Origin of the sequence: Burkholderia sp. Z1 (genome assembly GCF_014893795.1) — a bacterium.
In the GTDB taxonomy this organism is placed as follows: domain Bacteria; phylum Pseudomonadota; class Gammaproteobacteria; order Burkholderiales; family Burkholderiaceae; genus Burkholderia; species Burkholderia theae.
Genome location: NZ_JACFYL010000001.1, coordinates 1,714,002 through 1,771,672, shown reverse-complemented (window position 1 = coordinate 1,771,672; position 57,671 = coordinate 1,714,002). Strand labels below are relative to the sequence as shown.

At 65.2% G+C, this 57,671-nt stretch carries 47 protein-coding genes and 2 tRNA genes (2 of these 49 cut by a window edge); 20 read left to right on the top strand and 29 right to left on the bottom strand.

Annotation, left to right across the window (positions count from 1 at the left end; all coding sequences use genetic code 11):
* Positions 1–1,608: the 5' portion of an ATP-binding protein gene (locus tag H3H55_RS08160; RefSeq protein ID WP_193098258.1), read on the bottom strand. 696 nt of this gene lie to the left of the window's left edge; the window shows 1,608 of its 2,304 coding nt (coding positions 1–1,608); its start codon is at positions 1,606–1,608; its stop codon lies off the left edge, out of view.
* A gap of 460 nt (positions 1,609–2,068) precedes the next feature.
* Here H3H55_RS08160 and H3H55_RS08155 point away from each other — a divergent pair.
* Positions 2,069–2,155 (top strand) — tRNA-Leu (locus H3H55_RS08155).
* 138 nt (positions 2,156–2,293) lie between these two features.
* Here H3H55_RS08155 and H3H55_RS08150 read toward each other — a convergent pair.
* Positions 2,294–2,857, bottom strand: coding sequence for a flavodoxin family protein (locus H3H55_RS08150; protein WP_193098257.1), 564 nt, complete (start codon positions 2,855–2,857; stop codon positions 2,294–2,296).
* Positions 2,858–3,136: 279 nt separating this feature from the next.
* On the opposite strand from H3H55_RS08150, the gene H3H55_RS08145 reads away from it, so the two are divergent.
* The 6 genes from H3H55_RS08145 to H3H55_RS08120 all read left to right on the top strand — a co-directional run bounded on the left by H3H55_RS08145 (position 3,137) and on the right by H3H55_RS08120 (position 9,680).
* A tRNA-Leu gene (locus H3H55_RS08145) sits at positions 3,137–3,223 on the top strand.
* A gap of 500 nt (positions 3,224–3,723) precedes the next feature.
* Complete coding sequence (locus H3H55_RS08140) at positions 3,724–4,971, top strand: ROK family protein (RefSeq protein ID WP_129514438.1); 1,248 nt, start codon at positions 3,724–3,726, stop codon at positions 4,969–4,971.
* Positions 4,958–6,511, top strand: a complete 1,554-nt coding sequence (locus H3H55_RS08135) for a sugar ABC transporter ATP-binding protein (protein ID WP_193098256.1) — start codon at positions 4,958–4,960, stop codon at positions 6,509–6,511. The genes H3H55_RS08140 and H3H55_RS08135 overlap by 14 nt, the downstream gene beginning before the upstream one ends.
* 40 nt (positions 6,512–6,551) lie before the next feature.
* Entirely contained in the window at positions 6,552–7,589 is a 1,038-nt protein-coding gene (locus tag H3H55_RS08130) for an ABC transporter permease subunit (RefSeq protein WP_193098255.1), read from the top strand.
* Between the two features lie 83 nt (positions 7,590–7,672).
* On the top strand, positions 7,673–8,617 hold the full coding sequence (locus H3H55_RS08125) for an ABC transporter substrate-binding protein (protein WP_193098254.1): 945 nt from the start codon (positions 7,673–7,675) through the stop codon (positions 8,615–8,617).
* A 127-nt stretch (positions 8,618–8,744) separates the two neighbouring features.
* Positions 8,745–9,680 carry a carbohydrate kinase family protein gene (locus H3H55_RS08120; RefSeq protein WP_193098253.1) on the top strand — a complete coding sequence of 312 codons (936 nt, stop codon included), beginning with the start codon at positions 8,745–8,747 and terminating at the stop codon, positions 9,678–9,680.
* Positions 9,681–9,702: 22 nt separating this feature from the next.
* Here H3H55_RS08120 and H3H55_RS08115 read toward each other — a convergent pair whose 3' ends face one another.
* The 3 genes from H3H55_RS08115 to H3H55_RS08105 form a co-directional block, all read right to left on the bottom strand.
* Complete coding sequence (locus tag H3H55_RS08115) at positions 9,703–11,433, bottom strand: SulP family inorganic anion transporter (RefSeq protein WP_193098252.1); 1,731 nt, start codon at positions 11,431–11,433, stop codon at positions 9,703–9,705.
* Positions 11,434–11,457: 24 nt separating this feature from the next.
* Positions 11,458–12,084, bottom strand: coding sequence for a ParB-like protein (locus H3H55_RS08110; protein ID WP_193098251.1), 627 nt, complete (start codon positions 12,082–12,084; stop codon positions 11,458–11,460).
* A 130-nt stretch (positions 12,085–12,214) separates the two neighbouring features.
* Positions 12,215–12,757, bottom strand: a complete 543-nt coding sequence (locus H3H55_RS08105; RefSeq protein WP_048243966.1) for a GNAT family N-acetyltransferase — start codon at positions 12,755–12,757, stop codon at positions 12,215–12,217.
* A gap of 281 nt (positions 12,758–13,038) precedes the next feature.
* Here H3H55_RS08105 and H3H55_RS08100 point away from each other — a divergent pair, with 281 nt between their 5' ends.
* The 4 genes from H3H55_RS08100 to H3H55_RS08085 all read left to right on the top strand — a co-directional run bounded on the left by H3H55_RS08100 (position 13,039) and on the right by H3H55_RS08085 (position 18,150).
* Entirely contained in the window at positions 13,039–14,259 is a 1,221-nt protein-coding gene (locus H3H55_RS08100) for an MFS transporter (protein WP_129514430.1), read from the top strand.
* 215 nt (positions 14,260–14,474) lie between these two features.
* Complete coding sequence (locus H3H55_RS08095; protein ID WP_193098250.1) at positions 14,475–15,293, top strand: TetR/AcrR family transcriptional regulator; 819 nt, start codon at positions 14,475–14,477, stop codon at positions 15,291–15,293.
* Between the two features lie 155 nt (positions 15,294–15,448).
* Positions 15,449–17,203 (top strand): AMP-binding protein, encoded by a 1,755-nt coding sequence (locus H3H55_RS08090; protein WP_193098249.1) that lies wholly within the window; start codon positions 15,449–15,451, stop codon positions 17,201–17,203.
* Positions 17,204–17,232: 29 nt separating this feature from the next.
* Positions 17,233–18,150: a DUF1571 domain-containing protein gene (locus tag H3H55_RS08085; protein WP_193098248.1), complete on the top strand. Its 918-nt coding sequence runs from the start codon at positions 17,233–17,235 to the stop codon at positions 18,148–18,150.
* A gap of 27 nt (positions 18,151–18,177) precedes the next feature.
* Here H3H55_RS08085 and H3H55_RS08080 read toward each other — a convergent pair whose 3' ends face one another.
* Positions 18,178–18,462, bottom strand: coding sequence for a PXPV repeat protein (locus H3H55_RS08080; protein ID WP_129514427.1), 285 nt, complete (start codon positions 18,460–18,462; stop codon positions 18,178–18,180).
* 295 nt (positions 18,463–18,757) lie between these two features.
* Here H3H55_RS08080 and hfq point away from each other — a divergent pair, with 295 nt between their 5' ends.
* On the top strand, positions 18,758–19,330 hold the full coding sequence (hfq, locus tag H3H55_RS08075) for an RNA chaperone Hfq (protein WP_129514770.1): 573 nt from the start codon (positions 18,758–18,760) through the stop codon (positions 19,328–19,330).
* Between the two features lie 80 nt (positions 19,331–19,410).
* Here the strand turns inward: hfq and H3H55_RS08070 are convergent, their stop codons facing one another.
* From H3H55_RS08070 to H3H55_RS08005, 14 genes are all read right to left on the bottom strand, one after another.
* Positions 19,411–20,118, bottom strand: coding sequence for a DUF2968 domain-containing protein (locus H3H55_RS08070; protein WP_048243978.1), 708 nt, complete (start codon positions 20,116–20,118; stop codon positions 19,411–19,413).
* A 54-nt stretch (positions 20,119–20,172) separates the two neighbouring features.
* Positions 20,173–21,564, bottom strand: a complete 1,392-nt coding sequence (locus tag H3H55_RS08065) for a sigma 54-interacting transcriptional regulator (protein ID WP_193098247.1) — start codon at positions 21,562–21,564, stop codon at positions 20,173–20,175.
* A gap of 17 nt (positions 21,565–21,581) precedes the next feature.
* Complete coding sequence (locus tag H3H55_RS08060; protein ID WP_193098246.1) at positions 21,582–23,456, bottom strand: TadG family pilus assembly protein; 1,875 nt, start codon at positions 23,454–23,456, stop codon at positions 21,582–21,584.
* A gap of 11 nt (positions 23,457–23,467) precedes the next feature.
* Positions 23,468–23,797, bottom strand: a complete 330-nt coding sequence (locus tag H3H55_RS08055; RefSeq protein WP_193098245.1) for a DUF3613 domain-containing protein — start codon at positions 23,795–23,797, stop codon at positions 23,468–23,470.
* A gap of 23 nt (positions 23,798–23,820) precedes the next feature.
* Positions 23,821–24,702: a tetratricopeptide repeat protein gene (locus tag H3H55_RS08050; protein WP_193098244.1), complete on the bottom strand. Its 882-nt coding sequence runs from the start codon at positions 24,700–24,702 to the stop codon at positions 23,821–23,823.
* A gap of 23 nt (positions 24,703–24,725) precedes the next feature.
* Positions 24,726–25,736 carry a type II secretion system F family protein gene (locus H3H55_RS08045; RefSeq protein WP_193098243.1) on the bottom strand — a complete coding sequence of 337 codons (1,011 nt, stop codon included), beginning with the start codon at positions 25,734–25,736 and terminating at the stop codon, positions 24,726–24,728.
* A gap of 4 nt (positions 25,737–25,740) precedes the next feature.
* On the bottom strand, positions 25,741–26,736 hold the full coding sequence (locus H3H55_RS08040) for a type II secretion system F family protein (protein WP_193098242.1): 996 nt from the start codon (positions 26,734–26,736) through the stop codon (positions 25,741–25,743).
* The gene (locus H3H55_RS08035) at positions 26,729–28,090 is read right to left on the bottom strand and encodes a CpaF family protein (RefSeq protein WP_193098241.1); all 1,362 of its coding nucleotides are present in this window, start codon (positions 28,088–28,090) and stop codon (positions 26,729–26,731) included. The genes H3H55_RS08040 and H3H55_RS08035 overlap by 8 nt, the downstream gene beginning before the upstream one ends.
* Before the next feature lie 3 nt (positions 28,091–28,093).
* Positions 28,094–29,374 carry a fimbrial protein gene (locus H3H55_RS08030; protein WP_193098240.1) on the bottom strand — a complete coding sequence of 427 codons (1,281 nt, stop codon included), beginning with the start codon at positions 29,372–29,374 and terminating at the stop codon, positions 28,094–28,096.
* Between the two features lie 45 nt (positions 29,375–29,419).
* The gene (locus H3H55_RS08025) at positions 29,420–30,754 is read right to left on the bottom strand and encodes a type II and III secretion system protein family protein (protein WP_193098239.1); all 1,335 of its coding nucleotides are present in this window, start codon (positions 30,752–30,754) and stop codon (positions 29,420–29,422) included.
* 66 nt (positions 30,755–30,820) lie between these two features.
* Entirely contained in the window at positions 30,821–31,723 is a 903-nt protein-coding gene (gene cpaB / locus H3H55_RS08020; protein ID WP_193098238.1) for a Flp pilus assembly protein CpaB, read from the bottom strand.
* Between the two features lie 86 nt (positions 31,724–31,809).
* Complete coding sequence (locus H3H55_RS08015) at positions 31,810–32,280, bottom strand: TadE/TadG family type IV pilus assembly protein (RefSeq protein WP_193098237.1); 471 nt, start codon at positions 32,278–32,280, stop codon at positions 31,810–31,812.
* The gene (locus H3H55_RS08010; protein ID WP_193098236.1) at positions 32,277–32,777 is read right to left on the bottom strand and encodes a prepilin peptidase; all 501 of its coding nucleotides are present in this window, start codon (positions 32,775–32,777) and stop codon (positions 32,277–32,279) included. Before H3H55_RS08010 ends, H3H55_RS08015 begins: the two co-directional genes overlap by 4 nt.
* A gap of 82 nt (positions 32,778–32,859) precedes the next feature.
* Positions 32,860–33,030: a Flp family type IVb pilin gene (locus H3H55_RS08005; RefSeq protein WP_193098235.1), complete on the bottom strand. Its 171-nt coding sequence runs from the start codon at positions 33,028–33,030 to the stop codon at positions 32,860–32,862.
* A gap of 677 nt (positions 33,031–33,707) precedes the next feature.
* Between H3H55_RS08005 and H3H55_RS08000 the strand changes: the two genes are divergently transcribed.
* From H3H55_RS08000 to H3H55_RS07985, 4 genes are all read left to right on the top strand, one after another.
* Positions 33,708–35,378 (top strand): collagen-like triple helix repeat-containing protein, encoded by a 1,671-nt coding sequence (locus H3H55_RS08000; protein ID WP_193098234.1) that lies wholly within the window; start codon positions 33,708–33,710, stop codon positions 35,376–35,378.
* A gap of 40 nt (positions 35,379–35,418) precedes the next feature.
* Positions 35,419–36,840, top strand: a complete 1,422-nt coding sequence (locus tag H3H55_RS07995) for a collagen-like triple helix repeat-containing protein (protein WP_193098233.1) — start codon at positions 35,419–35,421, stop codon at positions 36,838–36,840.
* Positions 36,841–36,984: 144 nt separating this feature from the next.
* Positions 36,985–38,670, top strand: coding sequence for a ShlB/FhaC/HecB family hemolysin secretion/activation protein (locus H3H55_RS07990; RefSeq protein ID WP_048244010.1), 1,686 nt, complete (start codon positions 36,985–36,987; stop codon positions 38,668–38,670).
* A gap of 167 nt (positions 38,671–38,837) precedes the next feature.
* The gene (locus tag H3H55_RS07985) at positions 38,838–39,299 is read left to right on the top strand and encodes a DUF2147 domain-containing protein (RefSeq protein WP_193098232.1); all 462 of its coding nucleotides are present in this window, start codon (positions 38,838–38,840) and stop codon (positions 39,297–39,299) included.
* Between the two features lie 103 nt (positions 39,300–39,402).
* Here the strand turns inward: H3H55_RS07985 and H3H55_RS07980 are convergent, their stop codons facing one another.
* The 6 genes from H3H55_RS07980 to typA all read right to left on the bottom strand — a co-directional run bounded on the left by H3H55_RS07980 (position 39,403) and on the right by typA (position 49,083).
* A complete protein-coding gene (locus H3H55_RS07980; protein ID WP_193098231.1) occupies positions 39,403–39,813 on the bottom strand; it encodes a transposase in 411 nt (136 codons plus the stop codon).
* Positions 39,814–39,957: 144 nt separating this feature from the next.
* The gene (gene zapE / locus H3H55_RS07975; protein WP_193098230.1) at positions 39,958–41,055 is read right to left on the bottom strand and encodes a cell division protein ZapE; all 1,098 of its coding nucleotides are present in this window, start codon (positions 41,053–41,055) and stop codon (positions 39,958–39,960) included.
* Between the two features lie 98 nt (positions 41,056–41,153).
* Positions 41,154–42,584 carry a dihydrolipoyl dehydrogenase gene (lpdA, locus tag H3H55_RS07970; protein ID WP_193098229.1) on the bottom strand — a complete coding sequence of 477 codons (1,431 nt, stop codon included), beginning with the start codon at positions 42,582–42,584 and terminating at the stop codon, positions 41,154–41,156.
* Positions 42,585–42,665: 81 nt separating this feature from the next.
* A complete protein-coding gene (odhB, locus tag H3H55_RS07965; protein WP_048244020.1) occupies positions 42,666–43,937 on the bottom strand; it encodes a 2-oxoglutarate dehydrogenase complex dihydrolipoyllysine-residue succinyltransferase in 1,272 nt (423 codons plus the stop codon).
* A gap of 135 nt (positions 43,938–44,072) precedes the next feature.
* Complete coding sequence (locus H3H55_RS07960; RefSeq protein ID WP_129514405.1) at positions 44,073–46,937, bottom strand: 2-oxoglutarate dehydrogenase E1 component; 2,865 nt, start codon at positions 46,935–46,937, stop codon at positions 44,073–44,075.
* A gap of 319 nt (positions 46,938–47,256) precedes the next feature.
* Entirely contained in the window at positions 47,257–49,083 is a 1,827-nt protein-coding gene (gene typA, locus H3H55_RS07955) for a translational GTPase TypA (protein ID WP_048244023.1), read from the bottom strand.
* 326 nt (positions 49,084–49,409) lie between these two features.
* Between typA and H3H55_RS07950 the strand changes: the two genes are divergently transcribed.
* The 4 genes from H3H55_RS07950 (at position 49,410) to H3H55_RS07935 (ending at position 54,345) form a co-directional block, all read left to right on the top strand.
* Positions 49,410–49,901 carry a MarR family winged helix-turn-helix transcriptional regulator gene (locus H3H55_RS07950; RefSeq protein WP_129514403.1) on the top strand — a complete coding sequence of 164 codons (492 nt, stop codon included), beginning with the start codon at positions 49,410–49,412 and terminating at the stop codon, positions 49,899–49,901.
* A gap of 87 nt (positions 49,902–49,988) precedes the next feature.
* The gene (locus H3H55_RS07945) at positions 49,989–51,485 is read left to right on the top strand and encodes an efflux transporter outer membrane subunit (RefSeq protein ID WP_129514402.1); all 1,497 of its coding nucleotides are present in this window, start codon (positions 49,989–49,991) and stop codon (positions 51,483–51,485) included.
* Between the two features lie 52 nt (positions 51,486–51,537).
* Positions 51,538–52,755 carry an HlyD family secretion protein gene (locus H3H55_RS07940; protein ID WP_048244029.1) on the top strand — a complete coding sequence of 406 codons (1,218 nt, stop codon included), beginning with the start codon at positions 51,538–51,540 and terminating at the stop codon, positions 52,753–52,755.
* 30 nt (positions 52,756–52,785) lie between these two features.
* Positions 52,786–54,345, top strand: coding sequence for a DHA2 family efflux MFS transporter permease subunit (locus H3H55_RS07935; protein ID WP_129514400.1), 1,560 nt, complete (start codon positions 52,786–52,788; stop codon positions 54,343–54,345).
* 82 nt (positions 54,346–54,427) lie between these two features.
* On the opposite strand, the gene truB is transcribed toward H3H55_RS07935, so the two are convergent.
* From truB to infB, 3 genes are all read right to left on the bottom strand, one after another.
* Complete coding sequence (truB, locus tag H3H55_RS07930; RefSeq protein ID WP_193098228.1) at positions 54,428–55,360, bottom strand: tRNA pseudouridine(55) synthase TruB; 933 nt, start codon at positions 55,358–55,360, stop codon at positions 54,428–54,430.
* Between the two features lie 13 nt (positions 55,361–55,373).
* On the bottom strand, positions 55,374–55,772 hold the full coding sequence (gene rbfA / locus H3H55_RS07925) for a 30S ribosome-binding factor RbfA (protein ID WP_129514398.1): 399 nt from the start codon (positions 55,770–55,772) through the stop codon (positions 55,374–55,376).
* 113 nt (positions 55,773–55,885) lie between these two features.
* Positions 55,886–57,671 carry the 3' portion of a translation initiation factor IF-2 gene (infB, locus tag H3H55_RS07920; RefSeq protein ID WP_129514397.1) on the bottom strand. The gene runs 1,154 nt beyond the window's last position, so 1,786 of the gene's 2,940 nt are visible here — the last part of the coding sequence; the start codon falls outside the window, past its right edge; the stop codon is at positions 55,886–55,888.

Sequence of the window (57,671 nt, the reverse complement as noted above, 5' to 3'; positions counted from 1 at the left end):
GACCGCGGCCTTGATGTTGTGGATATCGACGAGGCAGATCATGCTCGCCGTCGAACTGTGCTGGTCGCCATCGCCGAACGGCGTCACCATCATCATCTGCGTGCGCCCGTTCAGTGCCAGCTCGGCCGAGTGAATCTTGCCGGTCGCCTTCGCGGCGAGCACTTCGTTATGGGCGATCGCCAGCACGCGCTGCGCGGCCGCGTCGCCGTCCGCGTCGAACGTCTCCAGCATCGCGCGGCCGCGCGCATTGCACATCAGCAGCCGGCCGTGCCGTTCGACGAAGACCGGATACGGCAGCGTCTCGATCATGTCGACATAGGCCGTCTGCCACTCGCGAATGCGCTGCATCGCGATCTCGACCTCGTCCTTGGTCGGCGTCGCGACATCGGCGCCTGCCGCATGCGGCGAGCCGACGAACGCGTGCTTGCCGGCCAGCCCGCGCAGCATCCCGTATTCGTTCAGCAGGAACGCGCGCAGACTGCCGGCGCGCCGCCAGCCGCTCACCGCGAAGATCAATACGCACACGGCGAACAACGGGCCGAGCGGCGTCCAGCACGACCAGTGCAAAAGCAGCGCCAGTTCGGCGGCAACGAACGTGGCCAGCCACCCGATCGCGAATGCATACATGCGCCAGCCCGGCACCAGCATGCAGATCAGCAGCATGCCCGTCGCGACCGCGATGCTGACGGCGACCCGGATCGCCATCGGCTCGCGCCACAGGATGTGGCCGTCGACCAGCGCCTGCGTCACCAGCGCATCGACCTCGACGCGTCGCAACCGCCCGTCTTCCGACGTCGACAGGTCGTACGCGCCAGACAGATCCGACATCGCGTCGCCGATGAAGACGATCCGGCCGCGCCATGCCGACTCGGGGATGCGCCCTTTCAGCACGTCGACATACGAATAGCGATCGAGATCGAAACGGGCCGGCAGGAACAGCGCGAGCGAACGCGCTTCGACGCGCCCGAGCTTCGCCACGTGATCCTGCACGAGCTCGCGCACGTCGCCGGCAGGCAGCGACGCACCGGCCAGGCGGATCGCCTGCAGTGCGACATGCGGCAGCTCGTCGGCCGCATCGTCCATCCGGACGTACGGCACGATGCCCTGCACCAGATGGTCGCTGCCGAGCACGACGTTGCGCTGGCCGACGGCCGCCGCCGCGCGGCGCAGCTGCGCCGCGGGCAACAACACGGTGTCGGCACGCGTGCGATCGCGTGCAAGGTGGGCGGGCAGGACAACGCGCCCTTGCCGCGCAATTGCGGCCGCGAGCGCATCGTCGCCGCGCGCGGGACCGAACATCGTCATGTCGAGCACGACGCTCGATGCACTGCCAAGACGATCGAGCACCTGCGCATGTGACGCCCGCGCATAACTGTCGCCGCCGCCCAGTTCGTCGATCGTCTTCCTGTCGATCGCGATGACGACGACGTCGTCGCGTTTGCCGTGATCGACGCCGGTCGCGACCAGATTCCAGTACAGGCGGTCGAGCGGCGACAGCAGCGTTTCGGCAGTCGGCGTACAACTGAGCGCCGCCAGCAGCGCAACGCCGGCCGTGAGCGGCCATGCGGATGTCGCGATTTTCCAGACTCGAATGAGCCAGTCAGGCATGGAGTGGCATTCCTCGTTATTGTTTTATTCGCCCGAGTTCACCGCGTTCGCGTGCTTCCTGAATGCTTGCGGCGGTCGGCCGCTTGCTTCGTCGCACGCGTGATCCCGCCACGCTGCAGTCGTTCAGTCAGGCTCGGGCCCGTTGCAACCGCAATTGCGCCGCATGCGGGCGCAGGTTGCCAAGCCGGCATGTTGCCCGAACGGCCTTGATTTTTATTTGGTAACCGATTCATTTCCCCCTTGTCCCATAAGAATTCGAGGTTTTCCGTACTTGTCCTATACGCCCTTCCCGGCAACGGGGCGCGACACCGGGATTTCGCGGCAAGCGGGCGAGTGCTGTCGCGGTGCGCGCGACCGGAGAACGAGGGACAAGTTTTTTCATCGCTTTCGATGAAATTATGTTGACAGTCCCTTTGAACACGCTAGAATAGCGGTCTTCGCATCGCAGTAAGCGAAACGTGCCCAGGTGGCGGAATTGGTAGACGCACTAGGTTCAGGTCCTAGCGGTGGCAACATCGTGGAGGTTCGAGTCCTCTCCTGGGCACCACTTATTTAAAAAGGTCGGCTTCTAGCCGGCCTTTTTCTTTTTCAGGCCCGGGAAGCAAAGCGCCTGCGCGCTTTGCTCGCGGTCCCACTCATCCACCAGCCGGACGACCAGCGACACACGGCCGCCCGGCCATCGCCCTCAGGCGCCGTTCCAGCGTTTCGCGGCAATCGCGACACGCTCGCCCAGCACTTCGGCCGTCTTTCGGTCGCTCTCGAGAATCGCGTCACCACCCTCGTCCGCATTTGCCTGCGCCATCGCACCGAGGAACGACCCGAGCCGATTCAGGTCGTTGACCGAACCCTTGCTGTTGTTGTTGCCGGGCATCAGACCGAGGCTGACCCACAGCATCTGATGCTGGGCAGCAAAGACAGCCAGCTGCTGCAGTGTCGCCAGCTTGTCGCCGCTTTGCGAAGCCGACACCGTAAAGCCGGCCGCCAGCTTGTCCCGCCACTTGCCCCAATGCTTCGACGATGCGTCCATGAAGCCCTTGAACTGCGCGGACGCGCTGCCCATGTAGGTCGGCGAACCAAAGACGATCGCCTTCGCATCGCGCTCCAGGTACTCCCAGTGTTCGTCGATCGCGTCGACCGGGATCAGCTTGACCGACACGCCATCGACCTTCTCGATACCACGAGCGACTGCGTCCGCAATGACGGCCGCATGGCCGTAGCCGCTATGAAAAACCACTGCGATTTCAGACATGAGGATCTCCTTGATGCGGACCATTCCGCATAAAAGTAACCGCGATAGTAACAGAAATGATCGCGATGCAAACGACTGCGCTTGCGTGTGTGTCGCGCTCCGTTGCGATCGACGACAATCCTCCCCCGCACCGGGATCGACCCGGCAGCGATATCCGGACACGGCGCATCCGGCACGCACTTCCTTTTCGCCCCGCTTCAAAGACCGCACAAAATTTGTTGACAAGCCACTTGGCCACGCTATAATTGCGGTCTTTCGCGATGCAGCAAAGCGAAACGTGCCCAGGTGGCGGAATTGGTAGACGCACTAGGTTCAGGTCCTAGCGGTGGCAACATCGTGGAGGTTCGAGTCCTCTCCTGGGCACCACTTATTTAAAAAGGTCGGCTTTTGCCGGCCTTTTTCTTTTTCTGGCCCAGGAAGCAAAGCGCCTGCGCGCTTTGCGTGAGGACTCGAAAGGCTGCGCTTGCAAGCGCAGCCGGGGTCGCGCATGGGTGACCGAGTCCTCTCCTGGGCACCATCTGTTTTCTAAAAAGGTCGGCTTCTAGCCGGCCTTTTTTCATTTCCGGCCCCGTATCATCCACACCGCGCCGTTGACCTATACGGCGTGACAAACCCTTTCCCTAGCCGTCTTCAGGACGGAAAAACCGTCGTCGCCCCCGCGACGTGCGCGCCCCGACCACCCGAATTCCAAAGTTTTCGCTCCCCCTGTTCCGCGACCCATCCCCGTTTCCCCAAGACCCACCCCCCCCTCATCCACGACAAAACCGGGATTTCCCTAGGCTGACATGCCGGCGCTCACGCGGTTAAATAAATCAACGTGATTTATTTAATGCGTCGCCGAGCGGCGCAACATGGAAGGAGACGCCATGAGAAGCCCGCACTTCGGCCAGGGAAGCAATTCGGCCAACGTGCGCCGTTACAACGAGCGCCTGTTGCTGAAGACGCTGCGCCGCGCGGGCAGCGCGTCGAAGGCCGATCTCGCCCGCCTCGCGAGCATGACGGGCACGGCGGTCGGCAGCATCATCGCGTCGCTCGCCGACGCTAAGCTGATCGAATCCGCGGGCCGCACCGAAGGCCAGCGCGGCCAGCCGGCGTCGCTGATCCGCCTCGACCCGCGCGGCGCGTTCGGCATCGGCGTCCATCTCGACCGGATGCGCATCGAGACGGCGCTCGTCAACTTCGCGGGCGACGTGCTCGGCCGCCGCTCGCACGACACGCTGCTGCCTCCGCCCGCCGACGTGCTCGAAATCGTGCGTCACGACATCGACGCGATGCAGGCCCTGCTCCCCGACCACGAGCGCGCCCGCCTGACCGGCATCGGCGTTGCGCAGCCTTACAACCTCGGCGCATGGATGCGCGAACTCGGGCTCGCGCCCGACACGTTCCGCGCGTGGGAAGACGTCGATTTCGCCAGCGACCTCGGCCGCATGCAGTCGCTGCCGGTGTTCGGCGAAAACGACGGCAATGCGGCTGCGATCGCCGAGCTGTTCTACGGATACGGCCGACAGTGCGACGACTTCGTCTACCTGTTCATCGGGCCGGCGATCGGCGGCGGCATCGCGATCGACGGCGACTGCCTGCGCGGCGTGACCGGCAATGCGGGCGACATCGCCGTGATTCCGGTGCCACCGAGCCGGCTGGCATCCGCGCCGCCGCCGCGCGGCCCGTGGGACATCCTGCTCGCACGCGCGTCGCTGCATGCGCTCGTGCGCCATCTGCGCCATCACGGCGAGACGGTCGAGAACCGCGCGGATCTCGAAGCATGCATCGCCCGCGGGCTGCCGGCCGTCGACGAATGGATCGACGACTGCGTCGACGCGCTGGCGCCGGCGTTGCGCGCGGTGCTGTGCGTGGTCGATGCGCCGGTGGTCGTGCTCGACGCCGATACCGACGCAGGCCTCCTCGACGCGGTAACGACCCGCCTGCGCGCGGCGCTCGTGGCCACCGCGCCCGAAGCCCGCGGCACGCCGGTGCTCGTGCGCGGCACATTCGGCGCCGACGCCGGCGCGATCGGCGCCGCGACGCTGCCGATGTTCTTCAATTTCTCCCCGCGGGCCGGCATCCTCAAGGGCGCCCGCACCGACTCGCAGGAGGTCAACCATGTCGCGATCTGAGTCGCCCCGCCCGCTGCTCGAAATGCGCCGGATCAGCAAGACGTTCCCGGCCGTGCGCGCGCTCGACAACGTCAGCCTGACCGTCTATCCCGGCGAGATCCATTCGCTGATGGGCGAGAACGGCGCGGGCAAATCGACGCTGATGAAGATCCTGTCGGGTGCGTACCGCGCCGACGCCGGCGGCGAAATCCTGATCGACGGCGCACGCATCGACATCGACAGCCCGCTCGCCGCGCGCGATGCGGGCGTCGCGGTGATCTACCAGGAGCTGTGTCTGTCGCCGAACCTGAGCGTCGCGGAAAACATCTACATCGGCCGCGAACTGCGCCGTGGCAACCGGCGCTGGGGCACGATCGACCGCGCGGCGATGGCGCGCGGCTGCCAGGACGTGCTCGCGCGCCTCGGCGCCTCGTTCGGACCGGACACACTCGTCGACACGCTGTCGATCGCCGAACAGCAGCTCGTCGAAATCGCGCGCGCCGTGCACACCCGCGCACGCATCCTCGTGATGGACGAGCCGACGACGCCGCTGTCGTCGCGCGAAACCGAGCACCTGTTCCGCCTGATCCGTCAGCTGCGCGAGGAAGGTCTCGCGATCATCTACATCAGCCACCGGATGGCGGAGATCTACGAACTGTCCGACCGCGTGTCGGTGCTGCGCGACGGCGCGTACGTCGGCACGCTCGAACGCGAATCGCTGTCGGCCGAGCGTCTCGTCGCGATGATGGTCGGCCGCGACATCTCCGGCTTCTACAAGAAGGAACACGCGCCGTACGATCCCGGCCACCTGCTGCTGTCGGTACGCGACATCGCCGACGGCGCGCGCGTGCGCGGCTGCAGCCTCGACCTGCATGCCGGCGAGGTGCTCGGCATCGCGGGGCTCGTCGGTGCGGGCCGCACCGAACTCGCACGGCTGATCTTCGGCGCCGAACCGCGCGTGCGCGGCGACGTGAAGCTGGACGGCCGCACGTTCGGCGCGCATTCGCCGCGCGACGCGATCGATGCGGGCCTCGTCTACCTGACCGAGGACCGCAAGCGCCAGGGCCTGTTCCTCGACATGAGCGTGCGCGACAACATCAACATCTCGGTCTGCAACCGCGATGCCCGGCTCGGCGCGCTCGACCTCGCACGAGGCGCCGAACGCGCACGCGACGCGATCACGTCGCTGTCGATCCGCGTCCCCAACGCGAACGTCAACGTCGGCGCGCTGTCGGGCGGCAACCAGCAGAAAGTGCTGCTGTCGCGCCTGCTCGAGACGAAACCGCGCGTGCTGATCCTCGACGAACCGACGCGCGGCGTCGACATCGGCGCGAAATCCGAGATCTACCGGATCATCAACGAACTGGCCCGGGCCGGCGTGGGCGTGATCGTGATCTCGAGCGAGCTGCCGGAGATCATCGGCGTCGCGGACCGCGTGCTCGTGATGCGCGAAGGCGAGATCGCGGGCGAACTCGGCGGCCACACGCCTACGCCCATCACGCAGGAAGCGATCATCGCGCTCGCGACCGGCTCGCAGGCCGAACTCGCCGACGCGCACTGAGTCGCGCTTTTCATTTTTCTCTTACATTCAGGTTACCGAAATGATCAACCCGACCAAGCAGCGGAACCTCGCTTCCGCGACGGCCCATCCGGTGGGCGATCGTACTCCCCCGTTGCGCGTCGCCGATCATCGCGCACGCATGCAGTCGCTGATCCGCACCGCCGGCATGCTGCCGGTACTGCTGGTGCTGTGCATCGGCTTCGGCTTCCTGACCGACGGCTTTTTCACGCTGCAGAACCTGTCGATCGTCACGCAGCAGGCATCGATCAACATCGTGCTCGCCGCCGGCATGACCTTCGTGATCCTGACGGGCGGCATCGACCTGTCGGTCGGCTCGGTGCTCGCCGCCGCGGCCGTCGCCGCGCTGCTCGCGTCGACCATCCCCGGCTGGGGCTGGCTCGGCGTACCGTTCGCACTCGTCGTCGGCCTTGTGTTCGGCGCGATCAACGGCGGCCTGATCTCGTTCCTGCGCCTGCCGCCGTTCATCGTCACGCTCGGTGCAATGACGGCCGTGCGCGGCGTTGCGCGGCTGATCGGCAACGACACGACCGTGTTCAATCCGCAATTGCCGTTCGCGTTCATCGGCAACGGCTCGATCCTCGGGGTGCCCTGGCTCGTCGTGATCGCGTGCGCGGTGATCGCGATCTCGTGGTTCATCCTGCGCCGCACGGTGCTCGGGATGCGGATCTATTCGGTCGGCGGCAATCCGGAAGCCGCCCGCCTGTCCGGCATCAACGTGCGGGCGATCCAGCTGTTCGTGTATGCGGCGTCCGGCCTGCTCGCGGGCCTCGGCGCGGTGATGTCGGCCGCACGGCTCTATGCGGCCAACGGCCTGCAGCTCGGCCAGTCGTACGAACTCGATGCGATCGCCGCAGTGATCCTCGGCGGCACGAGTTTCGTCGGTGGCGTCGGCTCGATCGTCGGCACGCTGATCGGCGCGCTGATCATCGCGGTACTGACGAACGGCCTCGTGCTGCTCGGCGTGTCCGACATCTGGCAGTACATCATCAAGGGGCTCGTGATCATCGGCGCCGTCGCGCTCGACCGCTATCGCCAGCGCGATTCGGCGCGCACCTGAGCCCTTCCCGTCCATTCAACCTCGCGGCGCAGGCAGGTCCTCCTGCGCCCGTCAGCCAACCGACCTCACGGAGACACAACGACATGTTCACGCACAAAGCCGCCCTGACCGCCATCGCCTGCGCGCTCGCCTTCGGCGCTTCCGCCGCCCACGCGGCCGACAAGCCGCTCAAATCGATCGGCGTCACGGTCGGATCGCTCGGCAATCCGTACTTCGTCACGATCGTCAAGGGCGCCGAGGCGCGCGCGAAGCAGCTCAACCCGAACGCGAAGGTCACGGCCGTGTCGGCCGACTATGACCTGAACAAGCAGTTCACGCAGATCGACAACTTCATCTCCGCGCACGTCGACATGATCCTGCTCAACGCGACCGACCCGAAGGCGATCGAACCGGCGGTGAAGAAGGCGCAGGCGGCCGGCATCACGGTCGTCGCGGTCGACGTCGCGGCGGCCGGCGCGAACGCGACCGTGCAGACCAACAACGTGAAGGCCGGCGAGCTGGCGTGCGACTACATCGCGAAGAAACTCAACGGCAAGGGCAACGTGATCATCGAGAACGGCCCGCAGGTGTCGGCCGTGATCGACCGCGTCAACGGCTGCAAGACCGTGCTCGCGAAAAACGCGGGTATCAAGGTGCTGTCGAGCGACCAGGACGGCAAGGGCTCGCGCGAAGGCGGGATGAACGCGATGCAGGGCTACCTGACGCGCTTTCCGAAGCTCGATGCGGTCTTCACGATCAACGACCCGCAGGCGATCGGCAGCGATCTCGCCGCGAAACAGCTCAATCGCCCGGGCATTGTGATCACGTCGGTCGACGGCGCGCCCGATATCGAGGTGGCGCTCAAGTCCAATACGCTCGTGCAGGCATCGTCGAGCCAGGACCCGTGGTCGATGGCGCAGCAGGCCGTCAACGTCGGCTACGGCATCATGAACGGCCAGAAGCCGGCCAATCCGATGATCCTGATCGAGCCGACGCTCATCACGCGCGACAACGTGAAGACCTACAAGGGCTGGAGCACCCCGCGCTGATCGCGCCGCCCATCCGCGAAACCGGGCAGTGCCGGGCCGTGTCGCCGCGCGCGACGGCCGGCGCCGCCCGCCCGCTCACTTCAACCGCCGCACGGCCGCGCGCAATCGTGCGGCACAAGGTTTTCACATGACGACGACGTTTCCCCGCCTGATCGTATTCGGCGAAGCGCTGACCGATTTCATCCGCGACGACGCGCAGCACTGGCACAGCATCGCCGGCGGCTCATGCTGGAACGTCGCCCGCGTCGGCGCGCGACTCGGCGTGCCGACGGCCTTCGCCGGCACGGTCAGCCGCGACATCTTCGGCGACGAACTGATGCGCAAGAGCGCCGACGCCGGGCTCGACCTGCGCTTCATCCGGCAGGTCGACCGCGCGCCGCTGCTCGCGATGGTCGTGTCGAAGCAGCCGCCCCATTATTTCTTCATCGGCGAGAACAGCGCGGATCTCGCGTTCGATCCGGCCGACCTGCCCGCCGGCGCGCTCGACGCGGCCGAGATCGTGCACGTCGGCTCGCTCGGCGTCGTGCGTGAGCCGCTCGCGTCACGCCTGATCGAGGTCGCGCAGGCCGCGCGCGCGGCCGGCAAGCGGATCTCGTTCGACCCGAACTTCCGTGCACCGATGGCCGCGCCGTCGTATCGCGACACGCTGCACCGGCTGGCCGCGCTTGCCGACTGGATCAAGGTATCCGACGAGGATCTGCGTGGACTGTTTCCCGAACTCGACGAAGCGGCCGCGCTTGCACAACTGCGCGAGTGGGCGCCCGATGCGACGATGCTCGTCACGCGCGGCGCAGCCGGCATGCAGCTCCTGCATCGCGACACCGAACTGTTCCAGCCTGCGTTCCCGACCGAGGTGGCCGACACGGTCGGCTGCGGCGATGCGAGCATAGGCGGCTGGCTCGCAAGCCAGCTTGCACGGCCCGGGGTATCGGCGGCCGAGCATCTGCGCTACGCGGCCGCATGCGCTGCGGTCGCCTGTGAGCATGCAGGTGCCTATGCACCGACGGCTGCCGAAGTGGCCGACATGACCAACCGCTCTGCCGCAGCAGCGCTGTCGCGATAGGCGGCGCCCACGCGCCGCGTCGTCACGCGTCCGTCGTTCCGTCGCTGCCGCCCGGCTGCTTGCCGGCCTGCAGCAGTTGCAGGCTTTCGTCGACGCTCAGCTCGGACATCGCATCGTCGTGCAGCGTATCGTCCGCCGCACGGCGCAGCGCATGCAGCGCGTGCACCTTGAGCCGCACGAGCGCGAGCCGCAGCCCGCGCGCCGTGCATTCGGCCGCGAACGTGCGCAACGATTCGATCGTCGTGCCGTCGACATCCGGCGTTTCCTCGAGGCTCAGCAACACGGTATGCGTGTCCGGCGCGGCCTTCATCAGCGCACGCACGCGATTCAGCATCCGGTCCGCGTTCGCGAAGAACAGCTGCGCCTCGGGCCGCACGATCAGCACGCCCGGCACCGGCTTCGCGTCGGCATGGCTCGCGACGTCGACGAAATCGTGGCTGTCGCGCAGCCGGCCCAGCACGCTGACGTTCGGTTCCGACAGCTTGCGCAGCGTCAGCAGCAGGCTCACGCCGATGGCCGCGAGCAGCCCGTGCAGCACGCCGAGCACGAGCACCGCGAGCAGCGCGGCGATCACGACGAGCCGGTCGCGATGCCAGGCCCAGTACGGCCGGAATACGGACGGATGCAACGAGTGACTCACCGCGAAGATCACGATCGCCGCGAGCACGGGCTCCGGCGTGCGCGCGAGCTGCGGCAGCAGCAGCCAGACGATCAGTGCGACCACGCCCGCCGCCCACAGGCCGGCAAAGCGCGACTGCGCGCCGGCCGCTTCGTTCGCCGAGGTCGCCGAATAACCGGCGCCGACCGGCATCCCGTGCAGCAGGCCCGACACGAGGTTCGCGCACCCGAGCGCGACGAGGTCGCGATTCGGCGACACGCTGTCGCCGTGCTTCAGCGCGAAGTTGCGGATCGATCCGTACGACTCCGCGTACAGGATCAGCATCAGCGCGAACGCGAGTTCGACCGTCTGCATCCATGCGTTGCGGTCGAGGTTCGGCAGGCCGAATTCGAGGTGCCGGAAGTCGATATGGCCGACGATCGCGATCCCGTACCGCTGCCAGTCGACCGCATAACCGACCGCGATCGACAGCACGATCACGACGAGCGTCGCGGGCACGCGCGAGCGGCGCCCGAGCGTGAACAGCAATGCCAGCGCGATTGCACCGAGCACGACACTCGCGAGATTCGCATGCGGCGCGCCGGTGATCAGGTCGAGCGCGACACGCGGCGCATCGCTGTGCTGCACGGAAATCGCGAGGATCTTCGGCAACTGCTTGATGACGATCGTCAGTGCGAGGCCGAACGTGAAGCCGCGCAGCACGGGCCGCGCGACGAAATCCGACATGCCGCCGAGCCGCGCGGCACCGGCCAGGATGAACAGCACGCCCGTCATCGCGACGAGCGCCGCCGCGAGCGCGAGCTGCGCGGCAAGCGCCATCCCCGATTCCGCGAGCACGGTTGCCGCGAGCACGGCGGCCGACGATGACGTCGACGACACGATCGCAAAGCGGCTGCTGCCCGTGAGCGCATAGACGACGAGCCCCGACAGCAGCGCGATGAGACCGGCCTGCGGCGGCAGGTTGGCCAGCCCCGCATACGCGACCGCCTCGGGAATCAGCAGGCCGGCGATCGACAGGCCGGCCAGCGCATCGAGCCCGATGCGCCGCGTGCGCGGTGGCGGAGGCGCATCGAGCGCGGTGAAATGGTCGGCATGCTGCGGGCCGGCGTCGGGGCGGATCGGGGTGGTCGTCATGAGGCGGTCGGTGCCGTGCGCCGGTCAGGATTTGACGGCGATGACGCCCGACCAGCCGGGCAGGTAACGCGCGTCCTGGTCGTGCGCGCGGTGCAGTGCGACGTCGAGCGCCTTCGTGAAATTCTTGCGGATCTGGTCGAGCGACACATGCTGGCGCAGGTAATCGGCCCACAGGAATTCGCTGAACGGCGTCGCGTCCTTCGCATAACCGCCCGCCGTGCGCAGCTCGCCGGCGAGGCTGCGGTAAGGGTCATCCTCGAGTCCGGTCAGCGCCTTCGGCAAATGCGCATAGTCGCGGCGCGACCCGTCCGCGCCGAACGGATGCACCCACTGGTTGTGTTCCATGATCCGCCAGAAGATCGTGTTGTCGAGCCACGACAGATCCTTCAGCAACATCGCGTTCACGCGCGACTCGCCTTCCTCGATCAGCGCGAGGCCGAGATGGTGGTGATCGGTGATGTAGTGCAGCCCGTCCGGGCCGAGGACGGCCGGAAACCAGTGCGATTCGATCGCGGCCTTGCGCGCGCGCTTGTCGAGCGCCTTCCAGTGCTTGCGCTTCGCCTTGACTTCACGATAGCCAACCGTCATCTGCGTCGGACGCAGCGCGTCGAGCCTGACGGGAATGAGATGAACGTCGTTGCCGAGTGCCATGGTCGTACCCCATGTTGCGAAATTCCGGCAACGATACTCCTGATCGCGCGAGCCGTTAATACGTCATGACCTCGATACGCATCCGATTGACGATCTCTGACAACCGGCCGCGCCTGCGCACGACGCCGCGCTACGCGCGCAGATCGTTGCGCTCGAGACGATGACGTATGTAAGGAATGCCATCGTGCACCACGCTCACGCGACGCATCCCGAGCTTGCGTGCGACATTCAGCGAACCGGTGTTGGCCTCCGCGATATCGGCGATCACGCGCGGCAGCCGCACGGTGTCGAACGCGTGACGCACGACGGCCGCCGCGGCCTCGCTCGCGAAACCACGCCCCCATGTCGTGCGCACCAGCCGCCAGCCGATCTCGACGTCGCGCGCACCGTCCGCGTAGTCGGGAATCAGCAGGACCCAGCCGATGAACGCATCGGGCGCGGCCTTCTCGAAGATCGACCAGTAGCCGAGGCCCGGCGGATAGTCGCGCGTGATCCGGTGCGTGACGAAGCGGCGATGCTCGACGGGATCGTGCCACGGGCCCGCGATGTGCCGCGTGACCTCGGGATCGCGATCCATCGCGATGCACGCATCGAGATCGGCCAGCACGCGCGGACGCAGCCACAGCCTGGCGGTTTCAAGCACGGGCAGCGCGGCGGCGGAACCTTCGGTCATCGGGACTCCTGATTCGGTGACGATGCGCGTCGAGCGCATTACGGAATGGATACAAACAGCCTTCCGGAATGATACAGATGCCTGTCGCTTGTCTCGCGCGGCGCCGTTTCCGTTTTCGAAACAGTTCATTTCGTAGGGATTATTCCCGATTCGACGTTATCGCGCCCCACATCGCGCGGCGCGGCGGCCTACACTCGATCAATGCCCCCGCACCGCGCGCAAGCCGGGCCGGCATCCGCATGCACATCGTGAGCGCGCAAGCCAACGAGGAGACCTCGGACATGAGCTGGACCCGCGAACAACGCAACGTCACGATCGCCGCCTACCTGGGCTGGACGCTCGACGCGTTCGATTTTTTCCTGATGGTTTTCGTGCTGAAGGACATCGCCGCGGAATTCTCGTCGACGATCCCCGCCGTCGCGTTCGCGCTCACGCTGACGCTCGCGATGCGCCCGATCGGCGCGCTGATCTTCGGCCGGCTCGCCGATCGCTTCGGCCGACGCCCGACGCTGATGGTCAACATCGCGTGCTATTCGCTGCTCGAACTCGCGTCGGGTTTCGCGCCGAGCCTGACCGCGCTGCTCGTGCTGCGTGCGCTGTTCGGCATCGCGATGGGCGGCGAATGGGGCGTCGGCTCCGCGCTGACGATGGAGACCGTGCCGACCCATGCGCGCGGCCTCGTGTCCGGTCTGCTGCAGGCCGGCTATCCGAGCGGATACCTGCTCGCGTCCGTCGTGTTCGGCCTCTTCTACCAGTACATCGGCTGGCGCGGCATGTTCATGGTCGGCGTGCTGCCCGCGCTGCTCGTGCTGTACGTGCGTTCGCACGTGCCCGAATCGCCGGCGTGGAAGCAGATGGAGAAGCGCCCGCGCCCGAGCCTCGGGGCCACGCTGAAGCAGAACTGGAAGCTCACGATCTACGCGATCGTGCTGATGACCGCGTTCAACTTCTTCTCGCACGGCACGCAGGATCTTTATCCGACGTTCCTGCGCGAACAGCATCACTTCGATCCGCATACCGTGTCGTGGATCACGATCGTGCTGAACATCGGTGCGATCGTCGGCGGCCTGTCGTTCGGCGCGATCTCGGAGCGGATCGGCCGGCGTCGCGCGATCTTCATCGCCGCGCTGATCGCGCTGCCCGTGCTGCCGCTGTGGGCGTTCTCGAGCGGCCCGATTGCCCTCGCCGCCGGCGCGTTCCTGATGCAGATCTCGGTACAGGGTGCGTGGGGCGTGATTCCGGTTCACCTGAACGAGATCTCGCCCGACGAGATCCGGGCGACCTTCCCCGGCGTCGTCTACCAGCTCGGCAACCTGCTCGCGTCGGGCAACGCGACGATGCAGGCATCGCTCGCCGTTTCGCACGGCAACAATTACAGCCTGGCGCTCGCGCTCGTGGCCGGCATCGTCGCCGTCGTGATCGCCGTGCTTATCCTGTTCAGCCGCGAGCGGCGCGGCATCGACATGACGCAATCGGTCAATACGCGTAGCGCCGTCAGCTAGATCCGCGCATTGCCGCACCGCACCATCGCGCGTGCCCCGCCCCGCCGGGGCCGCGCTCAATACTTTCCGCATTCGCACATCGAACTAGAGGAATTTGTCCAGATTCCCCGCTTGCCCGCTCGGCCCGCGATTTTTTATCTTAATAAAAACGACTGTTTGAATCAGATAATCAAATCACCTGTTCGCGGCCGGGCAACCGGCTTGGGAGGCGGAACATGGCAGTAAGTCAGGAGGGGCGACCGTCCGCTGGACGACCGTCCGGGGCGCGGTCATCCGGCGCTCGGCAGACTGGCGGGACGAAGGCGCGCATCCTCGATGCGGCCGAGGATCTGTTCATCGAGCATGGCTTCGAGGCGATGTCGATGCGGCAGATCACGTCGCGCGCGGCGGTCAACCTCGCCGCGGTCAACTATCACTTCGGCAGCAAGGAGGCGCTGATCCACGCGATGCTGTCGCGCCGGCTCGACCAGCTCAACCAGGAGCGCCTCGGCATCCTCGACCGCTTCGATGCGCAGCTCGGCACGCACATCACCTGCGAGCACGTACTCGGCGCGATGTTCATTCCCGCGCTGAAGGCATCGCGCAATCCCGACCGCGGCGGGCCCGGGTTCCTCCGGCTGATCGGCCGCGCGTACACCGATCCGTCGCCGTTCGTGCGCAACTTCCTGACCGCGCACTACGCGAGCGTCGCGGGCCGCTTCTTCGATGCGTTCCAGCGCGCGTTGCCGCATCTGCCGCGCACGGAGCTCGGCTGGCGGCTGCACTTCGCGATCGGCGCGCTGTCCGGCGCGCTCGCGGGTGCCGAAACGGAAAGCCTGATCGACGAGTTCTCGCAAGGCCGCACGATGAACGACGTGCAGATGATCGCGCGGCTGTCGTCGCTGATCGTCGCCGCGCTGAAGGCACCGATGCCCGACAGCGCGCAGTTGTCGATCTTCGCGGCGGTACTCGACGACGCGGGAGCGAGCGAAGCGTTCGGGCTGCTGCCGGGTGCGGCGGCTACCGATACGGCGACGCTGCATTCCACGAACTGAACGCGCGAGGCCACGCGCGGCTTCCTGTTCACGATTTTTCATACGCGCGGTCACGCGGGGCGCCGAGGCGCCCGTGCTGATCGACCGCGAAGCATCACGCACCGGCAGGCGATAACGCGCCTGCCGGTGCCGAAAGCAAAGACCGGAGATACGTCATGTCAGCTTCCGCAGCATCCGCAGCGGCCCAGGTTCCGCCGAACACCGACGGCATCTGGTACGCGTCGTACCCGCCCGGCGTACCGCACGAAATCGACGTCACGCAATACGCGTCGCTCGTGCAGTTCTTCGACGAATGTACGACCCGCTTCGCCGACCGCGTCGCGTACGTAAGCGCAGGCGCATCGATGACCTATCGCACGCTCGCCGGGAAAGTCGACGCATTCGCGTCCTATCTGCAAAGCATCGGCGTGAAGCCCGGCGACCGCGTCGCGATCATGCTGCCGAACACGTTCCAGTACCCGGTCGCGCTGTTCGGCACGCTGAAGGCCGGCGCGATCGTCGTCAACGTCAATCCGCTCTACACCGCGCGCGAACTCACGCACCAGCTGAAGGACAGCGGCGCGCAGACGATCGTCGTGTTCGAGAACTTCGCGCGCACGCTGCAGGACGCGCTGCCGGACACGCAGGTGAAGAACATCGTCGTCACCGCGCTCGGCGACCTGCTCGCCGACGGCTTCAATGCGAAAGGACGCCTGATCAATTTCGTGCTGAAGCACGTGAAGAAGCTGGTGCCCGCCTACCACCTGCCGCAGGCAACCCGGCTGCGCTCCGCACTCGCGCTCGGCGCGCGCGGCAAACCGCAGCCGGTGCAGACGACGCGCGACGACCTCGCGTTCCTGCAATACACGGGCGGCACGACCGGCGTCGCGAAAGGCGCGATGCTCACGCACGGCAACCTGATCGCGAACCTGCTGCAGGCGAAGTCATGGATCGCCGACCAGGTCTCGGGCGACGTCGAAACCGTGCTCACGCCGCTACCGCTCTATCACATCTATTCGCTGACGGTGAACGCGTTCATCTTCATGGGGCTCGGCGGGCGCAACATCCTGATCGCGAACCCGCGCGACATGAAGATGGTGATGAAGATCATCCGCAACGAAACGTTCACGGGGATCACCGGCATCAACACGCTGTACAACGCGTTCCTCGACAACGAGGAATTCCGCCAGCGCGACTTTTCGAAACTCAAGCTCGCGATGGCGGGCGGCATGGCGATGCAGCGCGCGGTCGCGGAGCGCTTCCAGCAGGTGACGGGCCGGCCGGTCGTCGAAGGCTACGGCCTGACCGAATGCTCGCCGATCGTCACGATGAATCCCGTGGACCTGAACGACATGGCCGCGTTCAGCGGCTCGGTCGGCCTTCCCGCGCCGTCCACCGTCGTGCGCTTTCGCCGCGAGGACGGCACCTGGGCCGACATCGGCGAGCCGGGCGAGCTGTGCGTGCACGGTCCGCAGGTGATGCGCGGCTACTGGCAGCGCCCCGACGAAACGGCGAAGGTGATCGACGCCGACGGCTGGCTCGGCACCGGCGACATCGGCGTGATGGACGAACGCGGTTTCATCCGCCTCATCGACCGCAAGAAGGACATGATCCTCGTGTCGGGCTTCAACGTGTATCCGAACGAGATCGAGGAAGTGCTCGTGATGCACCCGGGCATCAGCGAAGCCGCGGCGATCGGCATTCCGGACGACGTGCAGGGCGAACGGATCAAGGTGTTCGTCGTGCGCCGCGACCCGTCGCTCACCGTCGACGACGTGCTCGCGCACTGCCGCAAGAACCTGACCGGCTACAAGATGCCGAAATTCGTCGAATTCCGCGACGCGTTGCCGCAGACGAACGTCGGCAAGATCCTGCGCCGCGCGCTGCGCGACGAGGAACTCGCCAAAATCAAGGCCGCGAAGCAAGGCTGAACGATCCATCGCTCCGGGAGACGCTGTCGATGAATGAAGGAATGAAGCACCGCGCGCGGCTTGGCGCCGCCGCGGCAGTTGCGTGCATGCTGTCGTTCGCGCAGGCCGGCCTGCATGCGCAGGAACCGGCCGACGCCGCGAGCGCGGCGCAGGGCGTCGCGCTGCCGGCGGACCTGGCGAAGGTCACGCACGAGCCGGTCGCGCAGCAGGCGCGCTGGCTGCGCACGGCCGCGCAGCGCGGCACGCTCGCGCAACTCGACGACGCGACGCTCACGGCGCTCTTCAAGGCACTCGATCCGCTCGCCGTGCCGCTCTATATCCGTAACGGTCCTAACGGCTATCCGTCGTACCAGTTCACGATGGTGCGCCAGGAGCGCATCAGCGGGAAATGGTCCGACACGCCCGACCGCATGCTCGTGAAGACCACCCGCGAGCCGCTGCGGGTGTATGCGAAATGGCTGCCGGGCGGTGCGCATGCCGGACAGGAGACCATCTACGACACGACGCAGCGCAAGGACGAGATGTACGGCCATCTCGGCGGCCTGCTCGGCAAGATTCCGCTGTGGACGGCACTCGACGGCGCACTTGCGCGCGCCCAGTCGAATCACCAGGTGAAGGATCTCGGCACCGAGTTCATCACGAGCCTGTACCTGACCGAAGGGAAGAAATACGAGGAAGCCGGCGTGCAGCGGCCGACCCAGGTGGAAGCGAAGACGATCGGCGGCGTGCGCGTCGTCGCGCTCACCTACGAAACGCCGACCGGCCGGCCGCAGTTCTACGCGAAGAAGGAAACCCTCGGGCTCGACCTGCATGCGCCCTATTTCCGGACCGTCGAGTCCTATGACAACGACGGCAGGATCTTCGAGCGGATCGTCATCGAGAAAATCGCGCCGGCGACGCTCGACGACACGGCATTCGACCCGAAAAACCCCGACTACGCGTTCTGATGCGCGTCGACGGGGTCGAACTTCGGATCAATCGTCATCATCGTCGCCATGGTGCTTGCGCCAATGCTTGTCATAGTGCCGGTGCCACTTCCGGTAGCGATCGTCGTCCTCGTCGCCGTAGTAGCCGTATCCATAGCCCGGATAAGCGACCACGGCCGGCTGCGGCGCTACATAGACCGGCGCCGGCTCGACATAGACCGGCGCGACCGGTACGCCGATGCCGACCGACAGATCGACATGCCCCGCCATTGCACTGCCGGAAGCCAGCAACGCCACGCCCCCGACCCACCCTGCCCATCGCCTCTTGTTCATGTTCTGGATCCCTGATATGCCGGCCCGCCCGGCTCGCGACGCCAATGTAAGCGCCGCGCACACACCGAGGTGATACGGCGCTGCGAGAGTCGTAACGCGACGTAACGAAACAGCTTTGGCCATTCGGCCTAATCGCGAAAATGCGCTGCAACGTCTATAGTGGGTTACGGTTCGACACAATCACGGCTGCGCGCTTCCCGATCGAACAGGGTAGAATTCCGCCAAACGGCTTGTGGACGAACACGCCACACACACGCACAACATATTCTCTGACGCAGGCTCCTGCCGCACCTCAATGGCCAATCCCGCAGAATCCCATCCGCAAAACGACTTCATCAATTCGGCGCGCAAGGAACGTAAGCGCGTTGAAATCTATCTCGTCAACGGCATTCGTCTGACGGGGTGTATCGAGTCGTTCGACCAGTACCTGGTGATGCTGCGCACCCCCGTGGGTCTGCAAGGCATCTACAAGCGCGCGATTTCCACGATCCAGCTCGACACCGGCGGCTCGCGCCCGGGCGGCGGCGGCCCCCGCGGTCCGCGCACCGGCGGGCGCCCCGGCGGCCGTGAAGGCGGCGGTCACAGCCCGTACGGCTCGCACGGCGGCTCGCGCGAATCGCGCGGCGACGGCGGCTACGGCTCCCGCGAGCCGCGCGAGGGTTACGGCTCGCGTGAACCGCGCGAAGGCTACGGCGCGCCGCGCGAACCCCGCGAAGGCTACAGCGCACCGCGCGAACCGCGCGAAAGCTACAGCGCGCCGCGCGACACCGGCGATGCGTCCGGCAACACGTCGCCGTCGGATTCACGCGGCGGCAACGGGCCGGTGATCGTCACGCGCCGCCGGCGAATCGTGCCGGACGGCCAGTAAAACAAAAGGGCAAGCCAACCGGCTTGCCCTTTTTCCTTGTGCGGCCGGCGCGGCATGTCGCCGCACCACCGCCGCCGAGTTCAGCGTGCCGTCGTCGGCAGGCCCGCGTCGGCCTCGCGCTGCAGCGAACGCACCTGCTGCTGCAATGCACGCAGTTGCGACTGGAGTTCGGCCTGCTGGGCCTGCAACGCCGTCGTCTCGCTGCGGACGCTCTTCTGGCGATCCGCGACCGCCGCCTGCTGCTGGCGCGCGATCGAAATATCAGCCTGCAGACGACGCGCACGGTCCTGCGTGACTTCGATCTGCTTGTCCATTTGCGCCTTCTGCGATTCCAGCTTCGCCGCGCGCAGTTCATTGACGGCCAGCCGCTCCGCCTGGCGCGAGAAATCGCGATAGATCGCTTCCGCACGCGTTTCGTCGAAGGTCTTGATCACGCGCCAGAACGCCTTCTGCTGGAACAGCGCGACGAAGTACGCACCGTCCTTCACGTTGAACAGCAGGCTCGCACCGTAGCTACCGTTGTAGCTCGTGCGCATTTCCGTCAGCGTGTGCGCCTGGATCTGGCGCTGCAGGTCGTCGACCGTGCTCGGCCCCGTCGATTCGCCCGCCTGCGGCTGCACCGACGTCTGGACCTGCTGATCGATCACCGGAATCGCGGCCACCGGCGCCGACGCCTGCTGCACCGCCGGCGAAGTGCTGTCTGCCAACCCCTGCGCGTAAGCGCCCTGAATGCCTCCCACCATGGCGAGCAACACGCACGCCCGCCCCAACCCCGTCATATGGCTCATGAAGTTTTATTCCCGCCCGTGTCGTTGTAATTCAGCGCGATTTTATCTCATTAATTACTCGCTTTCGCGTGTCTCGGGCTCTTCGTCGAAGATCTGATATTTGCGCATTTTTTCCCACAATACCTTGCGGCTGATGCCGAGCTGCTGCGCCGTGTCCTGGCGCCGCCAGCCATTTGCGTCGAGCGCCGCGATGACGCGATTGCGCTCGTTCATGTCCCACTTGCTGCGATCGACGAAGACCTCGGCCGCGCTCTCCGCCGGCACCGGCTGGGCCGAGTTGCGCGCATGCGCGATCAGCCGCTGCAGCCGTGCGGCATCCCACCCGCCCGTCTGCCGCACCGTCACGCCGACCCGCTCGGCGAGGTTGCGCAGTTCGCGCACGTTGCCGGGGAAATAGCTGTCCGCCACCGAATCCGTCAGCCAGTACGGCAGATCCGACAACTCGGCGAGCCGCTCCTCGCCCACGACCTGTGCGACGAACGACTTGAACAGCGCGATCTTGTCGACTGCACCGCGCTCTTCCAGCGACGGAATGCTCAACTCGATCACCGCGAGCCGGTAGTAGAGATCCGCGCGGAACAGCCCGTCCTTCACGAGCTGCGGCAGCTTCTTGTTGCTCGCCGCGACCAGGCGGAAATCGACCTTGATCGGCGCCGTCGCGCCGACGCGCAGCACCGCGCCGTCCTCGAGCACGCGCAGCAACTTGACCTGCTGGTACAGCGGCAGATCGCCGACTTCGTCGAGGAACAGCGTGCCGCCTCCCGCCTGTTCGAAATAGCCTTTATGCGCAACAACCGCGCCCGTGAACGACCCTTTCGCATGGCCGAAGAACAGCGATTCGAACAGGCCGTCGGGGATCGCGCCGCAGTTCACCGGCACGAATTCGCCGTGCCGGTAGCGCGAATGCTTTTCGTGCAGCAACTGCGCGATGCGCTCCTTGCCGACACCGGTTTCGCCGTGCAGCAGCACGTTGGTGTCGCAGTCGGCGAACGTGTCGACTTCGTGCAGCAGTGCCTGCATCGATTCCGAGTGCGCGACGAGTTCGGACGGTTGCGACGTTTCGGCCGAGTGCGCACGCAGTTGCGTGACGAGCTTGCCGATCATTCCGCGCAGTTCGGCGCAGGTGAAGTCGAGCGGCAGGATATGCGAATACTCGGGCGGATACTGCGACGAATCGTGGTCGCGCGCCGCGCCGACCCAGACGACCGGCATGCCGATGTTGGCCTGCCAGTCGCGCAGGAACGCTGCGCCGATTTCGATCATCGTCACGCTGATGATCGCCAGCGACGGCCGCAATGCGGCGCGTTCGGGCGAGATCTCCGCGTTGTCCGCGCGGATCACTTCGACGTCGAAGCTCGCCATGCATCGGGCGACGCGGTCGACAATGTCCGCCTTGCCTTCCCAGACGTACAGGTCGAGCTCTTCGATTGCGGGCGTGGTTCTCATCGGATGGTCATGCTTCTCTAATTGCTGACTGTTTGTGCGACGCCGCAGGTCAGCGACATCTGATGCACCGTGGCGGCACCGAGCTGGACGCCGAGCAAGTCCAGCAGCGGATCGATGATACCGTCGAGCGCGGTCAACAGCGGGCTCAGAACAGTGGTCAGGACCGACAGCAGCGACGAAAGGAAATCCGGCGTGATCGTGACCGTGACTATCCCGAACAGGAGACTCACGGTCGGCGTGATCTGGGCGTTTTTCAGGCCCGCCAGCGCGTTGTTGACGGCCGAACCCAGCGCGTTCGTATTGGTCGTCCAGTAGTACGACGGATCGCTTCCGCCGCGTCCGTAGAACGTATTGGTTGCTGCATTGCCGGCCAGATTCACCGACACGTTGGAAACGGTCGCGGACACCTCGACAGCGCCCAACAGAACCAGGACGTCCAGCACCTTGGCCGGCGACGTGCAGCTGTAGTTCGCCGGCAGGTTCAGCAGATTGCCGGCCGTGAGCGGTGGCTGGCCGATGCACAGATTGGCGACGCTCGGTTGCGCGCTGATCGTCGCGGAATTCGGTGATGTCAGGCAGTTGGTCGAAAGCAGCGTCGCGCTGCCGGCGCCCAGTTGTATGTAAAGCGGCAGGTACACGTTCGCGGACACCACCACCGGCAGCGGATTCACGCCCAGGTTGACGACGAGATACAGGCCGATCTGCGCGTTCGTCGCGACCGTCCGCCATGCGCCGTTCGCATCCTTCCCGCCTTCGCCGACTGCAATGGTCGGCGGGCTGATGACCTGCGCCTGGAGCTGGACGATCGATACCGAATTGCCGTTCGGCAGCGTCAGCGGCACATTGGCGCCGATCACCACACCCGGCTTGCCGGCCTGCGAAATCTGCGCCATCGCCATGACGAGATCGAGCACGTTCACGGTCGCATCGGCCGCCGCCTGTGCGTTCGCAAGGCCAAGCGTCAGCAGCGACGTGGCGCCCTGCCCGGTCAGGCTCGCGACGTTGATCGCAGTGTTGCTGAGCAGGTTCAGGCCGAGGAGGTTGGTCAGCGCGCCGGTTGCACTGGTCTGCAGGGTCGTACTCAGCGTAGACGTCTTTCCGACGGCCGCCACCATTGCATTGAGCAGGGTGCCGACCGAGGCCTTGGCATTGACCAGCCCGCCGATCGTCCCGTTGCCGACCGACAGCGACTGCAGCGCGACGGCGATATCACCAAGCTTGACGTTCGCGCAGGCGAGCCCCTGGTAGGACACGAGATTGAGGTTGAGCGGCGTACCGCCCTGCCCCTGCAGCAATGCGCTCAGCAACGCATTCACCAGACCGGGGTTCCCGCTCGGCACACCCGAACAGCCGACGCCGCCAACCGCGGCCAGTGTCGCGCCGATCGAAAAGGTATCGATGTTGGTCGCCTTCGCGGTCGACGTTGCGGTCACGGTGCGTGTCGGCCCGAAGAAGAAATACGGCAGCGTCTTGGAGACCGTCACGCGAACCGCGTTCAACTGCGTCGCGAGCGGCACCGTCGTCTTCGACGAATAGAAGGTGCTCGCGGTCCCGGTCGCCGACGGCGCCCAATAACCGCAGTCGGCCGTCAACGTTGCGTTGCCGCTGCCACCCAGCGTAAAGCCGTTCGTCGATGCGTTGCTCGTGGCCACCGAGGTCACGTTCGCACACGTATCGTCCAGTTTCTGAACCGCGGCGAGCGCAGCAAGATCGGCCACGCGCTGCATGTCGCGGCGCGTGAAAAAGACGTTGCCGATGTCGATCGAACCGAGAATCACCATCGACAGCAGTATCCACACGGCCGCCATGACGACGACCGAACCCCGCTGCCGTCGCGGTGACGCGCGACCGTGTCCGGTCACCCGATTCGATGCATGTCGAGCCGTGCTCATCGCTGCCCCGTTCAATACGATTGCGATGAACTCTGCCCGCCGGACGACCCGCTGCCGTTCGAGTTGACCGGCGACCCCATCGATTCCGGAATCTTGTGCTTGAACGATTCGAGATACCGTTGATAGGTGAGCGACGCGGCGTCGCCCAGCACCGGCAATGCCGGTCCGGCCGCGCGGCCGTCCCGCTGAAATGCCAGCAGCGTGTTGGTCGCGTGACCGATTTCCGACGCGTCCTGCACCGGCTGCTCGCAATGCGCTGCGGTTGCGGCTCCCGTGAGCACGAGCAGCGCGACACCGTGGCGCACACGCGCAACGCGACCGGGATTCTTGTTGTTCGTCATGTCAGTTCCCCCCGAATGCCTTTTCATTGTGCAAACCGCTGCAGCAGCGGCGCAGTAGGATCGAATCCCTGAATGTTCGCCACCGGCGACGGACGCTTCGCGGCATCCGAGCCCGAAACGTCGACCACGCTTCCCGAACCGACCGGCATCGCGACTGAAGCCGCAGCCGGCGATGCACGACGCCACGTGCGTGCCGCCGCGGTGATCTTCATCGCGTCGTTGCGGATGTCGTTACGGACGTCGGCCGACAGTTTCTGCTGCGTCATCAGCTTCTGCGCGTCGTGCGTCCGGCCGGATGCGAGCAGGTACAGCGCCAGATTGCTGATGATCTTCGGATTGCTCTGGTCGAGTTCCGCGGCCTTCATCAACGGAATGCGCGCCCCCTCGACATCGCCGCAGCGCAGCTTTGCATACGCGAGATCCGACAGCGTCGACGCATCGGTCGGCGCCAGCACGGTTGCCTGCGACAGCGCCTGCGCGGCACGCGGAAAATCGCCCGCACCGCCGGCAATCAGCCCGAGCCCGCGATATCCACGCGCGGCAAGCGGCGTGTTGAGCAACTGGGTATAGACCGCCGTGCTCGCGGCGGGCTGGTCGGTCATGCGCAGTGCATCGGCGCGCAGCAGGATCGTTTGCGGCGATGCGCCGTACTGTTTTTCGTACGCGTCGATATGGGCCAACGACGCGTAATACAGCCCTTGCGACTGCATCCGCTCGATCAGGCCGAGATACATGCCCGGCGTATCCGGCGCCGCCTGCTTCTGCGCCGCCGCATCCATCAGGGCCGCGCGCTCGGCTTGCGGGCCAACGCCGTACCCGCTTTCCTTGAACGCCGAACACGCGCCGAGCAGGCCCACCATCGCCATCACGCCGGCCACTTTCACGATTTCATCGATGCGTCTCATCTTGCTTCCTGTCCTTCCCCGCATCAGCGCTGCGCCTGGCTCAGCGCGCGCAATACCGAGATCATCCCTGGTCCGGCCGTCACGATCAGCAGTGCGGGCAGCAGCGTCACGATCATGACGCCCGTCATCTTCACCGTCAGCTTGCCGATCCGTTCGCGCAGCATCGCGCGGCGCGCTTCGCGCAACCGGTCACCGAACTGCTTGAGCGGCTCCTGTACCGCGCCGCCGTGTTTGTCGACCTGGATCAGCAACCGCACGATCGCGCGCAGATCCTCGTTTTCGAAGCCGGACGACAGCCGCTGCAACGACTGTTCACGCGTCCGGCCGGCAGCGAATTGACGCTGGGCGATTTCCATTTCCAGCGACAGCACGGGCATCATTCCCTTGAAGTCGTTCGTCACGACCTGGATGCTCTGGTCGAGCGACAGTCCGACCCCTTGCAGCAAACGAAGCATGTCGACCAGCAGCGGCAATTCGTCGATCACCGCTTGCCGACGCTGCGCAGCACGACGTCGCAGGTAGAGCTTCGGCACCATGAAGCCAGTGACGAGGGCGATGCCCACCCCGGCCCGCCATTGCCCGCCTGTCACATGCGAGCCGATCAGCACGATGAAGAGCAACGGCACGCCGATCGCGCAGGCAAGCCGTGCGCTCAGGAACAGCCCGCGGGTGCGCGTATCGACGTAGCCGCACTGCTCCAGCAGAAGCCGGTCCTCGTCCGCGACGAGATACCGGCCGATGCCGGTGTCAAGCAAGCGAATCCCGACCATCGACAGACGGTCCAGCAATTGCGTCAGACGCGACGGACGGGCGACCGCATCCCGTACCCCGGGGTTCTGCCGGGATTCATCGACCTCCTGCGCAGCCCGTGTACCCGTTGCCTCCAGCGTTGCCGAGCGCCGCTCGAGCGCGTTGGCCAGCGTGCGATCGCTGCGCGTCTGCGCACTCGCGCGACGCAACGCGAGCAATGCCAGCAGCACGACGCCGAGTGCGCCGAGTGCCAGGGCAAGCGAACCGAGTTGATTGGCTGTCATGCCGTCACCTGAGTTTGGCCATGTGGTACAACCAGATCCCGCCCGCGACCTGCAGCATGAAGGCGATGAACAACAGCTGGCGTCCCGTGTAGTCGTTCCACATCGACTGCAGATAAAGCGGATTCGTTGCGATGACAAAGCTGCCGATCGCAATCGGCAACATGACCAGCACCCACGCGGATAACTTCGTTTCCGACGACATCGCCGCCAGCTCGCGCTCGGCCTGCTCGAGGTCGCGCATGAACGTCGACATCCGGTCGAGCATGACGTCGGCGCGACCGCCGTATCGAACCGAGAGCCTCAGCACCGAACCGACCAGTTCGAACTCTTTCGTGTGATAGACGTTCGCGATATGCCCCATCGCACGGTCGATCTCGACACCGGTGCGCAACATCCGCGATACATGGTCCAGGCAACCGCGCAACGGCGCTTCCGTCGTCAGCAGTGCCGCCTGGAATGCCGCCGGCACGCTGTTGCCGAGCGTGACGAGACGCACGATGCCGTCGAGAAACGACGGCAACTGGCGAACGATCGTCAGGCGTCGCCGCTGAATGCGGGACACGAGCCAGAACACGAGCAGCGACGCACCGCACACGAGCGCGGCGATACAACCGAGCCAGCCGCCGCGGTTGCCGGCAACGAGCCCGACCGCGACCAATCCCAGCAGCGCAAGCAGCGCCTTGCCGCGCGCGTCCTCGATACCTGCGCGGCTCGCCACGTTGCCAAGGTACTCCGTCGCGATCTCGCGCCAGTGCGCCCAGCGCGAAACAGGCGCCGCGGATGACGCGCGTGCCGTGCCCGATGCCGACGCGACGCTCGCGGCCGGCTTCGCCCCGCGCTGAATCGCTCCCGCCGCTCTCGCGGCCGGTTCGATGCGGCTATCGATGAAGCGCTGCACGTCGGCACGGCCGCGCTTCACCTCGCCATGTCGCCAAAGCATCAACGCACCGGCAATGCAAAGCAGCGCCATTGCAAGCACGCCGGCCATCAGGCTATACATTGAAACCCCCGCCCCCGCGACCGAAGCCGCCGCCGAAACCGCTGCCGCCACCGCCAAAGCCGGCGCCCTGCAGCGACTGACGGTAGCGTGCGAGCTTCGGCGAATGCGGATGGATGCCGAGCGACTCCCAGTTGTCGACTTCCTCGCCCTCGGGCGTCACGCGCGCCTCGTAGCGATACAGTTCCTGCGTCGCGATGATGTTGTCCGACAGCCCGGTCACCTCGGTGATCGAAAGGATCCGGCGCCGGCCATTCGACAGACGGCCGATCTGAACGATGAAGTCGATGGCATTCGCGATCTGCCGGCGCAGGCTCGATTCCGTTCCCTGGAAACCCGCGAAACCGGCCAGCATCTCGAGTCGATACAGACACTCGCGCGGCGAGCTCGCGTGGACGGTACCCATCGATCCGTCGTGCCCCGTATTCATCGCCTGCAGCATCTCGAGCACCTCGCCGCCGCGCACTTCGCCAACGATGATGCGATCCGGCCGCATCCGCAGCGTATTGCGCAGCAGATCGCGGATCGACACGACGCCGGTGCCGTCGAAACCACCGGGCCGGCTCTCGAGGCGCACGACATGGGGGTGATTCAGCGACAGTTCGGCCGTATCCTCGATCGTCACGACCCGCTCATGCTCGGGAATATGGAACGCGAGCGCATTGAGCAGCGAGGTCTTGCCCGAACTCGTGCCGCCCGACACGAGGATGTTGCAGCGCGCCTCGACCGCCGCCTCCAGCAACGTACCGATCTCCGCATTGAACGTGCCGTTGGCGAGCAGGTCGGCCGGCTTCAGCGGATCCTTGCGGAATTTCCGGATCGATACGACAGGCCCGTCGATCGACAGCGGTTCGATCACGACGTTGACGCGCCCGCCGTCCGGCAGCCGCGCGTCGACCATCGGATTCGACTCGTCGAGACGTCGGCCGATCGGCGCGAGGATGCGGCGCACGATCCGCAACAGGTGCGCGTTGTCGGTGAAACGAATCGGCAGCTTCGCCAGAATGCCGTGGCGCGACACGTAGATGTCGTTGTAGCCGTTGATCAGGATGTCTTCGACGTGCGGATCGGCGAGCAGATCCTCGATCGGCCCGAACCCGGCGAGTTCTTTCGTCAGCGCCTCGGCGATCGCCCTGACCTCGTTCTCGTTGAGCGGAATGCGCCGCAAACGCACGAAGCTGTCGATTTCCAGATCGACGAACTGGTTGATCGCCTGGCGCGACCAACGGCCGAATTCGGCACCGAGTTCCTCGATACGCGTCAGCAAATGCTCATGCGCGGCATTCTTGATGTCGTGAAACTGCTGCGACTGGGAGAACGGCGCTGCGCCGTCGGCAAATTGGATGTCGTGTGCCATCGCTTACGATCGCCTGGACGAAGGTTGAATGAAACGCTTGAGCGCGGACAGGCCCAATGCGCCGCGCTGACCGGCAGCGGTCGGGCCGGCCAGTCGATCTGCAAGCGGCTCGAGTGCGCGCACATACGGATCGCGCTCGGCCGTGTCGACAATCAGCCGCCCCTGATTGGCCGCCTGGCCGATCGCCACGCGACGCGCAGGCAGCGTCGCCAGCAGTGAAATGCCGAGCCGGTCTGCGATCTGGGCGGGCGTCAGGCTCAGCGTCGCGTCGTACTGGTTGACGACGAGGCGAATCTTGCCGATATCGACACCCGCATCGCGCAGTCCTTCCAGCAGGTCGACCGCCGAGACGATCGATGCGATGCCCTGATCGCACACGAGCCACGCCTCATCGGCGACTGCCGTGATCTGGGCAACGAATTCGTGGTTCGTGAATCCGCCGAGATCGACGATCTGCTGATCGAAGAACGCGCGCAGCCGATTCAACAGGCCCACGCACGCGGCATACGATACATCGCGCAAATCGGCGAGATTGGGGGGCAGCGTGGTCAGCGCGACGCCGCTCGCGTGTCGCGTCAGCGCCGTATTGACGAACGTCCGGTCGATACGCCGCAGGTTGCGCACGGCCTCGACGAAATGGAATTCGCAGCGCGTGTTGAGGAACAGCGCGCTATCGCCCGCGGGAAGCCCGAGATCGACAAGCGCCGTCTGCCGCGCGTGGGGCGCGGCGACACCGAACGCGGGTGCGCCTGCGTCGGGGTCGCCCGCACCGGTGCGCTTGTGCAACCACACCGAGAGATTCGCGGCGAGCGTGCTGACGCCCATCCCCGCGCGGGCGCCGAGCAACGTCACGAGTTTGCCGTGGCGATTGGCCGGCTCCGTGCCGGTGTGCTCCAGCAAGCCCCGGGTGATTCGCAACGCGTCGTCGGCACTGCCGGTCACGTCGATGAAATCGCGTACGCCGGCCCGCAGTGCCGCAAGCGCGCTTTCCGGCTCGGTGAGCGTGCCGAGCGCGACGACCGGCAGGCCCGGGTGGGCAAGACGCACGGCGGCCGCGGCGGCGCTTGCCGCCGCGTGCGCGCGGGAAAAATCGATGAAGACGATCGCGGGATTGAGCCCCGCAATACGCTGGCTCAGCGCGCCCGGCTCGAGCGACAACGCTTCCACCGTGCCGGCCGACACGAGCGTCTCGCTCAGCCAGCGGGCATGCTCATCCTGCTGCGATGCGCACACGAAATAGTCGGTCACGGCAGGTTCAGCCAACGAAAGGGTTCTCGCGTTCATGTTGAACACCCCTGGTTACATATCGCGCGACATCTCGTCCCGCGTTCATTTCGAAAATCCGGGCGCTGCATCGGGTGATGCGATACCGCCAAGATACGACCGCCACACTGGGCCATCACGCTGTTCGGACAGCTCGCCCGGCGTAGTCGGCAACGGTGCACCCTTCGCAATCGGAGCAACGAGATGCGGCGTCACGATGATCACGAGTTCCTTGTCGTTCTGCTGATAGTTCAGCGATTTGAAGAAGGCGCCGATGATCGGCAGATCGCCCAGGACCGGCACCTTGTTGATGTTCGACAGCGTTTCGCGGTCGATCAGACCGCCGATCACGAAGCTTTCCCCGTCGCCGAGCTCGACCGTGGTATCCGCGCGGCGGGTCGTGATCGCCGGCACCGATACGCTGTTGATCGTGACGCCGTGCTGGAAATCGAGCTGGCTCGATTCCGGCGCCACCTTGAGTGCGATGCGGCGCTGGCTCAGCACGGTCGGCGTCAAAGTCAGGCCGACACCGTACTGCTTCCAGTCGATCGCCGTCGAGCCGAGTGCCTGCGGCACCGGCACGGGAATTTCGCCGCCGGCGAGAAAACTGGCGCTTTGCCCGGACAACGCCACCAGGGTCGGCTGTGCCAGCACACGGGCCAGGTTGTTCGCCTCGAGAATCGAAATATTGCCGAAGATGCCGCGCCCCGCCGAATTCACCACCAGATTGAATGCGGATGCGATAGGAATGCCGGCCGTCGCCTGGAACCCCGATGTCGCGCCGCCGGTGACCGACTGGAGACCGCCCGGCGAAAACGCGCCGAACGCGAATCCATTGCTCTGCTTGAAGAAATTCAGCCCCGCCTCCTTCAGCACCGAACGGCTGAATTCAACGACCCGTACATCGACTTGCACGACGCTCCGGTTACCGACCGTCGATGCATCGATCACCGCACCATCCTTGCCGCCCATCCGCTTGCCGATGGCAACTGCCCGTTCGTGCGCTTCGAGCGACCCCGCCGAACCCGACACGACGGCGGTGCCGCCGTACGCCTTCACACCCGGCCCCGCACCGTCCAGTACGGCCTGTGCCGCCGCATCGACGACATTGACGTTCCACACCGTCGGTTCATCGCGACCACGCTCCCACAGCATCACGTTCGTCGAACCCGGCGCCTTGGCAACCAGCAGCACGGTACCGGCGCGTCCGCCCTTCATGACCAGCACGTCGACGACCGACGGATCGCCCACCGCGATCCGCTGCAGCGTGCGGCCGGTAGCGATCTGTCGCTGCGAGCCGACCGCAAGATCGATCGACCCGTTTGTGCCGGCAGCCCCGGCCAACATGGCGAAGGTCATGGCCCAGATGGCAATCGCGTATGCAATCAGTTTTTTTGTCATTGTGTCGGAGACCGTCGTACGGCCTTCTCCCTTCCGTTGCTGCTGTCGATGACCGTGTTTAGGTTGTCAATAGGAGACCGTTTCGGCCCGCCCACCCCGAATCACTTCGATGCTGCTTCCGCTCCCACGGGCTACGACCGGCGCACGCGGCGGCGCCTGCACACGGGGCACATTGCGCGTACGCCCGCCCGACAGTTCTTCGAGCGACACGCCGGCGGCGGCTTGCCCGGAGGGCGTCAAGTCGCCGGCCGTGCGGATCGCGACCGTCTGTGCCGCGACCTCGTCGTCGCGCGGATTGCGCAGCGCGAGCGTCAGGCGGCCGCTTGCCTCGGCGAGCGTCAGCGCATCGACCTGTGCCGTCGGCACGGCGAGCACGGCGGTCCGTACCGCGCCGCTCGGCCCGCTGTTGCCATCACGCTCGGACGTCGCATCGCCGAACGACAGAACCCGCAGCTTCGACAGCAGCAGTCGCGCCTGTGAATTGGGAATCTCCGACCCGGCTTGCGGCATCCCCGAGCCATCGCGCCGCAAATTCAGGAACACGTCGACGAAATTGCCGGGCCGCAACCGGTTGCCGACCGCATTCGTTTCGTCGACCTTGATGGCCACTGCCCGCTCCCCGGGCGCCACCTGGTTGGCCAGCCCCGAAGTCAAGCCACCCTCCACGACCGGCGCGGCGGCAAGAATGTCGTTCGCAGGCACGCGACCGACAAGCAGCGACGGATCGCTGAACCCGCCGGTCGGCATCATGGGGGCGGAGGCAAGCTTCAGCGCATCGGCCTGAATAGGTTGACCGGCGGGCAACAAACGCGTCGCCACGACGACCGGTACCGTCTGCACCATCGCAACGGACGGCGCAGCGACCGGTGGATGGGCCGGGCCGCGGCCGAGCATCCACGCATAGATCCCGAGCAGCACGGCGATCGCGATCAGCAGCCCGGCGATGATCTTCGTCAAGTTGTTGCCCATGGTGAATGTTGAGTGCCGTAAATGTTGTTATGTCGAACTGCGAACGCCGCTTTGCGCTTGCCACCACGCCCCGCGCGACGTTCGCTTCATAAAATGGTCGCCGGATTGATCTGCACGGTTGCCGTGCCGGTCAACTGCGTCGGCGTAACGAGTCCGAGCAGGGGCAGCGACGGAACCAGCGGATTGGTCTTGTACGGATACGTCACCGTGACCGTCACGCAATACATCGTCGCGTCGTAACTGCATGCCCCCGACACCGGCGTCGGGATCTGAACGTTGGCCAACCATGACGTCAGCCCGACTGCCGTCGTCTGAGCTGCTTTCGCTCGGTCCGTCAGCGCCTGCGTCCCCGAACCGTTGGCCTCGTAAACGTAATTCAGCGCCGTGCGCGCCCCTTCGGTCGCCGCGAGCGTCAGCCCTTGCTGAACCGCGAAGATCAGCCCGAACGTCACGATCGCGTACATGATCAGGAAGAACAGTGGAAACACCAGCGCGAACTCGACCGCCGTCGCGCCCTGCTGACGCCGCCGCGACCGTGGCTGGCACTGTCGTTTCATTGCACACCCCCGGTAACGACGAGATAGGCCAGCCATATCGCTGCCGGAACAACGAGACAGGCTGCGTATGGCGTCGCCCGCCGCGCGCCGAGCGCCATCGTCGGCGAACCGCGCGACCACAGCGCGCCCAGCGGCGTATGCGTCAGCATCATCAGTGCGAGGACATGGACACCGGCCGCCAGACTGGCGACCACCCACAGCCACGGCAGGACCGACAAACCGCACCATGCGCCGAGGACCGCGAATACCTTCACGTCCGCCGCGCCCATGATGCGAAATGCAAAAAGCGGGAAAAAACTACCGAATCCGACCAGCATGCCGATCAATGCCTGTCCGGTTGAAATACCAAATGGATTTGCATTGGCCAATGGACTGGCAAGCGCCGCAACGAGCCCGACGACGACAAGCGAATTCCGGACAAGCCGAAATCGAATATCACCGGCGGCAACGAGCGTCGCCCAGGCAAAAAAAATGCTGGTGCAGAGAAGATGCGCCATATCGCAGCCGGCTGCGTAATTCGACGTAACGACGAGCGAGCCGCAACCGCGGCCCGCTCGCCACCCACCGAACTACGAAGGATCAGCCCCCCGGCAGCGAGGTGGCAATCGAAGAGAACAGAGCCGAGATTTTCGTGCCGATAGTCGTCACACTACCGATGATCAAGGCTGCAATCAGACCCGCAATCAGACCATACTCGATCGCGGTAACCCCGTCTTCTTCCTTAAGGAAGCGAATCATCATTGCTTTCATTTTATTCCTCGTGCCTGTATTTACGTTCTTTGGCCTTTTATACGTATACGTCCCCGCATATCTGGCCCTTGCCCCGCGTCGTTCGCCACATCTGCGTTAGCGTCGACCGGGTGCGCTTTCTTTATAGGTCGCCCCGAAGGGCATGTCTCACGATTTGATGCAAGTTAACATTCGCGATAGTGACCCTCCTCGAACGTTGTGTACCGAACCGTACATTTTCTTACATCTGCTCCGGATTCTATATCCGATCCTATTTAACTTCCAACCTCTTTTAACGGCATGGATCGAAAAAAATGACCAGGAGCACAACGTATTTGTACGGCGTTTCGGTACGTCTTACACATAGGATTTACGATAGGTTAGATGTGCACACCTAATCCACCAGTAAAACAATTGCCCTGTCCACCAAGCCCGCAGGGGCCCCACGTTACGTCGCACGCGTAACGCCAATGTTGTGACGTTACGTTACGAAACGGCCGAAACCGTTCTCATTCGTCTGCACTTAAACAGATTCAACAATCTTTCAATTTCCATAACTTCCTTTTCCGACAAGGAATTGCCTCGTTTAAAACCTGTCGTCGAACCGTCGGCCATCGAAATGGCACGACAGTTGCAGAGTAGTCCTCGCACCACTCAACACAACGAAGTTCACAAGACATTTTTAATGCGAGGATGAAATGGACATCAAGGTTATCCCCCATGGCGTGTTCCGGACGACTCTGATCGCGGCCACCGTTGCAGCCATGCTTTCCCTCTCCGCGTGCGGCGGCTCCGGTTCCATCAGCCAAGGCCTCGGCGGCGGCTCCAGCTCGGGCACCGGCGATGCGATCTCCACGTCGGGCGGCGGCGGCTCGGGCACGAGCGGCACCTCCGGCACCAGTGGTACGTCGGGCACGAGCGGAACCTCCGGCACCAGCGGCACCAGCGGCACCGGCACCTCGGGAACGAGCGGCACCAGCGGTACCTCGGGAACGAGCGGCACCTCCGGCACCTCGGGTGTGTCGTCGAACGCAGTGGGAACTGTCCTCGCAAGCGGCAGCAATATCGTCACGGGTGTCGGCGGGACCGTCTCGGGTCTCGGCACCGTCATCTCCGGCCAGTCACTGCCGGGCGTCAACCCGGCCACCACGCAAGCCGCGGGCGGCATCGTGCAAAGCGTAGGCGGTGCCGTTACCGCACTCGGCAACGGCCTCGGCAACGGTCTCGGCCAACTCGGCGCGACGAAGGATCCGATCGGCACCACGGTCGCCAGTACGGGCGGCGTGGTCAATCAGCTCGGCGGCGCAGTCACGCAGACGGGCAACCTGGTCACGAGCCTCGGCAGCGGCCCGCTGTCGCCGCTCGCACCAGTCACGGGCGCCGTCGGCGGCCTCGTGTCGACGCTCGGCGGCGCCGTATCGAACGGCGGCAACACACTCACCAACGTGCTGTCGACCGGCCCGATCCAGCAAGTCACGCAGACGGTCAGCTCGGCCATCACGCCGATCACGACGATGGTCGGCCAGACCACCCAGATGATCGGCACGGCGACCGGCCTCGGCGCGCCCGTCAACACGCTGCTCGGCACGATCGGCAATGGCCTGAACCAGGCCGGTGCGCTGCTCGCGTCGACGGGCGGCAACCCGGTCACGACGGGCCTCGGCAACACCGTCTCGTCGACCGGCAACACCGTGAAGGCCGTCGGCGGCCTGCTTACGGGCGGCACCGGTGGCGTGACCAACCCGCTCGCACCGCTCACGGGCCTCGTCTCGACCGTCACCGGCGCACTGGGTGGTGCAACGGGTGGCGGCAGCGGCCCGCTCGCTCCGGTCACCGGCCTCGTCTCCACCGTCACCGGCGCACTCGGCGGCGCAACGGGTGGCAGCGGCGGCCCGCTCGCCCCGGTCACCGGCCTCGTTTCCACCGTCACCGGCGCACTGGGTGGCGCAGCAGGTGGCGGCAGCGGCCCGCTCGCTCCGGTCACCGGCCTCGTCTCGACGGTCACCGGTGCACTGGGTGGCGCAGCAGGCGGCAGCGGCGGCCCGCTCGCCCCGGTCACCGGCCTCGTCTCGACGGTTACCGGCGCGCTTGGCGGTGCAACGGGCGGTACGAGCGGCGGCCCGCTCGCGCCGGTCACGGGTCTCCTCGGCGCAGTCACGGGCGCACTCGGCGGCGCGACGGGCGGCTCGGGCGGCAGCAGCCCGCTCGCTCCGGTGACGAACGTGGTGTCCACGGTCACCAGCGCGGTCGGCGCACCGGCATTGACCGGCGGCACGGGCGCCGTCACGAACTCGGGCTCGTCGTCGAATCCGCTCGCCCCCGTCACGTCGCTGATCGGCGGCCTGCTCGGCGGCACGCACGGCAAGTAAACCAAGATCCATTCATCGAAAAGACAGCGAGGAGTCCTTCATGTCCCAGCAACGTTCCCTCACGACGGCCGCCCTGCACCAGTGGCGCGTACCCCTCACCGCCTTCGCCGCAGCCTGCCTGCTGGCCGCCTGCGGCGGCGGCGGCGTCAGCTCGCCGCCGACCAGCAGCAACAACGGCCCGAGCAGCACGAGCGGCACGCCCAGCACGAGTGGCACCAGCGGCACGTCCACCGGCACGAAGGGTGTCGTCAGCACGGTCGGCCAGACGGCCACCGATCTCGGCAGCACGGTTGGCAACATCAGCCTGCCGGGCCTCGGCGACGGCGTGACGAAGGGTGTCGGCAGCACGCTCTCCAGCACCGGCACGATCGTCGGCGCCGCCGCCGATGCCGTGAGCAACGGGCTGGGGCAGATCGGCTCGACGAAGGATCCGGTCGGCACGACGGTTGCCGGCCTCGGCAATGTCGTCGGCGCGACGAGCAACACGGTGTCCGGCCTGAGCTCGACGGTCAAGGCGCTCGGCACGGGCCCGCTCGCGCCGCTCGCGCCGGTCACGACTCCGGTCGGCACCGTGCTCGACACGGTCGCCAACGGCCTGACGGCCGCCGGCACAACGATCGGTTCGACGCTGTCGTCGGGTGCCGTGCAACAGGTTACGCAGCCGCTCAGCTCGGCGATCACGCCGCTCGTGATCACCGCCGGCCAGGTCACGCAACAGGTCGGCACGACGACGGGCCTCGGTCAACCCGTCTCGGGCCTGCTCGGCCAGGTCGGCGGCGCGATCAGCTCGGCGGGCAAGCAAGTCGGCGGCACGTCGAGCCAGCCGCTCGTCGGCGACGTCGGTCAGCTCGTGACCGCGGTCGGCAATACCGTGACCAACGCGGGCGGCCTCGTCAACCCGAACGGTCCGAACGGCGTGGCACCGATCCCCGGCCTGATCACGAGCCTCGTCGGCGGCTCGACGGCTAACGTCCAGAACGGCACGTCGTCGGGTTCCGGCTCGACGAACCCGCTCGGCGGCCTGCTGTCGGGTCTCGGCTCGACGCCGCTCGGCTCGCTCACGGGCGCACTTGGCGGTGCCGCGGGCGGCTCGGGCAGCGGCCCGCTCGCACCGGTCACCGGCCTCGTCTCCACGGTTACCGGCGCACTGAGCGGCGCGGCCGGCGGCAGCGGCGGCCCGCTTGCCCCCGTCACGAATCTCGTGTCGACGGTCACCGGTACGCTCGGCGGCGCAACGGGCGGCGCAGGCAGTGCAAACCCTCTCGCGCCGGTCACCGGTTTGCTGAATACTGTCACGGGAGCAGTCGGCGGTGCAGCGGGATCCGGGGGTTCGAGCCCGCTCGCGCCGGTCACGTCGCTGATCGGCAGCGTCTCGGGTACGGCATCGTCGGGCGGCGGCTCGACAGGTCTGCTTGCGCCGGTAACGGGGTTGCTGGGCACGCTGGGTAGCGTTGGCAAGTAAGGAGGACGGTCGCGCCTCCGCAGCCGGAGCGGATGGCGCGGCCGTACCAATACATCCGGCATGGCGGCACGCGGCGCGCGACACCCTGGTGTCGCGCGCCCGCATTAGAAAGAAGACGAAAAGCAAGGCCTACGAGGAAGAACAATGAAATCCAGACTCGACAGATGGATGATGCTGCTCGCCATCGCGGCAGCAAGCACGGCACAAGCACAAACGCGCGTCGGAGGTAACCCGCTCGACTCCCTGCCCCAGATCAACGCGCCGAAAACCGGCCCGAACGTCACCGTGCAGGTCGCGCCCCAGGCACCGCAACTGCAGGAGCTGCTGTCGCGGCGCCTGACGCCGAAGACGTTCCAGGTCGAAGGCGTGAAGTCGGTGCCGTTCGACGAAATCTCGCGCCGCTTCACGCCCCTCGTCGGCAAGGACATCACGATCGGCGAGTTGATCGAAACCGCCAACGGCGTGACGAAGCTCTACCAGGATCGCGGCTACGCGCTGTCGTTCGCGTTCGTGCCCGCGCAGACGTTCGAGAACGGCGTCGTGCGCATCACGGTTGTCGAAGGCTACGTGTCGGACGTCAAGGTCACCGGCAAGCCCGGTGCGATGGAATCGAAGATTCGTGCGATCGCCGCGCATATCACGGCCGATCGCCCGCTGCGCCGCGCGACCTTCGAGCGCTACGTGAACACGTTCGGCCTGCTGCCCGGCCTCACGGTGAAAGCAAACGTGCCGCCGCCGCAAACCACCGATGGCGCCACGACACTCGAACTCGCGGTCGACCGCAAGCCGTTCAACGTCAGCACCGGTATCGACTTCAACCATCCGGGTGTCCAGGGACTCATCACCGCGACCGAAAACGGCCTCACGTCGTTCGGCGAGCAACTGAGCATCTCCGCGCTGGCGCCGCCGGGGCGCGACAAGCAAACCTACTTCGCATTCAGCGGTGCGGTACCCGTCGGCAGCAGCGGCCTGATCACGCGCCTCGACGCGAGCACCTATCGCGGCAAGCCGACCGACAACCCGGGGCTGCCGTCGTATGTCCAGCGTACGGTCAAGAACGAAAAGCTCGGTCTTTCGGCATCCTATCCGATACTGCTGAACAACCAGCGCAGCCTGCTCGGCACGGTATCGGGCTATGCGGCGCATAACGAGGACAATTACCAGAACCAGATCAACGGCGCGACGCTCGACAACCGGTCGCAGGTTCGCGTGCTGCAACTGCAACTCGACTACACGAACGTCCAGCCGAAACAGGTGCGGAAGCTGAGCGTCAACGTCGCCAAGGCGTTCGACATCCTCGGCGCATCGAAATCTCAAATCGGCACGAACGGCGGCACCACGACGACCTATGCCGACCCGACATCGCTGACCTTCGTGCGCACCGGCGCGACCTTCACGCAAACCAACGAATGGCCGTTCCGGATCGGCACGTCGGTTTCGCTGACCGGGCAATACAGCCCCGATTCGCTGCCGACGTCCGAGCAGATCTCGTTCGGCTCGACGCGCTACGCGCTCGGCTACCAGCCCGGCGAAGCATCGGGCGACTCGGGATGGGGGATGTCGCTGGAGGTCAACCGCGGCTTCACGCCGGGCTGGACATACATGAAATCCGTCACGCCGTACATCGCGTATGACATGGCGCGCGTGTATCTGCACGCGGGCACGCCGTCGCCGAGCCGCATGTCGTCGGTCGGCATCGGCGTGCGGTTCACCGACAGCCGTTTCTACAGTCTCGACCTGAACGTCGCGAAACCCGTCGGCGATGCGCCCGTCGAAAGCGCATCGCGCAGCCCGCGCATCAACGCAGCATTCTCGTATCAGCTCAACTGATCGTTCACCAAACAGCCCGCGTCACGCGGGCTGTTTCGATTAGAGTCCCCTCTATAAAACTTGGCGCGCGGTTTCACGTATTCTGGCGAAGCTCGCAACATGCCCGCCCCATGCAGACGGTCGTGCGGGCGCATCGAACACGACATGCAAAATCAAGGAGGATGACAATGATTCAACTGACCCGCCCGTTGCGCGCGATGGCTATCGCCGGCGCATTGCTCGCCTGTGCTGCCCACGCATTCGCACAAGCCGACAGCCCGATCGGCATGTGGCAGACGATCGACGACAACACGGGCAAGCCGAAGGCACTCGTGCAGATCGCCGACGAAGGCGACGGTGCGTTGTCGGGCAAGGTCGTCAAGGGCCTCGGCGCGAACGATACGCCCGATCGCCGCTGCACTGCCTGCTCGGACGAGCGCAAGGATCAGCTCATCAAGGGCATGACGATCATCAAGGCGATGAAGAAGGACGGCGATCACTGGGATGGCGGCAACATTCTCGACCCGGAAAACGGCAAGGTCTACAAGTGCAAGATGACGCTTGAAGATGGCGGCCAGAAACTCGTCGTGCGCGGTTACATCGGCGTGTCGCTGCTCGGTCGATCGCAGACCTGGGTTCGCCAGCAATAACGCGGCATGCGCTGAAACGCGCGGCGCAATGAAAAAATCGGCCTGCGACGAAGTCGTCAGGCCGATTTTCTTTGGGTGCGTGCGCAGCAGAAACCGACAGGCATCACGCCGCGTGCTTCATCGTGTCCGACGCATAACCACCCGGTGTGCGATATGCGGGTGCCGCGTTGCTACGCGCCTCTGCCGCCTTCGATTGCGTGTGCTTGCGCATCCGTGCGGACAACTCGTTGCACAGATTCATGCCTGCGTCGCCATAGAGTTCACGCATGATATTCATCAACGTGCCCGTCTCGTGCCAGACCTTGAAGCGGCGATGGCACGTCTGATACGAAGGGTAACGGCGTGGCATGGCCGACCACGTTGCGCCGCTGTAGATCACCCATAGCACGCCGTTCAGAACGGCACGCGTATTGGCTAACGGCCGGCCGCGCAACTCGGTGCGCGGCTGCATTTCGGGCAGAAGCGGCACGACGCAGCGCCACTCGTGGTCGGTCAAATCGCGATACGGTGTCATGGACATCTCCAGCCTTGGTAACCATGACACAACGATATCGGCTCACCTCAACGATGAATATAAGACAAATCCGAAAATACCCCGAGATTCCGAGTATTTGACCGGAATTGACGTTTGAATCCCGTCAATTGCCGAAAATCGCAATCAAGTCAGCGACGTATCGACGATGCGGCGCGGCGTTTCGAGATACTCCTTCGATTGCATCTCGGTGATTCGCGAGACCGTGCGCGTAAATTCATTGGCCATCGGGCCTTCGACGTACAACTGCTCCGCCGGCACCGCCGCGGACATCAGCAGCTTGACCTTGTGGTCGTACAGTACATCGATGAGCCAGGTGAAGCGGCGCGCCTCGGACGCCATCCGCGGCGACATCTGCGGCACCTCGGACAGCACGATCGCGTGGAAGCGGCTCGCGAGTTCGAGATAGTCGTTCTGCGATCGCGGGCCGCCGCACAGCGTCGCGAAGTCGAACCATACGACGCCGTCCGCCTTGCGCAGCGCCTTCAGCTCGCGCTTCTCGATATGCAGGATCGGGCTCTCGTCGGGTACCGCGGCAAGCTGCGCGAATGCGTGGCGCAGTTCGCGATCAACGTCCGCGCCGAGCGGCGTGTGATACATCTTCACCTGCGCGAGCGTGCGCTGGCGATAGTCGACGCCCGCGTCGACGTTGAGCACGTCGAGCTTGTCCTTGATCAAGGCGATCGCGGGCAGCATGCGGTCGCGATGCAGCCCGTCCGGATACAGGTCGTCGGGATCGTAGTTGGACGTCATCACGAACTGCACGCCGTTGTTGAACAGGCGGTCGAGCAGACGGTACAGGATCATCGCGTCGGCAATGTCCGACACATGGAACTCGTCGAAGCAGATCAGCCGGTAGCGCTTGGCGATGCGCCGAGCAAGTTCGTCGAGCGGATCGGCCTGCCCTTTCAGCTCCTCGAGCTCGCGGTGCACTTCGCGCATGAATTCGTGGAAATGCAGGCGCGTCTTGCGCTGCACGGGTGCGACCGCGTAGAAGCTATCCATCAGGAAGCTCTTGCCGCGACCGACGCCGCCCCACATGTAGACGCCGCGCGGCAGGTCCGGATGATTGATGAGCTTCTTGAACGCGTTCGAGCGGCGCGCCTTGTACTCGACCCACTCGTCGAAACAGCGCTGCAGGCGATCAACGGCCGCGCGCTGCGCGGGATCGGACTGATAGCCGCGCGTGGTCAATTCGCGCGTGTAGTATTCGGTGACGTTCATCGGGCAAACCGGAAAGAACGAAGGCGAGCGGGAAACCCCGCCCGCCTTCGTCATGAGACGGCTGCGCCGGCCGATGGCCGGCAGGCGCTACACCGTGCTCAGCTGTTCAGCGAGCGCTTGTCGACGGCGAGCGCCGCTTCGCGCATCACTTCCGACATCGACGGGTGCGGATGGCAGATGCGGGCGATGTCTTCCGACGCCGCCTTGAATTCCATCGCCACGACGGCTTCCGCGATCAGGTCCGACGCATTCGCGCCGATCACGTGCACGCCGAGCAGCTCGTCGGTCTTCGCGTCCGCGATCATCTTCACGAAGCCGTCCGGTGCATTCATGCCGAGCGCGCGGCCGTTGATCGAGAACGGGAACTTGCCCGACTTGATCTCGCGGCCTTCCGCCTTCAGCTGCTGCTCCGTCTTGCCGACCCATGCGATTTCCGGGTACGTGTAGATCACCCACGGAATGCAGTTGTAGTCGATGTGCGGCTTCTGGCCGTCGATCACTTCCGCGACCAGCACGCCTTCGTCTTCCGCCTTGTGCGCGAGCATCGGGCCGCGCACCACGTCGCCGATCGCGTAGACGTTCGGCACCGCCGTGCGGCAGTGGTCGTCGACGTCGATGAAGCCGCGCTCGTTCGCCTTCAGGCCGATCGCCTCGAGGCCGAGGTTGTCGGTGTTCGGCACACGGCCGACCGACACGATCAGGCGGTCGGCGTCGAGCGTCTGTGCGTTACCGTCCTTGTCCGTGTAGGCGATCGACACGCCGTCCGCGGTCGTCTTCACTTCGCCGATCTTCACGCCGAGATGGATGTCGAGGCCCTGCTTCTTGAACAGCTTGGCCGCTTCCTTCGCGAGCGCTTCGTCGGCTGCGCCGAGGAACGCCGGCAGCGCTTCGAGCACCGTCACTTCAGCACCCAGGCGACGCCACACCGAGCCGAGCTCGAGGCCGATCACGCCTGCGCCGATCACGGCGAGCTTCTTCGGCACCGAGTCGAACGTCAGCGCACCTTCGTTGTCCGACACGATCTTGTTGTCGACCGGGATGCCCGGCAGGTGACGCGCCTTCGAGCCCGTCGCGATGATCACGTTCTTCGCGGTGACGACTTCGGTTTCGCCCTCGCCGCTCACTTCGATCTGCACACCGGCGTCGGTCTTGCCGGCGAACTTGCCATGGCCCTTCAGCCAGGTGATCTTGTTCTTCTTGAACAGGAACTCGATACCGGACGTCATCTTCTCGACGATCGCGTCCTTGCGGCCGATCATCTTCGCGATGTCGATCTTCACGCCGTCGGCGGTGATACCGTGGTCGGCCAGGTGGTGCGACGCGTTCTCGAACTCTTCCGACGAAGCGAGCAGCGCCTTCGACGGAATGCAGCCGACGTTCAGGCACGTGCCGCCGAGCTTCAGCGCGCCGGCCGGGTTCTTCCACTTTTCGATACAGGCAACGGTCTTGCCGAGCTGTGCAGCGCGGATCGCGGCGATGTAGCCACCGGGGCCTGCGCCGATCACGACGACGTCAAATTCCTTGGACATGACAATCCTTTCTTCTTGTGCATCCGCACGGTCGCGCGTCTGCGCGCCCGTGCGGAGCGGGTCAATGCGGTGAAACTCGGCTTACAGGTCGAGCAGCAGGCGTGCCGGATCCTCGAGCGCATCCTTCATCGCGACGAGCGACAGCACGGCTTCGCGACCGTCGATGATCCGGTGGTCGTACGACAGCGCGAGGTAGTTGATCGGGCGGATCACGATCTGGCCGTTTTCGACGACCGGACGTTCCTTCGTCGCGTGCACGCCGAGGATTGCCGACTGCGGCGGGTTGATGATCGGGGTCGACAGCATCGAACCGAACACGCCGCCGTTCGAGATCGAGAACGTACCGCCCGTCATTTCCTCGATCGACAGCTTGCCGTCCTTCGCCTTCTGGCCGAATTCGGCGATCTTCTTCTCGATGTCGGCGAGGCTCAGCTGATCCGCGTTGCGCAGGATCGGCACGACGAGGCCGCGCGGCGAGCCGACGGCGATACCGATGTCGAAGTAGCCGTGGTAGACGATGTCGTTACCGTCGATCGACGCGTTCACGAGCGGGAACTTCTTCAGCGCATGCACGGCCGCCTTCACGAAGAACGACATGAAGCCGAGCTTCACGCCATGTTCCTTCTCGAACTTGTCCTTGTACTTGTTGCGCAGCTCCATGACCGGAGCCATGTTGACTTCGTTGAACGTCGTCAGGATCGCGTTGGTCTGCTGCGATTCGAGCAGACGCTCGGCGATACGCGCACGCAGGCGCGACATCGGCACGCGCTGTTCCGGACGGTCGTTCAGCCAGGTCGTTGCCGACGCCGGCACCTTCACGTCCGGCAGCGACGGCTTCGCAGCGGCCTTGGCCGGTGCGGCGGCCGGAGCAGCCTTCGGTGCGCTGCCTGCGGCCAGCGCGTCGCCCTTCGTGACGCGGCCGTCGCGGCCCGAACCTGCGACGTCGCCCGCCGACAGCCCCTTCTCGGCCAGCAGCTTCGATGCGGCCGGCGATGCGGTGGTCGACGATGCGGCTGCGGCGACCGGCTGTGCTGCCGGTGCGGCTGCAGCAGGCGCTGCTGCCGGCTGGACTTCGGCGGCGCCCGCCGCTGCTTCGGCTGCACCTGCCTTCGCTTCGGTGTCGATCGTCGCGATCAGCTGATCGGCAACCACCGTGTCACCGTCGTTCTGCAGCACTTGCGCGAGCACGCCCGCGGCCGGTGCCGGCACTTCGAGCACGACCTTGTCGGTCTCGAGTTCGATCAGGATTTCGTCCTGCGCGACTGCTTCGCCCGGCTTCTTCTTCCACTGCAGCATGGTGGCTTCCGAAACCGACTCCGAAAGCTGGGGGACTTTGACTTCTACGATAGCCATGTGATTTTCCTGGATGCTTAATCTGGGGTGTGACGAGGTTCGTGCGATTCCTTCGGCCGAAACGGCGCGCAACGCGCCCGGCGGGCCAAAAGAGACGGGAAAGCGCAGCGCGCCTTCCCGTTTCGCTTCCGTCGGTTATTTCGCGATCGATGCGCTCTTCAGGCGGCCGAAAGCACCTTCGATCAGGGCCTTCTGCTGCTCGTAGTGCTTCGCGTAGTAGCCAACCGCCGGCGAGGCCGAAGCCGGACGGCCGCTGTATGCCAGCTTCTGCCCGTCCTTCATGCCTTCCTTCAGATGGTGCTCGACGTAGAACCAGGGACCCTGGTTCTGCGGCTCGTCCTGCACCCAGACCACTTCAGTCGCGTTCTCGTACTTCTTCATTTCCGTTTCGAACTGCTTGTGCGCGAACGGATACAGCTGCTCGATACGGATGATCGCGACGTCGTTCGCCTTCGCTTCGCGGCGATGTGCGACGAGGTCGTAATACACGCGGCCCGAGCATGCCAGCACGCGCTTGACCTTCTTCGCGTCGATGCCGCCGTCGGTTTCGCCCAGCACCGGCTGGAACGAACCCTTCGCCAGTTCCGACAGGTCCGACACGGCTTCCTTGTGACGCAGCAGCGACTTCGGCGTTGCGACGATCAGCGGCTTGCGGAACAGGCGGATCATCTGGCGACGCAGCAGGTGGAAAATCTGCGCCGGCGTCGTCGGCTGAACGACCTGCATGTTGTGATCCGCGCACAGTTGCAGGAAACGCTCGATACGGGTCGACGAGTGCTCCGGACCCTGGCCTTCATAGCCGTGCGGCAGCAGCATCGTGAGACCCGACACGCGGCCCCACTTCACTTCGCCCGACGAGATGAACTGGTCGATCACGACCTGCGCGCCGTTGACGAAGTCGCCGAACTGCGCTTCCCACAGCACCAGCGTGTTCGGCTCGGCGGTCGAGTAACCGTATTCGAAGCCCAGCACCGCTTCTTCCGACAGCACCGAGTCGATCACCGTGAACTTCGCCTGGCCTTCGGCGATGTTCTGCAGCGGCACGTACGTGCCGTCGTTCCAGCGCTCGCGGTTCTGGTCGTGCAGCACCGCGTGACGGTGCGTGAACGTGCCGCGGCCCGAATCCTGGCCGGTCAGGCGTACCGAGTAGCCCGATGCGACGAGCGACGCGAACGCGAGGTGCTCGCCCATGCCCCAGTCGAGCGGCTGGTCGCCGCGCGCCATGTTGCGGCGGTCGTTGATCACGCGCTCGACGAGCGGGTGAACCTTGAAGTTCTCCGGAACCGTCGTGATGCGTTCGCCGAGGCGCTTCAGTTCGGCGAGCGGCACGGCCGTGTCGGCTGCATCCGTCCACTTGCGGTTCAGGAACGGCACCCAGTCGACCGCGTACTTGCTCTTGTAGTTCGACAGGACCGGGTCGACCGTGTGGTGACCGTCGTCCATCGCCTTGCGGTACGCCTTCACGAAGTTGTCGGCGTCTTCCGCGGTGATCACGCCCTGCTGCACGAGCTTCTCGGCGTACAGCGCACGGGTGCCCGGGTGCTGCGCGATCTTCTTGTACATCAGCGGCTGCGTGACGGCCGGCGTGTCCTGCTCGTTGTGACCCAGCTTGCGGAAGCAGACGATGTCGATCACGACATCCTTGTGGAACTGCATCCGGTAATCGATCGCGATCTGCGTCGCGAGGATCACGGCTTCCGGATCGTCGCCGTTCACGTGCAGCACCGGCGCCTCGATCATCTTGACCACGTCGGTACAGTACAGCGTCGAACGCGCATCGCGCGGGTCGGACGTCGTGAAGCCGATCTGGTTGTTGATGACGATGTGCAGCGTGCCGTGCGTGCCGTAACCGCGCGTCTGCGCGAGGTTCAGCGTTTCCATCACGACGCCCTGGCCCGCGAAGGCCGCATCGCCGTGGATCTGCACCGGCAGCACCTGCAGGCCGTCTTCGTCGCCGCGACGGTCCATCCGCGCCTTCGCGGAACCTTCGACCACCGGGTTCACGATTTCGAGGTGCGACGGGTTGAACGCGAGCGACAGGTGGACCGGGCCGCCTTCCGTCGACACGTCCGACGAGAAGCCCTTGTGGTACTTCACGTCGCCGGCCGGCAGGTCGTCGACGTGCTTGCCTTCGAATTCGGCGAACAGGTCGGCCGGCATCTTGCCCAGCGTGTTGACCAGCACGTTCAGGCGGCCGCGGTGGGCCATGCCGATGATGATTTCCTGCACGCCGCGCTTGCCCGCGTGCTGGACGACTTCGTCCATCGACGCGATGAAGCTTTCGCCGCCTTCGAGCGAGAAGCGCTTCTGGCCGACGTACTTGGTGTGCAGGTAGCGCTCGAGGCCTTCAGCGGCCGTCAGGCGATTCAGGATGTGCTTCTTCTCGTCCGTCGAGAAGTTCGGCGTCGCGCGGGTCGACTCCAGACGCTCCTGCCACCAGCGCTTCTGCTCCGGATCGCTGATGTACATGTACTCGGCGCCGATCGTGCCGCAGTACGTGTCGCGCAGACCCTTGACGATGTCGCGCAGCGAAGCCTGGTCGAAACCGAAATACAGGTTGCTCGCGCTGTACGTCTGGTCGAGGTCGCCTTCGGAGAAGTCGTAGAACGCGGGTTCGAGTTCGGGAATGGCGGGACGTTCGCGACGCTTCAGCGGATCCAGATTGGCCCATTGCGAACCAAGGAAGCGATATGCGCTGATGAGGGACTGGACGTGGACTTGCTTGCGCGCCGCAGCCAGATTGGTGCCGCTTTCGCGCGGGATGAAGGCATTGGCCTTCGCTCGCTCGGCGAACGATTCGACGATCGGGAAATGCGCGACGTCATTGGCATTCGAACCGTCCGTTGCAGGCACATTCTGCAGCGCGTCGAAATACTCTCGCCAGTTCTCGGGCACTGACGCCGGATTATTGAGGTATGCATCGTACAGTTCTTCAACGTACGAAGCATTGCCGCCGAACAGATAGGAGTTCAGCTGAAACTGCTTCATTACATCTGACATTTTACGCTCACCTTTCTTCGAGCTTCTCGAGAAATAGCGGGTTACTCAACCTTCCGCGACACGGCCTGACCGTTTAGCGGATTGCGAATCAAGTCTTGCTTGGAAGGACCTAAAACTTGCGTGCGCGCAGCATATCACAGAACCGATACCAAAGTTCACGGCGAAATGTGCCTGAAAGCACCGCGTGGCGGGGTTTTGCCGGATTGCCACGCGCCCCGGTAACAGTGCTTTGCAGACAACCCGATTGCGCTTCGCGCAGATGCAAAAAAGGCTGCCCGGGGGCAGCCTTTTCCGTCATGCACGGGAACGGTCGAAACGCTTAGTCGACCGCGCCTTCGCGGCTCGCGCGGCGACGCTCGTGCTCCTTCAGGTGACGCTTGCGCAGACGGATCGACTGCGGCGTCACTTCGACCAGTTCGTCGTCGTCGATGAACTCGACCGCGTATTCCAGCGACATCTGGACCGGCGGCACGAGACGCACGGCTTCGTCGGTGCCCGACGCACGCACGTTGGTCAGCTGCTTGCCCTTGATCGGGTTCACGACGAGGTCGTTGTCGCGGCTGTGGATACCGATGATCATGCCCTCATACAGCGCATCGCCCGGCTTCACGAACATGCGGCCGCGATCCTGCAGCTTCCACAGCGCATATGCCACGGCGGCGCCGTCGTCCTGCGAGATCAGCACGCCGTTGCGGCGCTCGAAGACCGAGCCTTCCTTGACCGGTGCGTACGAGTCGAAGATGTGGCTCATCAGGCCCGTGCCGCGCGTGAGCGTCAGGAATTCGCTCTGGAAGCCGATCAGGCCGCGCGCCGAGATCTTGTATTCCAGACGCGTGCGGCCGCGGCCGTCCGACGCCATGTCGAGCATCTCGCCCTTGCGGCGGCCGAGTTCTTCCATCACGCCGCCCTGGTGCTCGTCCTCGACGTCGACCGTCAGCAGTTCGTACGGCTCGTGCTTCGCGCCGTCGATTTCCTGCATCACGACGCGCGGACGCGACACGGCCAGCTCGTAGCCTTCGCGACGCATGTTCTCGACGAGAATCGTCAGGTGCAGTTCGCCACGCCCCGACACTTCGAACACCGTTTCGTCGCCGGTGTCCTTCACGCGCAGCGCGACGTTGTGGTTCAGTTCCTTCATCAGGCGGTCGCGGATCTGGCGGCTCGTCACGAACTTGCCTTCGCGGCCGGCGAGCGGCGACGAGTTGACGAGGAAGTTCATCGTCAGCGTCGGCTCGTCGACGGTGATCATCGGCAGCGCTTCCGGCGTATCCACCGCGCAGATCGTCGCGCCGATGCCGACGTCTTCAATGCCATTGATCAGCACGATGTCGCCCGCTTCGGCCGACTCGACCTGCACGCGCTCGAGGCCCGTAAACGACAGCACCTGGTTGATCTTGCGGTTCAGCACGTCGCCTTCCGGGCCGAAGCGCATCACGACCGGCTGGCCCGGCTTGATGCGGCCGCGCGTGATACGGCCGACGCCGATCCGGCCGACGTACGTCGAATAGTCGAGCGACGTGATCTGGAGCTGCAGCGGCGCTTCCGGATCGGCCGGGCGGACCGGCACGTGCTCGAGGACCGCCTCGAACAGCGGGCGCATGTCGCCCTCGCGCGCAGCCGGGTCGAGCGACGCATAACCGTTCAGGCCCGATGCGTAGACGATCGGGAAGTCGAGCTGCTCTTCGGTTGCGCCAAGCTTGTCGAACAGGTCGAAGGTCTGGTTGATGACCCAGTCGATCCGCGCGCCCGGACGGTCGACCTTGTTGACGATGACGATCGGCTTCAGGCCGAGCGCGAGCGCCTTCTTCGTGACGAAGCGCGTCTGCGGCATCGGGCCCTCGACCGCGTCGACGAGCAGCAGCACCGAGTCGACCATCGACAGCACACGCTCGACCTCGCCACCGAAGTCCGCGTGCCCCGGCGTGTCGACGATGTTGATGTGCGTGCCTTCGTATTCGACCGCGCAGTTCTTCGCGAGAATCGTGATCCCGCGCTCCTTTTCGATGTCGTTCGAGTCCATCACCCGCTCCGCAATCTGCTGGTTCTCGCGGAAGGTGCCGGACTGGCGGAGCAGTTGGTCGACGAGCGTGGTCTTGCCGTGGTCGACGTGGGCGATGATGGCGATATTGCGAAGGGCGCGGGTCATAGAAACCTGGAAATCGTTTGAACGCGCAAACGCGCCCGCTCGTTTTGCACGGGCGCGCGCATTGCAGTTTGGAAAGCATGAAATTATAGCACGTGGGCGTGTCGAGAGCTGGCGAGTACGTTGCAGCGCAACAAACCCGGCCTGCCCACCCTCCCTCGAACACGCAAATCGACCGAAGGCGCCGCCTCCGGCAAGCCGAAAAACCTTATAGCCACAAGGGCTTCTGGCAACACAAAGCGCGCCCTTTGCCGTTCGATTAACATTTGCCGCGGCAAGCAATTGTACCTATAATGCTGCCTAGTCAACTATTGCAGTTTCAGGGTTTTATGTCGGATTCCTCTACCCCATCGCCCGTTTCGCCGCTGTCTTCGTATCAGATGAACGACAGCGTCGGTTATCTGATGTCGCGCGTGAAGTCGGTGATGACCAACCTCGTCACGCAACGCACGCAGGAAGAGCTCGGCATCACGGGCACGCAGGCGAGCATGCTGTTCATGATCGCGGTCGGCAAGTGCTCGACGGCCGCCGAACTCGCGCGCGAATACGGAATCGACGCGAGCGCGGTCACGCGCCTGCTCGACCGGGTCGAGAAACGCGGCCTGCTGTCCCGCGTCCGCAGCATCGAGGATCGGCGCGTCGTGCGCCTCGAGCTGACCGACGAAGGCCGCGCGCTTGCCGAACGGCTGCCGCCCATTTTCCGCAGCGTACTCGACCAGGTGCTGGACGGGTTCACACCGGAAGAAGTCGGGTTCCTGAAGAGCATGCTGCGCCGCATTCTCAGCAACTATTGCGAGACGGCCGGCGGCAGCATCGCGTAATAGTTGCCATAACAATTACTTTTGACAGATTAATGTAAGGAAATCCTTGCAGTGTCCATCATTCATTCCGAGTCAGGGGTCAGCGCGATGAAAACCTCCCCGTTGTCCGTGCGCACCGGGTCGTGCCGCGCCGCCGTCGCCGCCGCGGTCGCCGCACTCGCGCTGGCGGGCTGCGCGAACTACATCGGCATCAAGAGCGACAAGCAGATCGCCCCCGCGTCGCAATTCGAATCCGCCCAGAGCCTGCCGGCCCAGGGCGGCCAGTGGCCGGCGCTCGACTGGGCCAGCCAGTTCGGCGATCCGCAATTGCCGAAGCTGATCGACGAGGCCCTTCAGGGCAGTCCGTCGATCGCGCAGGCGCAGGCACGCATCGCGAAAGCGTCGTCGTACATCGAATCGTCGCGTTCGAACCTGCTGCCGAAGGCCGAGGCCAGCTATTCGTGGACGCGCGAGCTGTATTCGTCGAACGCGCTGTTCCCGCCGCCGTACGGTGGCCAGTGGTACAGCGAGAACAACGTGCTCGCGAGCGCGTCGTGGGAACTCGACCTGTGGGGCAAGAACCGCGAACGCCTGCACACCGCCGTGTCGCAGGAAAAGGCCGCCGAAGCCGACATGCAGCAGGCGCGCATCACGCTCGCATCGTCGGTCGCCCGCACCTATAACTCGCTCGCGCAGCTCTATGCGCTGCGCGACATCGCGCAACGCGAGATCTCCAACCGCGAGACGGTCGGCAAGATCACCGACGGCCGCGTGTCGGCCGGCCTGGATACCAACGTCGAACGCCAGACGGCCCGCGGCAACATCGCGACGACCCAGGCTTCGCTGTCGGATCTCGACGGCCAGATCACGACGGTGCGCTACCAGCTCGCCGCGCTGCTCGGCAAGGGCCCCGATCGCGGGCTGCAGATCGCGGCGCCCGTGATGAACCCCAGCGGCGCAGTCGCGCTGCCCGGCAACCTGCCGGCCGATCTCGTCTCGCGCCGCCCCGACATCGTCGCCGCGCGCTGGCAGGTCGAGGCTGCAATGCACGACGTGAAGGAAGCGAAAGCCGAGTTCTACCCCGACGTGAACCTCGCGGCCGGCTTCGGCTTCGATGCGTTCGGCTGGGGCAAATTCCTGAACTTCGCGAGCCGCCAGGCGCAGTTCGGCCCGGCGATCCACCTGCCGATCTTCGACGCCGGTGCGCTGCGCGCCCAGCTCAAGGGTCGTTATGCGGACTTCGACCTGTCGGTGGCGAACTACAACCAGACGCTGATCAACGCGTTGAACGACGTCGCGACGCAAGTCGCGTCGATCCGCTCGGTCGATCGCCAGATGGGCGACGCGCAGCGCGCGCTCGACGCGTCGACGCGCGCGTACGATCTCGCCGTGATCCGCTACAAGGCCGGCCTGTCGCCGCAACTGCAGGTGCTGACCGCGGACAGCAACCGCCTCGCATCGGAGCAGACGGTGACCAACCTGAAGATGCGCCGACGCGACATGCAGCTTGCGCTGATCAAGGCGCTGGGCGGCGGGTTTGACGCGACCGGCACGCCGCTCGCCTCGCCCGACGCCGACAAGCCGACAAAACAGGCCGCCAACTGATCCGGCGCCACCACTACGCAGACACTCGAAATAACGGACGGAGAAAATCGCCATGAGCGACCCTCAACAAAACGCTGCCAGCGCACAGTCGCAGAACAACGGGAAGCGCAAACGGATGATGACGCTGCTCGTCGCGGTCATCGTGATCGCGGCCATCGCGTACGGCCTGTATTACTTCCTCGTCGCCCGCTTCCATGAAGGGACCGACGACGCCTACGTGAACGGCAACGTCGTGCAGATCACGCCGCAGGTCACCGGCACCGTGATTGCCGTGAAGGCCGACGATACGCAGACCGTCAAGGCCGGCGATCCGCTGGTCGTGCTCGACCCGGCCGATTCGCAGGTCGCGCTGCAGCAGGCGGAAGCCAACCTCGCGCAGACGGTGCGCCAGGTGCGCGGCCTGTTCGTCAACGACGACCAGTACCGCGCGCAGGTTGCGCTGCGCCAGTCCGACCTGTCGAAGGCCGACGACGACCTGCGCCGCCGCATGGCCGTTGCACAGACGGGCGCGGTGTCGCAGGAAGAAATCTCGCATGCGCGTGACGCCGTGAAGGCCGCGCAGGCGTCGCTCGACGCCGCGCAGCAGCAGCTCGCATCGAACCGCGCGCTGACCGCGAACACGACGGTCGCATCGCACCCGAACGTGCTCGCTGCGGCGTCGAAGGTTCGCGATGCCTACCTCGCGAACGCGCGTAACGTGCTGCCCGCGCCGGTCACCGGCTATGTCGCGAAGCGCTCGGTGCAGGTCGGCCAGCGCGTGTCCCCGGGCACGCCGCTGATGTCGGTGGTGCCGCTGAATGCCGTGTGGGTCGACGCGAACTTCAAGGAAGTCCAGCTCAAGCACATGCGCATCGGCCAGCCGGTCGAACTGACGGCCGACATCTACGGCTCGTCGGTCCCCTACCACGGCAAGGTCGTCGGCTTCTCGGCCGGCACCGGCTCCGCGTTCTCGCTGCTGCCGGCACAGAATGCGACCGGCAACTGGATCAAGGTCGTGCAGCGCCTGCCGGTGCGTATCGAGCTCGACCCGAAGGATCTCGACAAGCATCCGCTGCGCATCGGCCTGTCGATGCAGGTCGACGTGGACATCAAGGACGAACGCGGCGACCAGCTCGTCAACGCGCCGAACACCGTCTACGAGACCAACGTGTTCGCGAAGTACGGCGACGAAGCCGACGCCGAAATCGCGCGCATCATCGCCGAGAACGCGGGCGGCAACGCAGCGGCCCCGGCCGCGGCGAAGTCGAACAGCGCCGCGAAGATGATGTAACCGCTCCGACTCCGGAAAAACTACCGACACATGGCACAGGCTCCTGTCTCCCACCCGCCCTTGCAGGGCGGGAAACTCGTGATCGGGACGATCGCGGTATCGCTCGCGGTGTTCATGAACGTGCTCGACACGTCCATCGCGAACGTCGCGATCCCGACCATCTCGGGCGACCTCGGCGTGTCGTCCGACCAGGGCACGTGGGTCATCACGTCGTTCGCGGTCGCGAACGCGATCTCCGTGCCGCTGACGGGCTGGCTGACCGATCGCTTCGGACAGGTTCGCCTGTTCCTCGCGTCGATCATCCTGTTCGTCATCTCGTCGTGGATGTGCGGGCTCGCGCCGAGCCTGCCGTTCCTGCTCGCGTCGCGCGTCCTCCAGGGTGCGGTCGCGGGACCGATGATTCCGCTGTCGCAATCGCTGCTGCTGTCGAGTTACCCGCGTGCCAAGGCGCCGATGGCGCTCGCGCTGTGGTCGATGACGACACTGATCGCGCCGGTCGCGGGCCCGATCCTCGGCGGCTGGATCTCGGACAACTACTCGTGGCCGTGGATCTTCTACGTGAACATCCCGGTCGGCATCGCCGCCGCACTCGCCACATGGTCGATCTATCGCACGCGCGAATCGACGGTGCGCCGCGCGCCGATCGACGGCGTCGGCCTCGCGCTGCTCGTGTTGTGGGTCGGCTCGCTGCAGGTCATGCTCGACAAGGGCAAGGATCTGGACTGGTTCGCGTCGACGACGATCGTCGCGCTCGCGCTGATCGCGATCATCTCGTTCGCGTTCTTCGTGATCTGGGAACTGACCGCCGAGCACCCCGTCGTCGATCTGTCGCTGTTCCGTCGGCGCAACTTCACGGGCGGCACGATCGCGCTGGCGGTCGGTTACGGGCTCTACTTCGGCAACCTCGTGCTGCTGCCGCTGTGGCTGCAGACCCAGATCGGCTATACGGCAACCGACGCCGGCCTCGTGATGGCGCCGGTCGGGCTGTTCGCGATCCTGCTGTCGCCGCTGACCGGCAAGTTCCTGCCGCGCACCGATCCGCGCTACATCGCGACCGCCGCGTTTCTGATATTCGCGCTGTGCTTCTGGATGCGATCGGGGTACACGACGGGCGTCGACGAGTGGTCGCTCACGCTGCCGACGCTGGTGCAAGGCGTTGCGATGGCCGGCTTCTTCATTCCGCTCGTGTCGATCACGCTGTCCGGCCTCCCCGGCCACCGCATCCCGGCGGCGTCCGGTCTGTCGAACTTCGTGCGGATCATGTGCGGCGGCATCGGCACGTCGATCTTCCAGACGGCGTGGGATCATCGCAACAACTTCCACCACGCGCAGCTGGTCGAGCAGGCGAACGTGTACAACCCGACGTTCAACCAGGCCGTCACGCAAATGGGCAGTCTCGGGCTGACGCAGGACCAGGCGCATGGCCTCATCAACAACTTGGCCACGCAGCAGGCCGCGCAGCTCGGCGTGAACGACCTGTTCTACATCTCGGCGGCGATCTTCGTGCTGCTGATTGCGCTGATCTGGATCACGAAGCCCGAACGCGCGGGCGGCGGCGATGCCGGCGCAGCGGCATCGGCAGCGCACTGAGCGTCACCGCGCGCCAAACAAAAAGCCCGGTCGAAATCGACCGGGCTTTTTTTTGCTCCGACGGCGCGCTCGCGCCGCCTGGTCATGCAGCGGTCACGACGAGCCGTTCCGGTGCGAGCACGCCGTTCGCCTTGCGCGCCACGCCAAGCAGCCGCGTTGCGTCGTAGACGCGCACGCGCTCGCCCTCGGCCGCATCGATCTGCGCAAGTTCCGACAGCGGCAGACGCTGGCCGTGCAGGAACCGCTTCGCACCCGCGTCGTCGAGCCGAACCGACGGAAACGTGGACAGCAATGCATCGACCGGCTGGAGCCATGTATCGCGCGCCGATTCGTCGGCGTCCGACAGCGCATCGAGCGTCACCGCATGCTCGAGCGTCAGCGCACCGACACCCGTGCGACGCAGCATCGTCAGATGCGCACCGCAACCCAGCGCCTCGCCGATATCCTCCGCCAGCGTGCGCACGTAGGTGCCCTTGCTGCAGGTCACGCGAAACGTCACGTCGGGCAGCTCGCAGGCGAGCAGGTCGAGCGCATGGATCGTCACGTTGCGCCCTTCGCGCTCGACGGTCTGGCCCGCGCGCGCATATTCGTACAGCGGCTTGCCGTCGCGCTTGAGCGCCGAATACATCGGCGGCACCTGCACGATTCCGCCGGTAAAGCGCACGAGCGCCGCTTCCACCGCCGCGCGGTCGCATTCGACGGGCCGCGTGTCGATCACTTCACCTTCCGCATCGCCGGTGGTCGTGCGCAGGCCGAGACGCATCGTCGCTTCGTAGGTCTTGTCGGCGTCGAGCAAGTCCTGAGAGAACTTCGTCGCCTCGCCGAAACACAGCGGCAACAGGCCCGAGGCCAGCGGATCGAGCGTGCCGGTATGACCGGCTTTCTTCGCGAGCATCAGACGCTTCGCGCGAATCAGCGCATCGTTGCTCGACAGGCCGACCGGCTTGTCGAGCAGGAGGACGCCATCCAGCGCGCGCCGGGGCACGCGCGGACGTTGGGGTGCTGCAGTCGTCATAGGCCGGTCGCGCTCAATCGTCCTTGGTGGATGCGTCGGCCTCGTCGTCGTCCTTCGCGCGCGTCGAGTTCGCTTCCTTGATCAGGCGCGACATTTCCACGGCCTTCTCGATCGTCTGGTCGTAGTGGAAATGCAGCGTCGGCACCGTATGGATGTGCAGGCGCTTGAACAACAGGTTGTGCAAGTGACCCGATGCGTGGTTCAGCGCTTCCTGCGTCTTGACCGGATCGCCGGTCAGCGCCGTGAAGTAGATCTTCGCGTGCGCGTAGTCCGGCGTGAGTTCCACGCTCTGGATGGTGACGATGCCAATGCGCGGATCTTTGACCTCGCGCATGATGAGTTCGGACAGATCGCGCTGAATCTGATCGGCGATCTGAACGTTGCGATTGGGGGAAGTACGTTTCCTGGACATGATCGATCCCTGATTCGTTTATCAGGATAATGCGGCCGCCTTTTGGCGGGCCGCCATGAAAAATGGGCGGGACAAGCCCAAGCCTGCCCCGCCCATGAGCCGATACGCGACGATTACAGCGTACGCGCGACTTCGGTCACTTCGAAGACTTCGAACTGGTCGCCTTCCACGATGTCGTTGAAGTTCTTCACCGACATGCCGCACTCGAAGCCTTGCTTGACTTCCTTCACGTCGTCCTTGAAGCGCTTCAGCGATTCGAGTTCGCCCGTGAAGATCACGACGTTGTTGCGCAGCACGCGAACCGACGACGAGCGCTTGACGATACCGTCCGTGACCATACAGCCTGCGACCGCGCCGATCTTCGGCACCTTGAACACCTGGCGCACCTCGACCGTACCGGTGATGATTTCGCGCTTCTCCGGCGCCAGCATGCCCGACATCGCCGCCTTCACCTCATCCACTGCGTCATAGATGATGTTGTAGTAGCGGATATCGACGCCATTGGCTTCCGCGAGCTTGCGCGCCTGCGCATCCGCACGCGTGTTGAAGCCGATGATGACTGCCTTCGATGCCGTTGCAAGGTTGACGTCGTTTTCGCTGATGCCGCCCACCGCGCCGTGCACGATCTGCACGCGCACTTCGTCGGTCGACAGCTTGAGCAGCGACTGCACGAGTGCTTCCTGCGAACCCTGCACGTCGGCCTTGACGATAAGCGGCAGGTTCTGCACTTCGCCTTCGCCCATCTGCTCGAGCATGCTTTCCAGCTTCGCGGCCTGCTGCTTCGCGAGCTTCACGTCACGGAACTTGCCCTGACGGAACAGTGCGATTTCACGCGCCTTGCGCTCGTCCGGCAGCACGATCACTTCCTCGCCCGCGCCCGGCACTTCCGACAGACCCTGGATTTCGACCGGGATCGACGGGCCGGCTTCCTTCGTCGGCTTGCCGTTCTCGTCGAGCATCGCGCGCACGCGGCCGTAGGCCGAGCCCGCGAGCACGATGTCGCCACGATTCAGCGTACCGGACTGCACGAGGATCGTCGCGACCGGGCCTTTACCCTTGTCGAGCTTCGCTTCGATCACGATACCCTTGGCCGGTGCTTCGACCGGTGCCTTCAGTTCCAGCACTTCGGCCTGCAGCAGCACGTTCTCGAGCAGATCGTCGATGCCCGCACCCGTCTTAGCCGACACCGGCACGAACGGCGAATCGCCACCGTATTCTTCCGGCACGACGCCTTCCGTGACCAGTTCCTGCTTCACGCGATCCGGATTCGCTTCCGGCTTGTCGATCTTGTTGATCGCGACGACGATCGGCACGCCACCCGCCTTCGCGTGGGCAATTGCTTCCTTCGTCTGCGGCATCACGCCGTCGTCGGCCGCCACCACCAGCACGACGATGTCGGTCGCCTTCGCGCCGCGTGCACGCATTGCCGTGAACGCTTCGTGACCCGGCGTATCGAGGAACGTGATGACGCCGCGCGGCGTGTCGACGTGATAAGCGCCGATGTGCTGCGTAATGCCACCCGCTTCGCCCGCCGCAACCTTCGCGCGGCGAATGTGGTCGAGCAGCGAGGTCTTGCCGTGGTCGACGTGACCCATGACCGTGACGACCGGCGGACGCGGCAGTTGCTCCGCATCGGTGGTCGCTTCGCCTTCGACGAGCAGCGCTTCCGGATCGTCCAGCTTCGCGGCAACCGCGCGGTGACCCAGTTCCTCGACGACGATCATCGCCGTTTCCTGGTCCAGCACCTGGTTGATCGTGACCATCTGGCCCATCTTCATCATCACCTTGATGACTTCCGAGGCCTTGATCGACATCTTGTGCGCGAGATCGGCAACCGAAACGGTTTCCGGCACGTGCACTTCACGGACGATCGGTTCGGTCGGCGCCTGGAACGACGAT

Coding starts and splice junctions, on each gene's coding strand:
- zapE (WP_193098230.1), bottom strand. CDS start 41,055: ATGAACGTCACCGAATACTACACGCGCGAATTGACCACGCGCGGCTAT.
- H3H55_RS08015 (WP_193098237.1), bottom strand. CDS start 32,280: ATGAAACGACAGTGCCAGCCACGGTCGCGGCGGCGTCAGCAGGGCGCG.
- hfq (WP_129514770.1), top strand. CDS start 18,758: ATGGCCAATCCCGCAGAATCCCATCCGCAAAACGACTTCATCAATTCG.
- H3H55_RS07940 (WP_048244029.1), top strand. CDS start 51,538: ATGAGCGACCCTCAACAAAACGCTGCCAGCGCACAGTCGCAGAACAAC.
- H3H55_RS08070 (WP_048243978.1), bottom strand. CDS start 20,118: ATGAGCCATATGACGGGGTTGGGGCGGGCGTGCGTGTTGCTCGCCATG.
- H3H55_RS08040 (WP_193098242.1), bottom strand. CDS start 26,736: ATGTATAGCCTGATGGCCGGCGTGCTTGCAATGGCGCTGCTTTGCATT.
- H3H55_RS08095 (WP_193098250.1), top strand. CDS start 14,475: ATGGCAGTAAGTCAGGAGGGGCGACCGTCCGCTGGACGACCGTCCGGG.
- H3H55_RS07980 (WP_193098231.1), bottom strand. CDS start 39,813: ATGACACCGTATCGCGATTTGACCGACCACGAGTGGCGCTGCGTCGTG.
- H3H55_RS08045 (WP_193098243.1), bottom strand. CDS start 25,736: ATGACAGCCAATCAACTCGGTTCGCTTGCCCTGGCACTCGGCGCACTC.
- H3H55_RS08005 (WP_193098235.1), bottom strand. CDS start 33,030: ATGAAAGCAATGATGATTCGCTTCCTTAAGGAAGAAGACGGGGTTACC.
- H3H55_RS07945 (WP_129514402.1), top strand. CDS start 49,989: ATGAAAACCTCCCCGTTGTCCGTGCGCACCGGGTCGTGCCGCGCCGCC.
- H3H55_RS08030 (WP_193098240.1), bottom strand. CDS start 29,374: ATGAACGCGAGAACCCTTTCGTTGGCTGAACCTGCCGTGACCGACTAT.
- H3H55_RS08120 (WP_193098253.1), top strand. CDS start 8,745: ATGACGACGACGTTTCCCCGCCTGATCGTATTCGGCGAAGCGCTGACC.
- rbfA (WP_129514398.1), bottom strand. CDS start 55,772: ATGTCCAGGAAACGTACTTCCCCCAATCGCAACGTTCAGATCGCCGAT.
- truB (WP_193098228.1), bottom strand. CDS start 55,360: ATGACGACTGCAGCACCCCAACGTCCGCGCGTGCCCCGGCGCGCGCTG.
- odhB (WP_048244020.1), bottom strand. CDS start 43,937: ATGGCTATCGTAGAAGTCAAAGTCCCCCAGCTTTCGGAGTCGGTTTCG.
- H3H55_RS08105 (WP_048243966.1), bottom strand. CDS start 12,757: ATGACCGAAGGTTCCGCCGCCGCGCTGCCCGTGCTTGAAACCGCCAGG.
- H3H55_RS08025 (WP_193098239.1), bottom strand. CDS start 30,754: ATGACAAAAAAACTGATTGCATACGCGATTGCCATCTGGGCCATGACC.
- H3H55_RS08000 (WP_193098234.1), top strand. CDS start 33,708: ATGGACATCAAGGTTATCCCCCATGGCGTGTTCCGGACGACTCTGATC.
- H3H55_RS08140 (WP_129514438.1), top strand. CDS start 3,724: ATGAGAAGCCCGCACTTCGGCCAGGGAAGCAATTCGGCCAACGTGCGC.
- H3H55_RS07950 (WP_129514403.1), top strand. CDS start 49,410: ATGTCGGATTCCTCTACCCCATCGCCCGTTTCGCCGCTGTCTTCGTAT.
- typA (WP_048244023.1), bottom strand. CDS start 49,083: ATGACCCGCGCCCTTCGCAATATCGCCATCATCGCCCACGTCGACCAC.
- H3H55_RS08125 (WP_193098254.1), top strand. CDS start 7,673: ATGTTCACGCACAAAGCCGCCCTGACCGCCATCGCCTGCGCGCTCGCC.
- H3H55_RS08130 (WP_193098255.1), top strand. CDS start 6,552: ATGATCAACCCGACCAAGCAGCGGAACCTCGCTTCCGCGACGGCCCAT.
- H3H55_RS08065 (WP_193098247.1), bottom strand. CDS start 21,564: ATGAGAACCACGCCCGCAATCGAAGAGCTCGACCTGTACGTCTGGGAA.
- H3H55_RS08110 (WP_193098251.1), bottom strand. CDS start 12,084: ATGGCACTCGGCAACGACGTTCATCTCATTCCCGTCAGGCTCGACGCG.
- H3H55_RS08115 (WP_193098252.1), bottom strand. CDS start 11,433: ATGACGACCACCCCGATCCGCCCCGACGCCGGCCCGCAGCATGCCGAC.
- H3H55_RS08135 (WP_193098256.1), top strand. CDS start 4,958: ATGTCGCGATCTGAGTCGCCCCGCCCGCTGCTCGAAATGCGCCGGATC.
- H3H55_RS08150 (WP_193098257.1), bottom strand. CDS start 2,857: ATGTCTGAAATCGCAGTGGTTTTTCATAGCGGCTACGGCCATGCGGCC.
- H3H55_RS08035 (WP_193098241.1), bottom strand. CDS start 28,090: ATGGCACACGACATCCAATTTGCCGACGGCGCAGCGCCGTTCTCCCAG.
- H3H55_RS07985 (WP_193098232.1), top strand. CDS start 38,838: ATGATTCAACTGACCCGCCCGTTGCGCGCGATGGCTATCGCCGGCGCA.
- H3H55_RS08050 (WP_193098244.1), bottom strand. CDS start 24,702: ATGAGACGCATCGATGAAATCGTGAAAGTGGCCGGCGTGATGGCGATG.
- H3H55_RS08100 (WP_129514430.1), top strand. CDS start 13,039: ATGAGCTGGACCCGCGAACAACGCAACGTCACGATCGCCGCCTACCTG.
- H3H55_RS08060 (WP_193098246.1), bottom strand. CDS start 23,456: ATGAGCACGGCTCGACATGCATCGAATCGGGTGACCGGACACGGTCGC.
- H3H55_RS07935 (WP_129514400.1), top strand. CDS start 52,786: ATGGCACAGGCTCCTGTCTCCCACCCGCCCTTGCAGGGCGGGAAACTC.
- cpaB (WP_193098238.1), bottom strand. CDS start 31,723: ATGGGCAACAACTTGACGAAGATCATCGCCGGGCTGCTGATCGCGATC.
- lpdA (WP_193098229.1), bottom strand. CDS start 42,584: ATGTCCAAGGAATTTGACGTCGTCGTGATCGGCGCAGGCCCCGGTGGC.
- H3H55_RS08010 (WP_193098236.1), bottom strand. CDS start 32,777: ATGGCGCATCTTCTCTGCACCAGCATTTTTTTTGCCTGGGCGACGCTC.
- H3H55_RS08090 (WP_193098249.1), top strand. CDS start 15,449: ATGTCAGCTTCCGCAGCATCCGCAGCGGCCCAGGTTCCGCCGAACACC.
- H3H55_RS08085 (WP_193098248.1), top strand. CDS start 17,233: ATGAATGAAGGAATGAAGCACCGCGCGCGGCTTGGCGCCGCCGCGGCA.
- H3H55_RS07995 (WP_193098233.1), top strand. CDS start 35,419: ATGTCCCAGCAACGTTCCCTCACGACGGCCGCCCTGCACCAGTGGCGC.
- H3H55_RS07960 (WP_129514405.1), bottom strand. CDS start 46,937: ATGTCAGATGTAATGAAGCAGTTTCAGCTGAACTCCTATCTGTTCGGC.
- H3H55_RS07990 (WP_048244010.1), top strand. CDS start 36,985: ATGAAATCCAGACTCGACAGATGGATGATGCTGCTCGCCATCGCGGCA.
- H3H55_RS08080 (WP_129514427.1), bottom strand. CDS start 18,462: ATGAACAAGAGGCGATGGGCAGGGTGGGTCGGGGGCGTGGCGTTGCTG.
- H3H55_RS08055 (WP_193098245.1), bottom strand. CDS start 23,797: ATGACGAACAACAAGAATCCCGGTCGCGTTGCGCGTGTGCGCCACGGT.